The organism is Streptomyces sp. NPDC053427 (assembly GCF_044544985.1).
GTDB lineage: Bacteria > Actinomycetota > Actinomycetes > Streptomycetales > Streptomycetaceae > Streptomyces.
The window spans coordinates 1,027,514-1,084,852 of the sequence record NZ_JBITYA010000001.1; the positions used below are offsets into that span (position 1 = coordinate 1,027,514).

Annotated in this window: 46 protein-coding genes and 7 pseudogenes (2 of these 53 only partly in view); 32 read left to right on the top strand and 21 right to left on the bottom strand. The window is 69.9% G+C overall.

Going from position 1 to position 57,339, the window contains the following annotated elements:
- The 3 genes in view from ACIGWZ_RS04180 to ACIGWZ_RS04190 are tightly spaced (at most 14 nt apart) and all read right to left on the bottom strand, a layout consistent with a single transcriptional unit that may run on beyond the window.
- Nucleotides 1-325, bottom strand: partial view of an ABC transporter permease gene (locus tag ACIGWZ_RS04180; protein ID WP_400060580.1) — the 5' end (the start) only. The gene continues 662 nt to the left of window position 1, outside the view; 325 of the gene's 987 nt are visible here — the first part of the coding sequence; it begins with the start codon at nt 323-325; its stop codon lies beyond the left edge, outside the window.
- Complete coding sequence (locus ACIGWZ_RS04185; RefSeq protein WP_400060582.1) at nt 322-1,266, bottom strand: ABC transporter permease; 945 nt, start codon at nt 1,264-1,266, stop codon at nt 322-324. The genes ACIGWZ_RS04180 and ACIGWZ_RS04185 overlap by 4 nt, the downstream gene beginning before the upstream one ends.
- A 14-nt stretch (nt 1,267-1,280) precedes the next feature.
- The gene (locus ACIGWZ_RS04190) at nt 1,281-3,026 is read right to left on the bottom strand and encodes an ABC transporter substrate-binding protein (RefSeq protein WP_400060584.1); all 1,746 of its coding nucleotides are present in this window, start codon (nt 3,024-3,026) and stop codon (nt 1,281-1,283) included.
- Between the two features lie 299 nt (nt 3,027-3,325).
- On the opposite strand from ACIGWZ_RS04190, the gene ACIGWZ_RS04195 reads away from it, so the two are divergent.
- The 9 genes from ACIGWZ_RS04195 (at nt 3,326) to ACIGWZ_RS04235 (ending at nt 13,308) form a co-directional block, all read left to right on the top strand.
- Nucleotides 3,326-4,480 (top strand): NAD(P)/FAD-dependent oxidoreductase, encoded by a 1,155-nt coding sequence (locus ACIGWZ_RS04195; protein ID WP_400060586.1) that lies wholly within the window; start codon nt 3,326-3,328, stop codon nt 4,478-4,480.
- A 53-nt stretch (nt 4,481-4,533) separates the two neighbouring features.
- Nucleotides 4,534-4,848 (top strand): (2Fe-2S)-binding protein, encoded by a 315-nt coding sequence (locus ACIGWZ_RS04200; protein ID WP_400060588.1) that lies wholly within the window; start codon nt 4,534-4,536, stop codon nt 4,846-4,848.
- Nucleotides 4,829-6,409, top strand: a complete 1,581-nt coding sequence (locus ACIGWZ_RS04205; protein ID WP_400060590.1) for an FAD-dependent oxidoreductase — start codon at nt 4,829-4,831, stop codon at nt 6,407-6,409. Before ACIGWZ_RS04200 ends, ACIGWZ_RS04205 begins: the two co-directional genes overlap by 20 nt.
- 88 nt (nt 6,410-6,497) lie before the next feature.
- On the top strand, nt 6,498-7,406 hold the full coding sequence (locus ACIGWZ_RS04210; protein ID WP_400060592.1) for a dihydrodipicolinate synthase family protein: 909 nt from the start codon (nt 6,498-6,500) through the stop codon (nt 7,404-7,406).
- 25 nt (nt 7,407-7,431) lie between these two features.
- Nucleotides 7,432-8,436 (top strand): proline racemase family protein, encoded by a 1,005-nt coding sequence (locus ACIGWZ_RS04215; RefSeq protein ID WP_400060594.1) that lies wholly within the window; start codon nt 7,432-7,434, stop codon nt 8,434-8,436.
- Nucleotides 8,433-9,815, top strand: coding sequence for an aldehyde dehydrogenase family protein (locus ACIGWZ_RS04220; RefSeq protein ID WP_400060596.1), 1,383 nt, complete (start codon nt 8,433-8,435; stop codon nt 9,813-9,815). Before ACIGWZ_RS04215 ends, ACIGWZ_RS04220 begins: the two co-directional genes overlap by 4 nt.
- Nucleotides 9,816-9,862: 47 nt before the next feature.
- On the top strand, nt 9,863-10,585 hold the full coding sequence (locus ACIGWZ_RS04225) for a GntR family transcriptional regulator (RefSeq protein WP_400060598.1): 723 nt from the start codon (nt 9,863-9,865) through the stop codon (nt 10,583-10,585).
- A gap of 177 nt (nt 10,586-10,762) precedes the next feature.
- Complete coding sequence (locus ACIGWZ_RS04230) at nt 10,763-12,028, top strand: alpha/beta fold hydrolase (protein ID WP_400060600.1); 1,266 nt, start codon at nt 10,763-10,765, stop codon at nt 12,026-12,028.
- Nucleotides 12,029-12,093: 65 nt separating this feature from the next.
- Entirely contained in the window at nt 12,094-13,308 is a 1,215-nt protein-coding gene (locus ACIGWZ_RS04235) for a M6 family metalloprotease domain-containing protein (RefSeq protein WP_400060817.1), read from the top strand.
- A gap of 103 nt (nt 13,309-13,411) precedes the next feature.
- On the opposite strand, the gene ACIGWZ_RS04240 is transcribed toward ACIGWZ_RS04235, so the two are convergent.
- The 3 genes from ACIGWZ_RS04240 to ACIGWZ_RS04250 all read right to left on the bottom strand — a co-directional run bounded on the left by ACIGWZ_RS04240 (nt 13,412) and on the right by ACIGWZ_RS04250 (nt 14,778).
- The gene (locus ACIGWZ_RS04240; protein ID WP_400060602.1) at nt 13,412-13,555 is read right to left on the bottom strand and encodes a hypothetical protein; all 144 of its coding nucleotides are present in this window, start codon (nt 13,553-13,555) and stop codon (nt 13,412-13,414) included.
- A 260-nt stretch (nt 13,556-13,815) separates the two neighbouring features.
- Nucleotides 13,816-14,394 carry a DUF1700 domain-containing protein gene (locus ACIGWZ_RS04245; RefSeq protein ID WP_400060604.1) on the bottom strand — a complete coding sequence of 193 codons (579 nt, stop codon included), beginning with the start codon at nt 14,392-14,394 and terminating at the stop codon, nt 13,816-13,818.
- Nucleotides 14,395-14,424: 30 nt separating this feature from the next.
- Complete coding sequence (locus ACIGWZ_RS04250; protein ID WP_400060606.1) at nt 14,425-14,778, bottom strand: PadR family transcriptional regulator; 354 nt, start codon at nt 14,776-14,778, stop codon at nt 14,425-14,427.
- Between the two features lie 246 nt (nt 14,779-15,024).
- On the opposite strand from ACIGWZ_RS04250, the gene ACIGWZ_RS04255 reads away from it, so the two are divergent.
- The gene (locus ACIGWZ_RS04255) at nt 15,025-15,291 is read left to right on the top strand and encodes a hypothetical protein (RefSeq protein WP_400060608.1); all 267 of its coding nucleotides are present in this window, start codon (nt 15,025-15,027) and stop codon (nt 15,289-15,291) included.
- 44 nt (nt 15,292-15,335) lie between these two features.
- Nucleotides 15,336-15,678: pseudogene (locus ACIGWZ_RS04260) on the top strand (IS630 family transposase); the annotation flags it as partial.
- Nucleotides 15,679-15,688: 10 nt separating this feature from the next.
- On the opposite strand, the gene ACIGWZ_RS04265 reads toward ACIGWZ_RS04260, so the two are convergent.
- Nucleotides 15,689-16,003 carry an ArsR/SmtB family transcription factor gene (locus ACIGWZ_RS04265; protein ID WP_400060610.1) on the bottom strand — a complete coding sequence of 105 codons (315 nt, stop codon included), beginning with the start codon at nt 16,001-16,003 and terminating at the stop codon, nt 15,689-15,691.
- Between the two features lie 219 nt (nt 16,004-16,222).
- Here ACIGWZ_RS04265 and ACIGWZ_RS04270 point away from each other — a divergent pair, with 219 nt between their 5' ends.
- Both ACIGWZ_RS04270 and ACIGWZ_RS04275 read left to right on the top strand, forming a co-directional pair.
- Nucleotides 16,223-17,431, top strand: coding sequence for an MFS transporter (locus ACIGWZ_RS04270; RefSeq protein ID WP_400060612.1), 1,209 nt, complete (start codon nt 16,223-16,225; stop codon nt 17,429-17,431).
- 112 nt (nt 17,432-17,543) lie between these two features.
- Nucleotides 17,544-18,122: a hypothetical protein gene (locus ACIGWZ_RS04275; protein ID WP_400060614.1), complete on the top strand. Its 579-nt coding sequence runs from the start codon at nt 17,544-17,546 to the stop codon at nt 18,120-18,122.
- A gap of 505 nt (nt 18,123-18,627) precedes the next feature.
- Here the strand turns inward: ACIGWZ_RS04275 and ACIGWZ_RS04280 are convergent.
- The 4 genes and pseudogenes from ACIGWZ_RS04280 to ACIGWZ_RS04295 all read right to left on the bottom strand — a co-directional run.
- Nucleotides 18,628-18,763: pseudogene (locus ACIGWZ_RS04280) on the bottom strand (ATP-binding cassette domain-containing protein); the annotation flags it as partial.
- Nucleotides 18,764-19,193: 430 nt separating this feature from the next.
- On the bottom strand, nt 19,194-20,147 hold the full coding sequence (locus ACIGWZ_RS04285) for a phosphotransferase family protein (protein WP_400060615.1): 954 nt from the start codon (nt 20,145-20,147) through the stop codon (nt 19,194-19,196).
- 796 nt (nt 20,148-20,943) lie between these two features.
- Entirely contained in the window at nt 20,944-21,684 is a 741-nt protein-coding gene (locus tag ACIGWZ_RS04290; RefSeq protein ID WP_400060617.1) for a dienelactone hydrolase family protein, read from the bottom strand.
- A 661-nt stretch (nt 21,685-22,345) separates the two neighbouring features.
- Nucleotides 22,346-23,158 carry a hypothetical protein gene (locus tag ACIGWZ_RS04295; protein ID WP_400060619.1) on the bottom strand — a complete coding sequence of 271 codons (813 nt, stop codon included), beginning with the start codon at nt 23,156-23,158 and terminating at the stop codon, nt 22,346-22,348.
- 1,137 nt (nt 23,159-24,295) lie between these two features.
- Between ACIGWZ_RS04295 and snpA the strand changes: the two genes are divergently transcribed.
- Nucleotides 24,296-25,036, top strand: a complete 741-nt coding sequence (snpA, locus tag ACIGWZ_RS04300; protein ID WP_400060621.1) for a snapalysin — start codon at nt 24,296-24,298, stop codon at nt 25,034-25,036.
- Nucleotides 25,037-25,361: 325 nt separating this feature from the next.
- Nucleotides 25,362-26,255, top strand: a complete 894-nt coding sequence (locus tag ACIGWZ_RS04305; RefSeq protein ID WP_400060623.1) for a methyltransferase domain-containing protein — start codon at nt 25,362-25,364, stop codon at nt 26,253-26,255.
- 511 nt (nt 26,256-26,766) lie between these two features.
- On the opposite strand, the gene ACIGWZ_RS04310 is transcribed toward ACIGWZ_RS04305, so the two are convergent.
- Together ACIGWZ_RS04310 and ACIGWZ_RS04315 are read right to left on the bottom strand one after the other, a co-directional pair.
- Nucleotides 26,767-27,096 carry a hypothetical protein gene (locus ACIGWZ_RS04310; RefSeq protein WP_400060625.1) on the bottom strand — a complete coding sequence of 110 codons (330 nt, stop codon included), beginning with the start codon at nt 27,094-27,096 and terminating at the stop codon, nt 26,767-26,769.
- A gap of 93 nt (nt 27,097-27,189) precedes the next feature.
- Nucleotides 27,190-27,486, bottom strand: a complete 297-nt coding sequence (locus ACIGWZ_RS04315) for a hypothetical protein (RefSeq protein ID WP_400060627.1) — start codon at nt 27,484-27,486, stop codon at nt 27,190-27,192.
- Nucleotides 27,487-29,247: 1,761 nt separating this feature from the next.
- Between ACIGWZ_RS04315 and ACIGWZ_RS04320 the strand changes: the two genes are divergently transcribed.
- Both ACIGWZ_RS04320 and ACIGWZ_RS04325 read left to right on the top strand, forming a co-directional pair.
- Nucleotides 29,248-29,916, top strand: coding sequence for an HAD family hydrolase (locus ACIGWZ_RS04320; protein WP_400060629.1), 669 nt, complete (start codon nt 29,248-29,250; stop codon nt 29,914-29,916).
- A gap of 41 nt (nt 29,917-29,957) precedes the next feature.
- Nucleotides 29,958-30,136, top strand: a pseudogene (locus ACIGWZ_RS04325) (IS5/IS1182 family transposase); the annotation flags it as partial.
- A 72-nt stretch (nt 30,137-30,208) separates the two neighbouring features.
- Here ACIGWZ_RS04325 and ACIGWZ_RS04330 read toward each other — a convergent pair.
- Complete coding sequence (locus ACIGWZ_RS04330; protein ID WP_400060631.1) at nt 30,209-35,068, bottom strand: DUF4132 domain-containing protein; 4,860 nt, start codon at nt 35,066-35,068, stop codon at nt 30,209-30,211.
- Nucleotides 35,069-35,381: 313 nt separating this feature from the next.
- On the opposite strand from ACIGWZ_RS04330, the gene ACIGWZ_RS04335 reads away from it, so the two are divergent.
- The 4 genes from ACIGWZ_RS04335 (at nt 35,382) to ACIGWZ_RS04350 (ending at nt 39,307) form a co-directional block, all read left to right on the top strand.
- The gene (locus ACIGWZ_RS04335) at nt 35,382-36,173 is read left to right on the top strand and encodes a hypothetical protein (RefSeq protein WP_400060633.1); all 792 of its coding nucleotides are present in this window, start codon (nt 35,382-35,384) and stop codon (nt 36,171-36,173) included.
- 108 nt (nt 36,174-36,281) lie between these two features.
- Nucleotides 36,282-36,761, top strand: a complete 480-nt coding sequence (locus ACIGWZ_RS04340; RefSeq protein WP_400060634.1) for a hypothetical protein — start codon at nt 36,282-36,284, stop codon at nt 36,759-36,761.
- A 315-nt stretch (nt 36,762-37,076) separates the two neighbouring features.
- Nucleotides 37,077-37,241 carry a hypothetical protein gene (locus tag ACIGWZ_RS04345; RefSeq protein ID WP_400060636.1) on the top strand — a complete coding sequence of 55 codons (165 nt, stop codon included), beginning with the start codon at nt 37,077-37,079 and terminating at the stop codon, nt 37,239-37,241.
- Nucleotides 37,242-37,798: 557 nt separating this feature from the next.
- A complete protein-coding gene (locus tag ACIGWZ_RS04350) occupies nt 37,799-39,307 on the top strand; it encodes a DUF4246 domain-containing protein (RefSeq protein ID WP_400060638.1) in 1,509 nt (502 codons plus the stop codon).
- A gap of 7 nt (nt 39,308-39,314) precedes the next feature.
- Here the strand turns inward: ACIGWZ_RS04350 and ACIGWZ_RS04355 are convergent.
- Nucleotides 39,315-39,692 (bottom strand): annotated as a pseudogene (locus tag ACIGWZ_RS04355) (transposase family protein); the annotation flags it as partial.
- Nucleotides 39,693-39,874: 182 nt separating this feature from the next.
- On the bottom strand, nt 39,875-40,222 hold the full coding sequence (locus ACIGWZ_RS04360; RefSeq protein WP_400060640.1) for a hypothetical protein: 348 nt from the start codon (nt 40,220-40,222) through the stop codon (nt 39,875-39,877).
- A gap of 174 nt (nt 40,223-40,396) precedes the next feature.
- Here ACIGWZ_RS04360 and ACIGWZ_RS04365 point away from each other — a divergent pair, with 174 nt between their 5' ends.
- The 3 genes from ACIGWZ_RS04365 to ACIGWZ_RS04375 are packed head-to-tail and all read left to right on the top strand — an operon-like array spanning nt 40,397 to nt 44,564.
- The gene (locus ACIGWZ_RS04365) at nt 40,397-42,388 is read left to right on the top strand and encodes a protein-arginine deiminase family protein (RefSeq protein WP_400060642.1); all 1,992 of its coding nucleotides are present in this window, start codon (nt 40,397-40,399) and stop codon (nt 42,386-42,388) included.
- 56 nt (nt 42,389-42,444) lie between these two features.
- Complete coding sequence (locus ACIGWZ_RS04370) at nt 42,445-43,893, top strand: sensor histidine kinase (RefSeq protein WP_400060644.1); 1,449 nt, start codon at nt 42,445-42,447, stop codon at nt 43,891-43,893.
- Nucleotides 43,890-44,564 carry a response regulator gene (locus ACIGWZ_RS04375; RefSeq protein ID WP_400060646.1) on the top strand — a complete coding sequence of 225 codons (675 nt, stop codon included), beginning with the start codon at nt 43,890-43,892 and terminating at the stop codon, nt 44,562-44,564. The genes ACIGWZ_RS04370 and ACIGWZ_RS04375 overlap by 4 nt, the downstream gene beginning before the upstream one ends.
- Before the next feature lie 207 nt (nt 44,565-44,771).
- Here the strand turns inward: ACIGWZ_RS04375 and ACIGWZ_RS04380 are convergent, their stop codons facing one another.
- Entirely contained in the window at nt 44,772-45,614 is an 843-nt protein-coding gene (locus tag ACIGWZ_RS04380; RefSeq protein ID WP_400060648.1) for a hypothetical protein, read from the bottom strand.
- Nucleotides 45,615-45,858: 244 nt separating this feature from the next.
- On the opposite strand from ACIGWZ_RS04380, the gene ligA reads away from it, so the two are divergent.
- The 7 genes and pseudogenes from ligA to ACIGWZ_RS04415 all read left to right on the top strand — a co-directional run.
- Entirely contained in the window at nt 45,859-47,904 is a 2,046-nt protein-coding gene (ligA, locus tag ACIGWZ_RS04385; RefSeq protein WP_400060650.1) for an NAD-dependent DNA ligase LigA, read from the top strand.
- Nucleotides 47,905-48,194: 290 nt separating this feature from the next.
- Nucleotides 48,195-50,123, top strand: a complete 1,929-nt coding sequence (locus tag ACIGWZ_RS04390; RefSeq protein ID WP_400060652.1) for a DUF4157 domain-containing protein — start codon at nt 48,195-48,197, stop codon at nt 50,121-50,123.
- A gap of 43 nt (nt 50,124-50,166) precedes the next feature.
- A pseudogene (locus ACIGWZ_RS04395) lies at nt 50,167-50,472 on the top strand (transposase); the annotation flags it as partial.
- Nucleotides 50,473-50,707: 235 nt separating this feature from the next.
- Nucleotides 50,708-51,682, top strand: a complete 975-nt coding sequence (locus ACIGWZ_RS04400) for a sensor domain-containing protein (RefSeq protein ID WP_400060654.1) — start codon at nt 50,708-50,710, stop codon at nt 51,680-51,682.
- Nucleotides 51,679-53,451 carry a DNA/RNA non-specific endonuclease gene (locus ACIGWZ_RS04405; protein ID WP_400060656.1) on the top strand — a complete coding sequence of 591 codons (1,773 nt, stop codon included), beginning with the start codon at nt 51,679-51,681 and terminating at the stop codon, nt 53,449-53,451. Before ACIGWZ_RS04400 ends, ACIGWZ_RS04405 begins: the two co-directional genes overlap by 4 nt.
- Before the next feature lie 45 nt (nt 53,452-53,496).
- Nucleotides 53,497-54,540, top strand: a complete 1,044-nt coding sequence (locus ACIGWZ_RS04410; RefSeq protein ID WP_400060658.1) for a hypothetical protein — start codon at nt 53,497-53,499, stop codon at nt 54,538-54,540.
- A gap of 45 nt (nt 54,541-54,585) precedes the next feature.
- Nucleotides 54,586-54,774, top strand: a pseudogene (locus ACIGWZ_RS04415) (ATP-binding protein); the annotation flags it as partial.
- A 9-nt stretch (nt 54,775-54,783) separates the two neighbouring features.
- Here the strand turns inward: ACIGWZ_RS04415 and ACIGWZ_RS04420 are convergent.
- The 4 genes and pseudogenes from ACIGWZ_RS04420 to ACIGWZ_RS04435 all read right to left on the bottom strand — a co-directional run.
- A pseudogene (locus ACIGWZ_RS04420) lies at nt 54,784-55,098 on the bottom strand (transposase); the annotation flags it as partial.
- 95 nt (nt 55,099-55,193) lie between these two features.
- Complete coding sequence (locus ACIGWZ_RS04425) at nt 55,194-55,670, bottom strand: DUF6924 domain-containing protein (RefSeq protein WP_400060660.1); 477 nt, start codon at nt 55,668-55,670, stop codon at nt 55,194-55,196.
- Nucleotides 55,671-56,002: 332 nt separating this feature from the next.
- A complete protein-coding gene (locus ACIGWZ_RS04430) occupies nt 56,003-56,221 on the bottom strand; it encodes a TerD family protein (RefSeq protein WP_400060818.1) in 219 nt (72 codons plus the stop codon).
- Between the two features lie 9 nt (nt 56,222-56,230).
- Entirely contained in the window at nt 56,231-56,695 is a 465-nt protein-coding gene (locus ACIGWZ_RS04435; protein WP_400060662.1) for a protein kilB, read from the bottom strand.
- A gap of 456 nt (nt 56,696-57,151) precedes the next feature.
- Here ACIGWZ_RS04435 and ACIGWZ_RS04440 point away from each other — a divergent pair, with 456 nt between their 5' ends.
- A protein-coding gene (locus tag ACIGWZ_RS04440) for a LysR family transcriptional regulator (RefSeq protein WP_400060664.1) crosses the window boundary here: on the top strand, nt 57,152-57,339 show its 5' end (the start). 715 nt of this gene lie beyond the right edge of the window; 188 of the gene's 903 nt are visible here — the first part of the coding sequence; it begins with the start codon at nt 57,152-57,154; the stop codon falls past the right edge of the window.

The window sequence follows — 57,339 nt, forward strand, 5'->3', positions numbered from 1 at the left end:
GGTCCATCAGCAGGTCCCAGACGGACTCGCTGTTCTCGTAGGAGTAGCCCAGGCACGGGAAGCTGCAGTGCAGCTCGTACTGACCCGTGCCCATGGTGCGGCCCGTGAAGATGCCGGTGACGAAGTCGGCGAACTGCCGCCACAGGGGCTGGTCGAGGCCCATGTGCTCACGGATCGCCGTCAGCCGCTCGGTGCTGCACGACTTGCCGCAGGCCGCGGCCGCCGGGTCGGACGGCAGGACGTAGAAGATGGTGAAGGTGATGGCGGCGATGGCGATCAGGACGCCGATGACGCCGAGTATCCGGCGCCCGAGGTAGAGGATCATGTGCGGCTTCCCCTCGGGTCCAGGACGTCCCGCAGCGCGTCGCCGAGCAGCGTGAACGCAAGCACGGCCAGGAAGAGGCAGGCGCTGGGGATGACGAAGTACATGGGGTCGGTGTCGTAGAAGGCGACGCTCTCGGCGATCATCTGGCCCCAGGAGGGGGTGGGCGGGCGGACGCCCACGCCCAGATAGCTCAGGGCCGCCTCGGTGGCGATCATCCCCGGGATGATCAGGGTGGTGTAGGCGATGACGGGCCCGGCGACGCCCGGGAGGATGTCGCGGGTGAGCACCCGCCAGGGGCCGGCGCCGCCGACACGGGCGGCGTCGACATACTCGCGGTGCTTGAGCGTGAGCGTCTGGCCGCGTACCAGGCGGGCGATGCCGGGCCAGCCGAAGAGCCCGATCACGGCGGTCATCAGCACGATCCGGTTGACGTCCCGGGCCACCGACATCATCGCGATCATGAAGATGAGGGACGGGAAGGACATGATGAGGTCCATCAGCCGGGAGAGCACCGCGTCGGTGCGGCCGCCGAAGTAGCCGGCCGCGATCCCGGCCGCCGTACCGGCGACGACGACGATCGCGGTGGCGGCGAAGGCGATGAACAGCGAGACCTGCGCGCCGTGCACGACCCGGGCGAACAGGTCGCGGCCGGTGACGGGTTCGACCCCGAGCCAGTGGTCGGCGGAAACCCCGCCGAGCGGGCCGATCGGCTGCCCGCCCAGGTAGGGGTCGACGGCGGTCTTGTCGAACTCCTCGGGTGACCAGCCGCCCAGCGTGCTGAGCAGCGGGGCGGCCGCCGCCATGATCGCGAAGAGCGCGATCACGACGAGGGAGATCTTCACGGCGGTGCGTCGGCGCAGGTGCTCCCGGGCGAGCTGCCAGGGGCCGCTGCTCGCCGGAGCGGTCTTGACGGCCGGTGCGGACATGGAGGTGGAGGCCATGGTGGGTACGCTCCTCAGCCCTCGCTCTTGGCGGGGTCCTTGAGACCGACCGAGGCGTAGTCGAGCTGGCCGCCGAAGGAGGTCTGCCCGTACGCGCCCGCGATGTTGGTCCCCACCACCAGTGGCCAGCGGCGCACCAGGACCGGTTCGGCCGGGGCCTTGGCGAGGATCTCGCCGTCCAGCTCCCGCCAGGCCGCGTTCGCCTTCTCGGCGTCGGTCATCGCGGCGATCTCGTCCATCCGCTGCATGGTCGGCTTGTCGCGGAAGAGGGAGTGGTTGCCGAGGTTCCCCTTCTCCTTGATGTAGCGGCCGTCGAAGACGAAGGGAAGGAAGGTGGAGCCGGAGGGGTAGTCCGGGCACCAGCCGGTGTACACCATGTCGGTGCGGTTGGCGGTGTCGCCGATGGTGGCGTAGAAGGCGGACGGGTCGACCGTCTCGATGGTGACCTTGATGCCGGCCTTGGCGAGCGACTCCTGGACCGCCTCGGCCCGCCCCTTGTCGCCGTTGGAGACCGTCATCTTGGTGGTGAAGCCGTTCGGCTTCCCGGCCTCCTTCAGCAACTGCTTTGCCCGGTCCGCATCGCCGGTGTCGGGGATCTTCAAGGTGTCCGGCTGCTTGCCGCCGAAAAGGGCTGCGGGCATGTACGCGTGGGACACGTCATTGAAGGCGGGGCCGCCGGAGGAAGTGATCACCGCTTCCTTGTCGAGGGCGTACTGCACGGCCTGACGGACCTTCACCTTGTCGAAGGGGGCTCGTCCGGTGTGCATCTGCACCATGTCGGTGCAGTTGGTCGACTCGGCCAGCAGCCGCTCGCGCACGTCGGCTCTGGGCAGGACCTTGGCCGCGCTCTCCGGCCGCAGCGCGTACCACGGGACGGCGGAGGCGTCCGCGCCCTGGCTGGCGATCATCCGGTCGTCGATCTGGTTGGGCTTGAGCCCCATCACCATGACCAGCTTGTCCGGGTACGCCTTGCGTATCCCGTCGGTCTTGGGGTCCCAGTGACGGTTGCGCACCAGGATCAGCTTCTTGTTGCGCTGGTATGTATCGATCCGGTACGGCCCCGAGGAAAATGGCCGGTTGTCGTAGCGGGGCCCGTTGTCCTTCGCCTTCGGCACCGGGGCGAAGGTGGGCATCACCGTCGCGTTGGGGAACTCGGCGAAGGGCTTGCGCAGTTCGAAGACGATCGTCGTGTCGTTCGGCGTCTTGACGGAATCCAGGTGCTCACCCTTGGCCGGGCCCCGGTAGCCCTCGGCGCCCTTGAGGTAGCGGGCCGCGTAGTCGGCGCCGCCGGGCAGGTCCGGGGAGAAGGACCGCTCCACGTTGTACTTGATGTCCTGGGCGGTGACCGGCGTCCCGTCCTCGTACTTGACCCCCGGTCTGAGGTGGAAGGTCCAGGTCTTGGCGCCGTTGGAGGGCGTGCCGAGGTCGGTGGCGAGGTCGGGGACCAGCTCGCCGCCGGCGGTTCCGGGGGCCGCCTTGTACGACACCAGGGTGCGGTAGAGCAGCCGGGTCCCGAAGTCCATGTCGTTCATCACCCAGTTGCGGGCCGGGTCGAGGTGGGTGAAGTCCTGGTTGGACAGGACGGTGAGGGTGCCGCCCTTCTGTGGCGTCCCGCCGACCGCCCGGCCGCTGTTGGCCGTTGCCGGGTTCTTGCGGCCGCGGGTGCCGTCCGCCTTCTGCCCGCCGGAGCAGCCGGCTGTGCCGAAGGTGAGGGCCGCCACCAGCGCGGTGGCCAGAGCTGTGCAGGTGCGCTTGTCCATGAGTGGTCACTCCGGAAGCAGTTGGACAGCCAGTGGCTGGAATGTGACCGGTAACATAGTAATGTGAAATTGCACTGACAAGCCCTCACCGACTTCGTTACCCACCCGTGCTCGAGCGGCTGTCGTGGGCGACCCCGCGGCCGCCGCAATCCGTACGCACGTCATGATCTGCCGGTCTCGGCGGAACGCGCCGCGTTCCTGGGCGGCGGGCGGAACTCGTCGGCAGGCAAAGGCAATCGATCCGACGCGAGGGATCGCGGACCCTTGGCAGGGGCTGTGCAATGTGAAATATTACTGACGTGCTCACGAGGAACTTCGCAGACGTCATCGTCGTCGGCGCCGGCGTGATCGGTGCGGCCTGCGCCTACTACGCCGCCCGGTCCGGCCTCCGCGTCACCGTGCTCGACCGCGGCCCCGTCGCCGGCGGCACGACGGGGGCCGGCGAGGGCAACCTCCTGGTCTCCGACAAGGAGCCGGGGCCCGAACTCGAACTGGCCCTGCTGTCCACCGGCTTGTGGCGGGAGCTGGCCGAAGAACTCCCGCCGGACATCGAGTACGAACCCAAAGGCGGACTGGTCGTCGCTTCCACCGAGAGCGGAATGGCCGCACTGCGGGACTTCGCGACCGGGCAGCGCACGGCGGGTGTCACGGCGGACGAGGTCCCGCCCGACCGCCTGCACGACCTGGAGCCCCATCTCGCCGGCGGCCTGGCGGGCGGCTTCCACTACCCCCAGGACGCGCAGGTCATGCCGGCGCTCGCCGCCGCACATCTGCTGCGCGCGGGCGGCGACCGGATCCGGCTGCGCCTCGGCGCGGAGGTCACCGGCCTGCTCACCGGGGCGAGCGGCGAGATCCGGGGAGTGCGGACGACGGCCGGGGAGCTCCACGCCCCGTACGTGGTGAACGCCGCCGGGACCTGGAGCGGCGATCTCGCCCGCCTCGCGGGCGTGGCGCTTCCCGTACGGCCCCGCCGGGGCTTCGTCCTGGTCACCGAGCCGCTGCCGCGCGTCGTCCGCCGCAAGGTGTACGCGGCCGACTATGTCGCCGATGTCGCCAGTGGCTCCGCGGCGCTGCAGAGTTCGGCGGTCGTCGAGGGCACCCCGGCGGGACCGGTCCTGATCGGCGCCAGCCGGGAACGGGTCGGCTACGACCGCACGCTGTCGGTCGAGGTGCTGCGGCGCCTGGCGGCTCAGGCCACCGCGCTCTTCCCGGTGCTTGCCGGGGTCCGGGCGATGCGTACCTACCTCGGCTTCCGCCCCTATCTGCCGGACCACCTGCCCGCCATCGGCCCCGATCCACGCGTCCCCGGCCTGCTGCACGCCTGCGGCCACGAAGGTGCGGGGATCGGGCTCGCCCCCGCCACCGGACTGGCCGTCGCGCAATCGCTGACCGGCGGCGAACCGCCGCTGGACATCGCCCCGTTCCGGCCGGAACGCTTCCCTCCAGCAGCCTGAGACCGCCTGCGATGACCGCCATCACTGCCATGCCCGCCATGAGAGGAGCACCCGTGGCCCGTACCCCTGCCGAGCTGGTCGGCGCCCAGCCCGGTCCGCCGTTCCGGATCACGTTCGACGGCCGCGCGGTGACCGCTCTGCCCGGCCAGTCCGTCGCCGCCGCATTGTGGGGCGCCGGAATCCTGGCCTGGCGCACCACACGCAACGGCGGGCGCCCGCGGGGCGCGTTCTGCGGCATCGGACAGTGCTACGACTGCCTCGCGACCATCAACGGAGAGCCCAACCGGCGCGCCTGTCTGGTGCCGGCCCGGCCGGGGGACGCCATCACCACTCAGGAAGGACACGGCCGTGCCGCTCTCGGCATCTGAACCGTACGACCTCGCGGTGATCGGCGCGGGCCCCGCCGGCCTCGCCGGCGCCGTGACGGCCGCTGAGCTCGGCCTGTCCGTCGCCTTGCTGGACACCTCCACCCACACGGGCGGGCAGTTCTACCGCACCCCGGCGCCCGCCCTGGGAGCCGTCCGGCCCGAAGCCCTGCACCATGACTGGTCCGCCTACACCGACCTGCGCCGACGCCTTGCGCAGAGCGACGTCCGCCATCTTCCCGGGCACCACGTGTGGAGCGTGACCAAGGACGACGGGGCCGCCGATGTGTGGTCCGTGCACGCCGTCACCGGGGCCGACGGCGGCGGCGAGCGCCCCGTGCGCGTACGGTGCCGCGCGGTGCTCCTGGCGACCGGTGCGTACGAACGGCAACTCCCCTTCCCCGGTTGGACGTTGCCCGGCGTCGTGGGCGCCGGGGGAGCGCAGGCCATGCTCAAGTCCGGCCTGGTGCTGCCCGGGATGGGGGCATCCCCTGGTCGAGAGAAGTCGAGAGCTGGGGGAAGGGTCGTCGTCGCGGGCAGCGGCCCCCTCCTGCTCGCGGTCGCCTCCTCGCTGGCAGCCGCCGGCGCGAGGGTGCCGGCCGTCGTCGAGGCGTCCGGCTATCTGCGCTACGCCCGGCACCCCCGGGCGCTGGTCACCAATCCGCACAAGGCGGCCGAGGCGCTGGTCCACGGCGCGGCGCTGCTGTGGCACCGGGTGCGGGTACGGCTGCGCAGCGCGGTCACCGAGGTGCACGGAACCGATCGGGTGGAGGCCGTCACCGTCATGCGTCTCGATCGCGACTGGCGCCCCGTACAGGGGACGGGACGGCGGATCGACTGCGACGCGCTGGCGGTCGGACACGGCCTCGTTCCCCAGGTCGACCTGGCCACGGCGCTCGGCTGTGCCACCCGCCCGCTGCCCGACGGCACCAGGGCCCTGGCCCTGGACGGCCTTCAGGAGACCTCGGTGCGCTCTCTGTGGGCGGCGGGTGAGACCGGGGGAGTAGGTGGCGCCCAACTGGCCCGAATTGAAGGGGAGTTGGCGGCAGTCGCCGCTGCCGCCCGGCTCCTCGGCCGCCCCGCCCACGCCGGCCGGGTCCGGGAACTCCAGCGGCGCAGGGGCCGGATGCGCGCCTTCGCCGAGGTGATGACCGCGGCCCACGCGCCCGGCCCGGGGTGGGCGCGTGGGCTCCCGGACGACACCGAAGTGTGCCGCTGTGAGGAGGTCACCGCCGGGCGGATACGCGAGGCGGTCGAGGACCTCGGAGCGCGCGACGCACGTACCGTCAAGCTGCTGACCCGAGCCGGGATGGGCTGGTGCCAGGGCCGGATGTGCGGTCCGGCGGTGGCCTGCCTCATGGCCGGCGACCGAGCCGCCGAACTCCCGGCAGGCGGCCGCCCGTTCGCCGCACCCGTCCCGCTCTCGGTGCTCGCCGCGCTCGACGACCCCGTCGGACCCGTGGTCAATGAACCCGGGGGCGACGCCAACGAGCCCAAAGGCCGATCCGAAACCACATCCGCGCCCGGCGCCGCCCCCGGCGGTGCCCCCGACACCGACGGATGATCCGGCGGTGAGGCCGACCTCAAACCAAGCCCCTCGGGGCGCGCCGCAGCAGAGTAAAATGTCACATATCACAGAGAGGTTTCCCGGCATGACCGCCACCACGTGGAACACCGCCCGCCCCTGGCGCGGCATCATGGTCGCCACCGCCCTGCCCCTGCGTGACGATCTGTCCGTCGACCACGACGCCTACGCCGATCACGTCCGCTGGCTCCTCGACAACGGCTGCGACGGCGTGGTGCCCAACGGCTCGCTCGGCGAATACCAGACCCTCACCGACGAGGAGCGGGCCCGCGTGGTGCGGACCGCCGTCGAGGCCGCGGGCGACGGGGCACGCGTCATGCCCGGCGTCTCCGCCTACGGCAGCGGCGAAGCCCGGCGCTGGGCGGAACACGCGGCCGACGAGGGCTGTGGCTCGGTGCTCCTGCTGCCTCCGAACGCCTACCGGGCCGGTGAGCCGGGCGTGCGCGCCCACTACGCCGAGGTGGCGCGGGCCGGGGTGCCGGTCGTCGCGTACAACAACCCCATCGACACCAAGGTCGACCTCACCCCCGGCATGCTGGCCCGGCTGCACCAGGACGGCAGCGTCGTCGCCGTCAAGGAGTTCACCGGTGACGTCCGCAGGGCGTACGAGATCGCCGAGCTGGCCCCGGAACTCGATCTGCTGATCGGCGCCGACGACGTTCTGCTCGAACTCGCCGTCGCCGGTGCCGTCGGCTGGATCGCCGGATACCCCAACGCCTTCCCCGCCGGCTGCGCCACGCTGTACCACGCCGCTGTCGCGGGCGACCTGGAGACGGCCCGCCCGCTCTACAAGTCCCTGCACTCCCTGCTGCGCTGGGACTCCAAGACGGAGTTCGTCCAGGCCATCAAGCTGTCCATGGACCTCGTCGGCCGACGCGGCGGGCCCACCCGCCCGCCGCGCTCCCCGCTCACCGCGGAGAACGAGGCGGCCGTGCGGGCCGCCACCGAGAAGGCCGTCGCCGACGGCCACCGCTGACCACACCCCCACGGAAAGGACGCCCGTGCGTACCCGTCACGTATTCCACGCCGTCGACTCGCACACCGAGGGCATGCCCACCCGCGTCATCACCGGTGGCGTCGGCGTCATCCCCGGCGCCACCATGGCCGAGCGACGGACGTACTTCATCGAGCACATGGACCACCTCCGGACGCTCCTGATGTACGAGCCGCGCGGCCATGCCGCCATGAGCGGCGCCATCCTCCAGCCGCCCACCCGCCCGGACGCCGACCACGGAGTCCTCTACATCGAGGTCTCCGGACTGCTCCCGATGTGCGGGCACGGCACGATCGGGGTCGCCACCGTCCTGGTCGAGACGGGCATGGTGCCGGTGACCGAACCGGTCACCACCGTCCGGCTCGACACTCCGGCGGGGCTGGTGACCGTCGACGTACGGGTCGCGGACGGCGCGGCCGAGTCGGTGACGTTCACCAACGTGCCGGCGTTCTGCGCCGCGCTGGACAGCAAGGTGACCGTGCCCGGATACGGCACGGTCACCTACGACCTCGCGTACGGCGGCAACTTCTACGCCATCGTCGAACTCGACGCGCTGGGGCTGCCGTTCGACCGTGCGCGCAAGGACGACCTGCTGGCCGCCGGGCTCGCCGTCATGGACGCGATCAACGCCTCGCCCCAACGGCCCGTGCACCCCGAGCAGCCGGAGATCGCCGGAGTCAAACACGTCTACCTCGCCGCCCCCGGCTCCAATGCCCGCCACTCGCGGCACGCGATGGCCATCCACCCCGGCTGGTTCGACCGCTCCCCGTGCGGCACGGGCACCTCGGCCCGGATGGCCCAGCTGTACGCACGCGGCCAACTGCCCCTCGGCCAGGACTTCGTCAACGAGTCCTTCATCGGCACCCGCTTCACCGGCCGCCTGATCGAGAAGACCACCGTCGGCTCGCTGCCCGCCGTCGTGCCGACCGTCACCGGACGCGCCTGGATCACCGGCACCGCCCAGTACTTCCTCGACCCGGCCGATCCCTTCCCCGGAGGTTTCCTCCTGTGACCGACCCGGTATCCCTCATCGCCTCACGCAATCCGGCCGACCCCTCCGACGTACTGCTGCAGGTCCCGGCGCCCGGCGCCTTCGCGGTCGCCGACGCAGTGGAGGGGGCCCGCGCCGCGCAGTCCGACTGGCTGTGCGGCGGCGCGGCGGCCCGTTCGTCCGCCCTCGGCGCGGCCGCGACGGCCATCGAGGCCGCCGGTGCCGAACTGGCCGCGCTCGCCGTACGCGAAGTGGGCAAACCCGTCACCGAAGCCCGCGCCGAGGTCGCACGCACCGTCGCGATCTGGCGCTCCTACGCCCAGGCGCCGTACGAACCCGTCGGCGCCGTCCACGAGACCGCAGCGGGCCCCGGCCTGCTGCTCACCCGTCGGCGCCCGTACGGCGTGGCCGGGCTGATCACGCCCTGGAACTTCCCCTTCGCCATTCCGAGCTGGAAGGCCGCCCCGGCGCTCGCGGCCGGAAACACGGTCGTCCTCAAGCCCGCTCCTGAGGCCACCGCCTGCGCCGTCCGGCTGGCCGAGATCGTCGAACAGTCCCTGCCGACCGGGGTGTTCACCGTCCTGCCCGGAGGGGCGACGGAGGGCAACGCCCTCGTCTCCGCCGCCGACGTGGTCTCCTTCACCGGCTCGACCGCCGTGGGCCGGACCGTCGCACACGCCGCCACGGCCCGGGGCGTGCCGGTCCAGGCCGAGATGGGCGGCCTGAACGCGGCGATCGTCCTCCCGGACGCGGACATCGCGCAGGCCGCGGCCCACATCGCCGCCGCCGTCGCCGGGTACGCGGGCCAGAAGTGCACCGCCACCAGCCGCGTCGTCGCGGTCGGGGCGGCGCTCGACCCGCTGCGGGAGGCGCTCTGTGAAGCGCTGCGGGCCCTTCCCGTCGGCGACCCGGCCGACGCGGCGACCGTGACCGGGCCGCTGATCAGCCGGCACGCCCGCGATCAGGTCCAAGACGTGTGGCACGGGCTGAATGTGCTCGCGGGCGGCACCGTGCCCGACGGGCCCGGCTGGTACGCGGCCCCGACGCTGGTGGACAAGGCACCCGCGGGTCACCGCCTACTGAGCGAAGAGGTCTTCGGGCCGATCGCGGCCCTGCTGCCCGCCGACGACCTGGCCCACGCCGTACGTCTCACCAACTCCGTGCCGTACGGCCTGGTCACCTCGGTCCACACCGCCGACCTCGACACGGCCCTGGGCGGACTCGACCGGCTCGACACCGGAATGATCCGGATCAACGCCCCGTCCACCGGCGTCGACTTCCACCTGCCGTTCGGCGGAACCAAGGCATCCAGCCACGGGCCACGTGAACAGGGCAGGGCGGCGCTGGAGTTCTACACCTCCAGCCGGACCTACACCCTGTCGCCCACCAGAGCAACGTGACATTGTACCCTGGCGGTCCATGCCAGACCGAAGGGATCACCACCGCCATGGGGCACCTGAAGCACCGCGATCTCAACGTCGGCCGGGAACGGCTGCGGGACCAGGTGAGCAATGCCCTGCGGGCCGCCCTGATCTCCGGCGAGCTGCGCCCGGGCGAGGTGTATTCGGCGCCCGCACTCGCCGAGGACTTCGGCATCTCCGCCACCCCGGTACGTGAGGCGATGCTCGACCTGGCCCGTGAGGGCCTGGTCGAGCCCGTCCGGAACAAGGGCTTCAGGATCACCGAGGTCAGCGAGCGCGACCTCGATCAGTGCACCGAGATCCGCGCACTGATCGAGATCCCCATGGTCGGCCGGATCACCCGCAGCGCCACACGTGAGCAGCTGGAGGCGCTGCGCCCGGTCGCCGAGGAGATCGTGCGGGCGGCCCGTGACCACGACCTCATCGGATATCTGGACGCCGACCGGCAGTTCCACCTGTCGCTCCTGGCGCTCTCCGGCAACGACCGCCTGGTCGAAACCGTCGGCGACCTGCGCAAGCGCTCCCGGCTCTACGGGCTCGCCGCCCTGGACGAGCGCGGCGAACTGATCCCCTCGGCCGAGGAACACCTGGAGCTGCTCGACCTGATGCTCGCCGGCGACGCCAAGCGGGCGGAGAAGTGCATGGCCGCGCACCTGGGCCATGTCCGCTCCCTGTGGGCCGGCGGCAGCAGCTCTTCCCCGGCCGATGACAAGGGAACGGCGCGGCGTACCAGGAAGCGGTCCGGCTGAGGTTCTGAGGCGCCGAGGCGGGGCGGGCACCCATAACGCCGCGCTATGCCCAAGTAGGAGTTCCTCGGAAGCGGACGGCCGAGGCACGCTGACGCATGCGCCCGTATGCAATGTCACACCTCACCCATGGCTCCTGACCCGCAACCCCTCGCTCGCCGTGCCTCGTGAAAGGGCCCCATGAACCCCGCGTACGCCACTACCGACCACGTCTTCACCGTCCCGCTGGACCACCGCCGTCCCGACGGCCCGACCCTCCAGGTCTTCGCGCGCGAGGTCGTCGACCCGGCTCGCGCCGCTCACCAACTGCCCTGGCTGCTCTTCTTGCAGGGCGGCCCCGGCGGCAAGGCGCCCCGCCCTTCGGCAGGTTCGCCGGGATGGCTGCCCCAGGCGCTGAAGACCCACCGGGTGCTGCTCCTCGATCAGCGCGGTACCGGCCGCTCCACTCCGCTCACCGCGCGCACGGCGTCCCGGTTCGCCTCCGCCTCCCAGCTGGCCGCACATCTGGCCCACTTCCGCGCCGACGCGATCGTGGCCGACGCAGAACTGATACGCCATCAACTGTGCAACGGTGAACCCTGGGAGACCCTCGGTCAGAGCTACGGCGGCTTCCTCACCCTCACCTATCTCTCCCAGGCCCCCGACGGCCTGCGGGCCTGCTATGTCACCGGCGGCCTCCCCGGACTCACCGCGACCGCCGACGACGTGTACGCCCGCACCTACCCCCGCGTACGTGACCGGGTCCGCGACTTCTACGCCCGCTATCCCGACGACGCCCCTCGCCTCCGCAAGATTGCCGACCTCCTCGCCTCCGATGACATCCGCCTGCCCGGCGGCGACCGCCTCACCGCCCGCCGTCTGCGCACCCTCGGGCTCGCCCTCGGCATGGGCGACGGCTTCGAGCGCATCCACTGGCTGCTCGACGAATCCCTGGACAGCGACGGCGCGTTGACCGACACCTTCCTTCACCAGGTCGAGTTCCTGACCGGCTTCACCGACAACCCGCTGTTCGCCGTCCTGCAGGAGACCCTGTACGGGCAGGGCGCCGGACCGACCGGCTGGGCGGCCGCCCGGGCCCTCACCGCCTTCCCCGAGTTCGCCGAGGAGGCCGACCCCCTCCTCCTCACCGGGGAAATGATCTACCCCTGGATGTTCCGGGAGATCAAGGGCCTGGTCCCCTTCGCGGACGCCGCGGACCTCCTGGCCCAGCGCACCGACTGGCCCCCGCTCTACGACCCCCAACGCCTCGCCGCCAACCAGGTCCCCCTCGCCGCGGCCGTCTATCACGACGACATGTACGTCGACGCGGAACTCTCCCTGCGCACCGCTCGCGAGGTCGGCGCCACCCGCGTGTGGGTCACCAACGAATGGGAGCACGACGGCATCAGTGCCTCCAACGGCCGCGTCCTCGCCCGTCTGATGGACCTGGCCGCGGGCCGCGCGTAAGCCGAACGCCCCGCGGGCCCCGCGCACACCATCCCCTCCGATCCGACGGGAGTGACATGCCTGCCCTGTCCATCGCGCCGAGCCGCCTGCGCCATTGCCTCGCGGCCCTCACCCTCGCCGCATGCCTCGCCGCCCCCACGACGGTGAACGCGGCCTCCTCGCCTTCAGCCCACCGGCCTCTGTCTCCCGCCGCCGCTTGCGCGCTGCCGGGCAAGTCGGGCTGGACCGACGAAGGCCACGACACCGACCGCGTCCAGTTCCAGCCCACCACCGGAACCCGGCGGGTCCTGACGCTGTTCGTGGACTTCCCCGATGCCCAGGCCACCGGCTCCACCGACGCGTACGCCGCTCAACTCGCCCCCGCCGCCGACTGGATGCGCACGGCCAGCTACGGCCGCACCCGCCTCGCCCTCACCTCCCTGCACCGCTGGGTCCGCATGCCGGCGGCTTCGGACTCGTACGGCTTCGAGCGCGGCCTCACTTTCGAGGCACACGAGAAGTACCTGCGCGATGCGATCACCGCGGCCGACCCGTACGCGGACTTCTCCCGCTACGACATGGTGTACGTCGTCCCCGCCAAGGCGGCGTCCGCGATCTCCTTCTCCCCGACCTACCTCTACGACCCCACCACGTCCGGGGTGACCGCCGACGGCACCCGCATCAAGTGGGCCGTGACCTTCGGCCAGGACCTGTGGCGCTGGGGCCCCAAGGTCGCCGCCCACGAGACCGGCCACACCTTCGGACTGCCCGACCTGTACTCCTTCACCGGCCCCACCCATCAGTACGTCGGCGGCTGGGACGTCATGGGCAACATCGCCGGCCCCGCGCCCCAGTACCTGGGCTGGCACTCCTGGAAACTCGGCTGGACCCGCGATGACCAAGTCACCTGCCTGGCCGCCCCCGGCCGCCGCACCGTACGCCTGACCCCGGTGGAACGGCGCCATGGCACCAAGATCGCCGTACTGCGCACCGGCGAGACGACGGCGTACGTCGCGGAGTCCCGCCGGGCCGAGGGCAACGACCGGGATGCGTGCTCGGTCGGCGTCCTCATCTACAAGGTCGACTCCGCCGGCCCGACCGGCGAGGGACCGGTCCGGGTCATGAACGGCAACCCGGCCGCGACGCCGCCCACCGGCTGCACCGGACTCGACATGGCGGCGTACACACCGGGCCAGACCTTCACGGACCCGGACGGCGGCGTCCGTATCGATGTTCTCGCGGGTGACGGGACGGGGGATGTGGTGCGGATCGAGTGGCCACCGCGTCGTCCGGGAGACTGATGAAGAGGGGGAATTGCGCCCAGTTCGTTCTGGTCAGGCCTGGTTGGCGTGTAATGATCAACAAGGTGAGCCGGACGGTCCGAGCAAGATCTTCCTTGGTCCGTCAGCCCTTCTTCTGTTTGTACAGTTCGAGGTCCCTGTTCACGAACAGATGCACATAGCCGCAGTGCCAGCAGATCAGGCCGGTTGCCGACTCGTTCGCCCAGCCCATGCTCATGAATTCCATGCCGGAGCTGTTGAGCTTCACCTCTCGGTCCCTGAACAGGTCTCCCTGACAGAAGTTGCACGTGATCCACACGCCCCCGAGAGCCGCGCGAACGGGCTTGGCCATGCCTCCACCTCTCTTACTTTTCATGAGCCGCCGCAGTGGCGACCCGTCTCGCCCGCACTCTGCGTGGCGGGCGGCGTTATCAGGCCTCCGGACCGGTGCCGGAGAGGGTTTCGTCCGGGCCCAAGCCCTGGGGCGGCGGCGGATGGTCCTCACGCAGGCGCCGACCCGCCGGCGGGTCAGGACGCCGTGCCGCCGGCCCGGCGCTTGGCCGCCCACAGCAGATAGCCGCCGACGGCGGCCGGGAGTGCCAGGACGGCCAGGGTGAGCGGGATGAAGCCTGCTCCCAGGCCGAGGTTCAGCGCGCCCGCGGGGGTTACCCACTGCGCCACCAGGAACAGTGGCGGCACGAGGGCGGCCACCGTCCCGATCGCCTTGTCGCGGTGGCGCCACTGCTGTGCGGCCCACAGCCACCAGATCACGCCGATCAAGGCGATGACCAGCGGGGGCATGAAGGCCGTCAGGGGGCTGATCAGCGCCAGCAGGACAACGATGGCGAGGGTGGGCTGCTGGCTCGCCTGCGGAGCGGGGTGCTCCTCGCCGAGGGCGGTGGCCGCGATGGTGCGCGGGTCGCCGAGGCGTGCGAGCACGGTGCGGATCTCGTCGTCGCCGGAGGCGGACGCTTCCGCGAGGGCCACGGCGATGTGCTCCTCCAGGTCGGCCAGGAGTTCGTTGCGGCGTTCCGGGCTGAGTCCGGCCGTCTCCCGCGCCACGGTGGCCAGGTACTTCTTCACCAGCGGGTGCTCGGTGATCGTCATGGTGGTCTCCCGATAGTCGGTTCAGTCGGTTCAGCCGGTGATGAAGTGGTCGACCGCGTCACGGAAGTGCGGCCAGATGGCGGTGAACTCCTTCAGCGCCGCATGCCCCGATGGCGTCAGCTCGTAGTAGCGCCGGGGCGGTCCGCTGGGGGACTCCTGCCAGCGGGTCTCCACCAGTCCGTCACGGCGTAGCCGCGACAGCAAGGGGTAGATGGTTCCTTGGCTCGTGACCATGCCGTTCACCGCGCCGAGGGTTTCGAGCAGCTCCACGCCGTAGCGCGAGCCGTCGCGCAAGATCGCCAGCACGCAGTACTCCAGCACTCCCTTGCGGAGCTGGCTCTCCGCCTTGCCTGCGGCGGGCTTACCTGCGATGTCAGGTTCCATGCATTGCACAGTACCTGGTGATCTCCAGAACATCCAAAGGCTCGCGACGCAGGGCAAGGGGCGTCGACGGCACAGCGACCCGCCGGGCAGTCCCTGGCGCGAATACCGATGATCTTGCGGACTTCCGGGACTGCGACTCGAGGAATCGCCGCAGGTCAACGCCTCGGAGGCCGTGCTGAATCAGCGGCATTGACCGCCGGTGCCCGCATCGGGCAGCGTTCGCCCCGTTCTGGATACGGTGAGTCCATGAGCGGTGGTGACCAGCCGGACCTGGACGAGATCGAGGCGTGCTTCGCTGCCGTGGTCGAGGGGCGTATGAGCCGGGATGCGGCTGACCGGTGGGCCGCACGCTGGGCCGTCGACGACACGCTCGACTGGGATGAACTGTCCTGGTGGGCGCTGCGGCTCCTGCACGGGATCGATCTGCGGCCGGGACCCGAGGGGCCGTACGTGAACGACGACGAGCAGGTACGGGGGTGGCTGGAGGAACTTCGCCGGCGCCGCGCCGGGTAGCCCGCCGCGAAGATCCTTTCCCTGTCGGTACGTGACCCCCGTAGATCGCCAAGTCCGGACCGGCCGAGCACCACCTGCCGTTCTCTACGTGGAGCCTGACCGAGCCGGCGGGCTTCCCGGTTGCCGAGGGCGTGGTCGGCGGCATCAGCCACGGGGGCCTGGGCATCCTGCTCCGCGAGGAAGGCGTCTCCTTTCCACGTCGGAAGACCTTCAAGACCTCCCGCGATCCCCACTACGCGGCCAAGAAGGCCCCCGTCGAGCACCTCTACGCGATCGCCGACGGCGAGGTGATACCCGACGACGGCGAGCCCGAAGTCGTCTTCTGCACGGACGGGTTCGGGCCTCAACCTGATGCCCCATCCGTGTCGACAACGGGCCGAGCGCGGCGAGGGTGTGTTCAGGCGGAGTCGATGTTGTCCAGCACTGCGCGCAGCAGTCCAGGGAATCGTTCCTCGAACTCGTCGGCGCGCAGCCGGGCACTCTGTTGCCGACCTTGGTGCAGCCGGATGAGGATCCCGCACTCCCGCAGAACGCGGAAGTGGTGGGAGGCGTTCGACTTGCTGATGCCCAGGGTGTTGTAGATGTCGGAGCATTCTGTCTCGCCCTGGCGGGCGAGGAGTTCGACGATCCGGAGCCTGAGCGGATCACTCAGGCCGTGCATCGCGTCGGCAAGGCTGACGTTGGCCAGCTCGGCGTGAAAGGTGTCTCGCATGGTGGTTGGCCTTCTTCAACGTCGCACCGAGGTTGCGTGGTGAGGGGTACGGGTCGCCATTATTGACGCCTTTGCCGCCGCGGCCCATCACGGGAAGGCGGGTGCCATGGCCGAGGGTCGGGCGGCCCCTCCAACGGCTCGCGGGATATGACGAGTTGAGTGCCCTCGGACGGAGCGCCGCCCCTTACGAAGGTTCAATGATTCTTGTACTGTTGGACCATGAACCCAAGGATCTACCTCCTGGCTCTCGGTACGTTCACAGTAGGAACCGAGGGGTATGTGATCGCCGGCGTACTCCCTGATGTGGCGCACGACCTGCATACATCAGTCTCCGTGTGCGGGCAGATGGTCACCGTGTTCGCACTGGTCTACGCACTCGCCGGGCCGCCGTTAATCGGGCTGTTCCAGAACGTGCGGCCCAAACGGCTGCTCATCGGCGCCGCGTTGGGGTTCGCCGCGGCCAATCTGATCGCCGCGGTCGCGCCCAACGCCGCCGCTCTGGCCGGTGCGCGCGTGCTGGCCGCGATGGGGGCCGCGCTCTTCGCGGCTCCCGCGGCAGCGGCGGCCGCCGCCCTGTGTCCACCGAAGGACCTGCCACGGGCGTTCGCCGTGACGGCCGGGGGGAACGCGATTGCGCTCACCCTCGGCGCTCCGATCGGCACCCTCGTGGGCGCCGGGTTCGGCTGGCGGGCGGCGTTCGGCTTTGTCACCCTTCTCGCGCTGATCACGGCGGCGGCCGTGTGGGTCGGGCTCCCCGAGATTCCCCCGTCCACGGCTTCGGCCGCCGGACGGCTCAATCTCCTGCGCCGGCGCCCGATTCGATGGGGTCTGCTGACCACGCTGGGGCTCTTCCTGGCCGCGTACACCGTCTACACCTACCTTTCGCCCGTGGTGCACAAGGCAACCGGGCTCGGCAGCGAGGGCGTGGCCGCACTGATGATCGTCTTCGGCGCGGGCGGATTCCTCGCAGGACGGCTGATCGGCTCCGCGCTCGCCAAGCATCCGATCGCGACGGTCCTGCGCACCGTCCTGCTCGTGATGACGCTGCTCCTCGCGATCCTCACCCTCACGACGTTCCTGCACGTACCGGCCGTTGCCAAGGTCATCGCGTTCCCGCTGCTGTTCACCCTCGGCGCGGCATGGTGGTCCGGTGGTATCAGCCAGCAGACGCGGCTCGCCGGCCTCGCGCCGCAGCAGCGGTCCCAGGCCCTGGGCCTGCACTTCTCCGCCCAGTACCTGGGCGTGGCCATCGGTGGTGCGCTGGGTGGGCTCGCTCTCTCGGCGGCCGGTGCCGGCGCGGTGCCGGCGGTCGCCGGTGTCATCGCTCTGCTCACCGTCCTCAGCGTCCGGCAGCTCGTACCGGAGGCGCGGCCGGACGGCTCTGCGGCCGCGGACCGTGAGCGGTCCAATGACGCGACGTCTGTGTGATGCGTGGTGAGCCCGGGCTCCGGAGTGCGCCCCCTCCGCAGCGACCCGCCTCATCAAACCTCGGCGCAACCCCCTTGACCACCCACAGCGTGACGCTGACACGGAGGCACCCATGGGCACAAACCGGCATGACTGGCTGTTCGGCACCGGCGCAACCGCCACCGAGAAGCTCCTGGCGCACGGAACGGCGGTGCTCGGTGCACTGGCAGTGGTCCTGGCCGGGCGGCACGTGGGCTGGTCCTGGTGGCAGTGGGCCCTCGGACTGGCGTTGGTCTGGGACCTGGTGGGGGGCGTCGTGGCCAACGGGCTGGACACAGCCAAGAGCTGCTACCACTCGCCGCTGCCCCCGACCGAGCGCAGGAGCGTCCGCTTCATGCACCATCCGATCGGCTTTACCGGCCTCCACATCCAGCCAATCCTCGCCGGGATCCTCTTCCCGGGCGGCACCTGGTGGTGGGGCGTGCTGTGGTACGGCTGGGCCCTCATCGGAGCCCTCGTCGTCGAAACCGCGCCAGAGCGGTTGCAGCGGCCGATTGCGCTGGCCGTCGTGGTCGCCGGCGCGATGGTCTCCCCGCTCCTTCCCGGCCCGGCCGGTCTGAGCTGGCTTCCCGTCGTGCTCCTGCTCAAGCTGGTCCTGGCACACGGCGTACCGGAAGGGAAAGGGGCACCCCACGGGGCAACCCCGGCGTGACGTTCCGATGCGCGGGCTCAGGACGGACTGTGTTCTTGCCGTCGGCTACTGGTCAGACGCACGCGCGGGGATGGTCCCTCCAGTTCTTGACCGAGGCGCGTCCCGGTGGGCGTGCGGCCCGTGAGGGCCTGGTCCGTCACGGCCAGGCCCTCAGGTGCGTCGCCGTGGTCGTGCGAGGCACGATGTTGTGGTGCCCCCCGGGCCGTATTCGATGTCGGCGTAGAGCTCGCCGTCGGCACAGGTCGACTTCGGCTTCTCCAGGCGCCGGGTCACCCTGTCTGCGGCGTCGGCTGATCCGCAATCGGTGACCTGCAGGTCCTGTTCCTTCCAGTCGCCTTCGTTGCGTACGCAGTCACCTATGGCGAGGGTCGGTGCCTTCTCGGGCCGGCTTCCGTAGGACTGCTGCTCCTTCGGCTTATCATCGGCGCTCGCCGCTCCCGCCGTGGCGATGTACGAGCAGGCGCCCGAGCTGCGCGAGGGCGGGGTCCGTGTGCGTACGGCATGGCGCGCATCGTGGTCGACTTGCCGGCCCCGTTCGGCCCGAGGAAGCCGGTCACACGCCCGGGTTCGACGTGGATAGTCAGCCGGTCGACGGCCGGCGTCGCCCCGTAGCTCTTGGTCAGTTCCTGAACTTCAATCATGCCCTCACCCTCGTGCCGGGCGGCACCCCCGCACATCGGGCCGGCGCATGTCATACCCGAGAACGAGGCCGAGGCGGAGGCCGAGACCAAGCCTGTGACCTGTGTGTTGCCTGGTCCGTCATAGCCGACCGGAGCCAGGCCGCACCCTTCGAAGCCCAGCAGCGGGCCTGGGCAAACAATCGACGCCACGACTGCGCCCCCACGCCTCCGAAATGGCTTTGTCGAGCAATAGTGGGCTCTGGCACGGATCTTGGGGAGCTGCTACGGCGAGTGATATTGCCGTTCGCTTCGGAGGCTCGCTGAGCTGTCGGCCGGGAGCCGGCCCGTACTCGGGGGTGCCCCGGTGCGGGTGTGCGATCGGCTCCGCTGCCGGACGTGGCAACCGGGCCCGATGCTCGCCCGCCGTGCCCGCGTCCCGGGCTGCTTCGGCTCAGCCCAGCGCGTCCATCAGGGCGGTGACATAGGTATTCAGCCGCTCCTGCACGGTTCGTGTCGTCAGCTCCGGCCTCCCTGCCTCACGCCATGGCTGCGCCACCTGCTGCACTTCTTCCGAGCACGCCAGCCCGTCCCGCACTTGCCAGTAAAGCCGCTCGCTCGCGGCCGCGGCCAGCACCCCGCCGGCCTCCTCGTACGCCTCAGGGAACCGCAGACCCCACGCCGGGCCGTGCAGCAGCGCGAGAACGGTCGAGCAGTGCGCCACATCGAGATCCGCCGGGCCCCAGGAGGTCGCTGCCCAGTCGACGACCCCCGTGATCCGGGCACCTGCCGGCCTTGAGGGCAGCACGTCGAACAGCACGTTGCCGGGTTGGAAGTCCCGGTGCAGGAATCGCCCTTCATAGGGCGGCGCGGGGTTGCGGATCACGTCGATCGCCGCGGTCCATGCCGCCGCGTCGGCGCCCTTCGGAGTCACGACGGTGTCGGCGGTCGTCAACGTCACATACTCCCGGGGCCGCTCGGCGGGTCGCAGCGCGTGGATCGCCACGAGTTGCCGGGCCAGCAGAGGGACGCGCGTCTCCAATCCCTCATCGTCGAGGACTGTCCGTCCCGCCAGATGTGTCATCAGGAGCGAGGGGTACTCGCACTGCGCGGCGGTCGGATCAGCCGCGACCAGCCCAGGAGCCGGCACGCCGGTTTCCGTGAGCAGGGTCAGGGCGCCGGCCTCCCGGTTCAGCCAGTCCTCGGCATGCTCCACGTCGACGAAGGTCCGCAGCACCAGGTCACGGGTGCCTCCGTCCCGCATGCCGATGGTCAGCCGCCGCATTTCGGCGGTGATTCCGCCGTGCAGAGCCTCGATTTTGACGATCCGTTCGCCGACCTCCAGGTGCCGGCTCACCCAAGCCAGGGTCAACGGTCGGACAGCCGCCGCCTCATCGTGATGGGTCATCGTGTCACCCCATCATCCGGACGACGGCATCCGCAAAGGCTTTTGTTGGAGACGAGGGCAACGCTGCTTTGCTCCTTTCGCAGCTGCCGCAGGCACCATTCAGGCACTCACATCGGTCCCGAACGACGGAGAGCCACAGCTAGCTGAGGGAGCGTCATTGTTGGCTGCCGAGAACCGACAGCACCTGTACACGAGTTCGGGCTCTGGCCCAGCTTTTGTGGTTGGTTACTGTGAGCGGCAATCAGGTGTCGCCCGTCAGAGAGTGAGTGCGCCCCATGATGCCGCCGCTTTGCGTCATATGCCGTGTTCCGTACCGGCATTCAGGCATCGAATCCAAGGACTTCACCCTCGTGAGCTTCCGGCCCACAACGACGTACCCGGATGACTGGGCTGGCCACCCGGAGCACTGCGAGTGGTTCTGCCCCTCGCATCTACCCCTCACGGAGGGCCTGACGCATCTGCCGGCCATGGAAGCCCTGGCACGCATCCAGGCGAACCTGCGCGAGATGAGAGACCAGGGAATCTAGGGGCGACCCAGGAGTGCGACCGAACGAAGACACTAAGGGCATCACTCAAAGTGGCCGCCTCACAGAAGGTGAGCCAGAGCCCGAGTTCGGGCAGCACTCGAAGCTCTGCAGAAATCGAAGAGTTCATGACTTCAGGCAGTATGGGCCCCTGCCGAGAGTTCAGCAGGGGCCCATGGTGGAGAGAGCTGCGAAGGGCCGGGACCCGTCCTCGACGAGCGGCATGCCGGCCGACATCAGCTACCGTCTGCCGCCGGTCTGGCGGACCGGCCTCACTTCAGATGTCGGGTGAAGAACTGGGCCGCGGCGTCCCCCACGAAGTGCGGGACGCCGGTGTGCCCGCCCATGTTGGCGTGCAGGGACTTCTCCTTGGAGCCGAAGGCGTCGAACAGGTCCAGGGCCGCCTGCCGGTCGTTCCCTTCGTCGTCCCACTGCAGAAGGACGTGCAGCGGAATGGTGACCTGTCGGGCCTCCTCGAACAGGGCGCGCGGCACGAAACTCCCGGCGAACAGAACGGCGGCCGAGATACGCGGCTCAACCACCGCCAGCCGGATGCCGATGGAGATCACGCCCCCCGAGTACCCGACCGGGCCGCCGATCTCGGGCAGCGACAGGAGGGCGTCCAGGGCGGCCTGCCATTCCGGGACGGCCTTTTTGACCAGTGGGAGGGTGAGGGCGTCGACGATCTCGTCGCTGACCGGCTCGCCGGCCGCCATCGCCCGGCGCAGGTCGGCGCGGGCCTGCTCGGCGGCGGGCCAACGGGGCCGGTCGCCGCTTCCGGGGAGCTCGATGGTGGCGGTGGCGAAGCCGTCCGCCGCGGAGTGCCGGGCCCGGGCCACCAGCCGGGGGTACATCTTGCGCAGCCCCAGGGGAGGGTGGCCGAGCAGGATCAGCGGCACCGGTGTGGATGCGGATGCCGATGCGGGTGTCCACAGGATGCCGGGGATCTCACCGAGGGTGAATTCGCGTTCGAGGACGCCGTCGTCGAGGCGCTGCTCGGAAGTGACATGCATGGTCGTGCCTTTCGGGAGTGCACTGAATGGCGCTCCCGGACGACCTGCCTATCGCCCGACCGTGACCCCGGAGGGGAGCACCCACGTCGATACTGCGTTCACGGGTACCACCTCCTCGATCTCTTGCACGGCCTCCGGAAGGCTAACAGTGGCCGCCCTCGTCCGCCTAACGGTTTTTGCGGAGTCTCCTCGGTGGCCGGATGCCACGGAGACACTACGCAGGACTACTCGGGGTGTCGTCGCGACTTCCCGAGTGTCGGCTCTGCGACGGCGGGGTGCACTGGCGCTGTCGGGCGTATCGAGCAGTCACGAGAGCGCAGCCTGATGCACGCCGTCCCACCGGGCATCGCGGTAGCGGTTCGTGGTCAGGGCGAGCACGGCCGTTGCCGGCGTGTCCGTACGGGTGCTCGACGAAGAACACGCGAATGTGCTCAGTTCGCTGACGGTTCATCAGCGTGCGGATGCCGGGACCTTTCGTAGTTGGCCCGGCCGAGCAATATGCGTGGCCCGCAGGGCAGTGAGACAAGTCCGGTGGCACGCCATGTTCGGTCAGGAAGACAGGGACTGGACCTGACCTGGTTCAACCTCCCGATGCCGCTCCGTAGGCTGCGTGACCTGCCACCGCTGGCGTCCGGCCCTTCGGCGGGGGTGGTTCCTCGCGTTACTCCGCGGGCGCGATCTGCCAGGTGCTGTGACGTACGTCGAGCGTCGCGGTGAGGTCGGCCTGCTGTGGGAACGAAACGCCCAGCTGCCATGGGTCCGGAAGGGCCGCCAGCTCGATCGACACCTGATCCTCGGTGACTTTGCCCAGGGCTCCGATCCAGTGGGATGCCGTGGCGATCAGCCGTTCAGGCAGCCAGGGCCCGGGCTCGGGGACGCGCGAGAGGGGCTCCTCGGTGAGTTCGGCGAGGGCGGATCCGGCCAGCAGGGTCAGCAGCCGCGCCAGGACTGCGGTCGGCAGCGCGGGGTCGCGGGTCTCCAACATCACGTAGCAGTCGTCGTGGCCCGAGAACCAGACTCGGGAGTCTCCCAGGCGGCTCAGGAGCGGCTCGTCGATGTCGGTCGTGCCGAGCACGAGGGCGAGCTCGTCGAGCTGCTCCGGGGCCACGTCGGCAGGCACGTCGATCAGAGTCAGCTCATACGGTGACCAGGTGCCGTTGAGGAGACGGGGCAGGAGGTCGCGGTCGACCACCAGAAGCTCCTCCCCGAGTCCGTACGTCCCGGACGCCCAGGATCCGAGGGAGTGGACCGTGCACGGCACGCCGAGCTCGGCCGCGATCAGGGAGGGCCGCAGCGACTGCCAGTCCTCGTCCAGGTAGGAGTTGGTCTCCAGCGACACCACCGCCACCGCGTCGTTCGCCACGGCCACGAGCAGGTCGACCAGCTCGCCCGCCTGGGCCGCGGCGGCGGTCACCTGCCATGCACCCTCAATCTCGCGGACGCTGAAGCTCAACGGGAAGGGCCGGCGCTCCATACCGACACTATTCACGCTGAACGCGCCCTGCTGCCCGACCTCGATCACTGCCCCACCCCCGAGAACCCACCGGACGCCATCGCGGAGCCCGTACCCATCAATCATCGCCGGTCAGCGGGGCAGGCCTGCCACGGCCGACCACCCCTCGATGGGGCGTGCTCCGACGCCCAGGTGTAGTTCACGTCGGGAAACGGCGTTCAGGGCCGCGGCAGGGGCTCGACTCGACCAGGGCCGCGGCAGGGACTCGACTCGACCCTCTCCTGCGCGTTGACGGCGTACGGCGTGGGCGAGGTCGGCGCGGTGAGTGACGTCGATGCCCGGTACACCACGACGAAGTACGACCAGAATCCGGCGGTATCGCGGGCGCGGCGACGGCCCGAGAGTCAGCGCCTCCACGCTCGCTGGGACCTGAGCGTCACCATGCGGAGACAGGCGGCGCGGCAGTTCTCCACTCGCCCCTATTGGCCTTCCGACCTGCGCATCTGCCGATCGTGTCAGCGCCCTGGGCCCAAGCCCGTCCGCTTCCACCGGCCCGAGGACCCGCCCGCCCCGAGGAGGTCCACCTCCTCCGGCGGGTCCAGCCCTCAGTCCTGACCGTGCCCGGCGGACCGGCCTCCCTCCTGACCAGGACTGAGCGGCGGCTCAGCGGTGAGGGATGCCGCCCAGCGCCCAGGGCGACTCCCTGGGGGGCGTCCCTGGCCCGGTGGGGCACGAAAGGAACGGAAGCCCATGTTCTATGACGTCAGTCACAGCGCTCCGCCAACCAACCGGCGCACTTAGTAGACGCGGCATGGCGAGTATCTGGGGTTTTGTCCATATTGTTCCGAATACGGATCCCGCTGCGCGTCCCGGGATTCCGCCCGGCCGGCCCGCACGCTCATTGCCCCGTGATGTGAGGCTTCTGACGCTGCGTCAGCTTCCCCTCCTGTCGCCATGTGCGGACCGGAGACCCGCGCACTGCCGTGTCGAGGTCCCGAGACCTACGAGGCGACGTAGTGGCGGGACCCTTTGCGCTCCCTGTCGAGCCGTTCTAAGAATGACGACCCACAGGACGTCGCCGCAGCTCGGAACCGGAGTTCACGCAGAGTCGAACGCGTACCGGGCGCTCGGCGTCACCGAGTGAGTAGGAGCCCCCACATGAAGTCGTCCCGAACGTCCGCGAGACTCCTCGCCCTCGCTCTCGGCCTGGGTCTGGCCTCCAGCGTGCTGGGCGCGGCGGTGCCGGCGAGCGCCCAGAGCGCCGCCACCCCGTCCGCTGCCGCCGGTACCTCCGTGGCGCGGTACGCCGGGTCGGTTGAGGAGGCTGCCAACAACAAGGCGTTCTTCGAGGCCGTGCGCAAGTCGGTCGCCGAGAAGCGCGCCGCCCAGCCGAACGCGCAGGCGGTGACCGTCTACTACAACGCCTCCCATGCACCGAGCTTCCGTTCACAGATAGCGAGCGCGGCCTCGATCTGGAACAGCTCCGAGTCCAACGTCAAGCTCCAGGCGGCGTCGAGCGGTGCCGACTTCTCCTACTACGAGGGCAACGCCCCGCGCGGCTCCTACGCCTCCACCAACGGCCACGGAAGCGGCTACATCTTCCTCGACTACACCCAGAACAGGCAGAACGACTCGGTCCGCGTCGCCACCCACGAGACCGGGCACGTGCTGGGCCTGCCGGACAACTACAGCGGGCCGTGCAGTGAGCTGATGTCGGGCGGCGGCGCCGGCCCGTCCTGCACCAACCGCTACCCGAACGCCACCGAGCGCTCGCGTGTCGACCAGCTGTGGGCCACCGGACTCGCGCAGGCCCCGGGCACCCCGCACCACCACATCCCGGACCTGCGCGAGCAGCGCGCAGGCGCCGTGCCCCGTCAGCTCGAAGCGCCGACGAAGTAGACCAACTCCAGCAAGATCAATCTCAGCGACACTGTCTGTACCTCAGCTACTCACACCCGCAGACCCCCCGCGAGTTCGCGGAAACTGAAGGTTCTTCAGCGTGAACCCGAGGGTGCGGTGCCCTGATTCCGGGGATGGCCCCGTGGGTTCTCAGCGCGCTGTCCCGCGCCTGGTGCGCTGGCTGTGGGGGACGAATACATGTACCCCTTCCGGCGCGTCACGGTGCAGAACCGTGCTGTAGGACGTGCGGGGTTCGCCGGCTGTGTGAGACATCCCTCTCCCGCCGTCGTGGCGCTGGTGGCCTGGGAAGGTCGACCATGTAGTCATGACCTCCTCGCCCCGCCCGCCGCACGTCGGTGGCCGACCGGATCCGATAGACGGGACTACCGCGCTCGGTGGAGAGTCCGCTCCCGCCCGCGGGTACCTGCTGGACAACGCGCGCGCCGAGGCGGGCGAGCGATTCGTTTGGCTGGCCGAGCTGTTCGACGGTGTGACGCGCGGGCACTTCGATCGACTGGGGGTCAGGGCTGGCTCGCGCTGCTGGGAAGTGGGGGCCGGTGGCCCCGGTATCCCGGAGGCGCTCGCGGCGGCCGTCGGTCCGACCGGGCACGTGCTGGCCACGGACATCGACCCGTCGTGGCTGAAGGAAGGCGACGGGTACGAGGTGCGCCGGCACGACGTCGCCGCTGATCCACCCCCGGAGCCGGGGACGTTCGACCTGGTGCACGCCCGGCTCGTGCTGGTCCATGTACCCGACCGGGCCCGCGCGTTGGCCACGATGGCGGCAGCGCTACGGCCCGGCGGCTGGCTGCTGGTCGAGGACGCCGATACCGCTCTGCAGCCACTGGCATGCCTGGACGACAGCGGCCCTGCGCAGCGGCGGGCCAACCGGCTGCGCGACGCGGTCCGGGAGCTGCTGACGCGCCGCGGCGCGGACCTGCGCTACGGCCGGACACTGCCGCGGGCATTGCGTGAGGCCGGCTTGGTGGATGTCGCCGCGGCGGGCTCTTTCCCGGTCGGCGGGCTGGCCTGCGACCGGCTGGAGGCGGCGACCATCCGGCACGTGCGCGGCGAGCTGCTCGCGGCCGGCCTGGCCGACGACGCCGAGATCGACGCGCACCTGGCCGCCATCCACGCGGGCAAACTCGACCTGACACTCGCGCCGCTGATCTCGGCCTGGGGACGCCGTCCAGCCGAGCACCCTCCGGCACTCGGTTAGGTGCGGATCCAGGCGTTGTCCGACCTGCCCACAGCGCCGTTCGTCGAGGGAGGCCAGGCGGCTCGCGCAGGTGCGCGCTGCGCGTCACCGGAGCTGGGGCCAGCCCGCGCACGGCCTTCGAAGATCATGGAGTTCTCGACGCCCCGTGATCCGAGTGGAAGACCGTGCCTGCCGACGCCTCATCCCCGATCCCGGTAGCTCTTGACCAACTCCGCGAGCAGCCCGAACCCCGCCCCGAGGAGATCCCGGGGCTGCTGGAGCGGCTGGCTGAAGTGCCCGACCCGCGTGACCCGCGCGGAGTGCGCCACGCCCGCGACCCACGCCGCCCACTCGGACTCACGTGATCACAAAACGCACATCACACGACTACGCCGAAGCCCTGTCTTCCACGGCGCCGAACTGTCGCCCACACGAGCACATTCACTGACCATTTACAGGCATCTTCCGCAAGCCGGTTGCGGGCGTCGGCCGTCACTCAACGTGTGCATTTCACGAAAGTTGAGCCAGAACCTCAGAATGGAAGGCTCTCGTGGTGGAACACCAGGTTGACCAGGCCACAGAACACCAGCACGCTCAGCCCCACCCAGGCTGCTGGGCTGTCCGGCTTTCTGCGGGTTCCAAGAGTCCACAGCATCATCAGCACCCACGGAGTCCATCCGGCGAAGTAGACATACCAGCCAACCTCGTTCGGTGCATCGCGGATGTCGGCCCAAATCAGCAGCAGCCATGCGAGAACAATGAAATAGGCAGGCGACTCCCATAATTTTTCGCGTACGACCTGGCTCTTGCTCTTCTTCTCGGTCTGGCCGATCGAGCCATGCGACGACATCTGCTCCCCCAAGCATCTGGTCTCCCCCCACTGTGGTCTGAAGGGGATTACCACACTACTCACCAGCAAAGGGCGGGTGGCCTCTTCTCGGTCATAGGCGCGACCTCATCGACCGGCCACATCCGCCAGCTTCTTGCGGAGCTTGGCGATCTCCTCGTCGCGCCGGGCCTCGCCCGGTGTTGAGGTCCCGTGCTCAGCAACGTGGCTGTCCCATTCGACGAGGATGGTCGTGGCCCGGTTCATGGTGGCCCGGCTGACCTGGGCTTCCCGCCAGAGGTTCTCCTTGGTGAGCCGTCCGTCGGTGCGCTGTGGTTTGCCCTCGAAGAGCCTCTGCATTGCGGCCCGGAGGGCGGCGGCGGCCTTGGCCGTGAAGCCGCCGGGCGGTTCGGTGTCCTCGGGCAACTCGCGCAGGATCGCAGCGAGCTCCGCCGCGTCGACGTCATCGGCGGTGAGGTCGTCCTGGACCTGCTGGAGGGCCAGGGAGGCGATGCCGACCGAGGCTCGGACACGCTCAGGCGCGCTGACGTGCGTTTGACAACGAACTCAGCCGTTTCGGCTCTCTTGACGGTGAACCTGGTCGTGCGGGGTGAGCACGCTGGGGGCGCTGTATGGCCGTACCGGCTGGGGCGGACGGGGCCGTGCCGTTCGTCGAGGTGTCATGCGTGGATGCCGCAGGCCGGCGTCCGTGGCGTCCCCTGCTGGACTGCGCGACGGCCAGGTTCGATGACGCGGCTCCGGTACGCCCGTCTCGGTGGCCTTCTCTTCAGAACGGGCCGCAGAGGATCGTGGGCGGTTTCGCGCTGGCCAGAGCCACCAGCATCAAGTCCGCGACGCGTTACAGCACACCACGTGTAGGTGACCGCTGGCCCGGCCTTGCAGGCGGTACCCAGTGAGGCGAGCGCGAGCGGCTGGTGGAACGTATTGGGGAAGCGGACAACAGTGTCGGGCTTCCCGATCGCGAGTGCTGAGACGGGGAGCCCAACCGCTTCTGCTCGATGACGCGCAGCTCGTAGTCACCAGGCACCCGCGTGACGGCCGCCGCGATCGGCGCGTCTTTCGCCAACTGCCAGCAGCGAAAGGGATCTTGACTACCGGACTGACCTGCCAAGCTCAGGAAAAGCTCAGATCAATCATGCAGTTCCGGTGCACTGCGCCAGGTCCTCCATGGGATACTTCGAGCGCGCTCCGCATCCCCCGTCGGAGCGACGGACCGCCGTCGGGCTCCCCCGGCGTGTGGTTCCGTGCGGCCTCTTGCGCGACGAAGGGGGTGACAAATGAATGATCGTCAATGCAAGCCCAGTAAGCTCTGGACGAGCCCTGAGAAGTGGCAAGTCTGGATCGGACTGCTCGGCTTACTCGTAGCGATCACCGGATGTGTGGGTCAGTTCGTCCAGTAGGGCGCCCACCCATGAGACGGTCGCGACCGGCGCCGCACAAGCAGCGAGCCCGGTCGATACGTAGGCGACCGGGCTCGTGAACTGCGCGGAGGGTCTGACTCTGGCTGGTACCCGGAGTCGGGCCCTTCGTCGTGACCGGATGACACCCCGCTCACGACGCTTCGAATAGTACAGGGCGCGGCACCTCTCGGTTAAGTTATTCGCGTCATTGCTTCCTGTATCGGAACAGCTCAGAGCACGTCCGCGTCCAGCGGGAAGAACGGCCGGTCGAGACTACCGGTCTCTATATAGGGCCCCCTCGTCCAGCGGGGCCGTGGAGGGGCTCGGGCCCCCGTGGCCACCGCCCCGCCGACCGGCTTCCAGCCAGGCGGCGGCCGCACTCAGCCCAGAGTCCCGGCCAAGAGCACGGTGTTCTGGACGCCCACCGAGCCAGGAGGTCACCAGATCAGCCTCCCGTTGACATCCAACCCAGTCGTCCCAGGTCAGCGCGCTACGCACGACGAACTTCGCTGTCGAAGGACAGTTCCTTCGACGGGTCCATCGACGGGTTGGTGTGTTCGACCGAGCAGTGCACCCAGCCGTCAGCAAGTTGCCGTCGCGGTTGGTCATCCCCTCCGTCGTCCGGACAGCCTCGTACCGGTTGTCGCCGTCCGTCGGTGCGGCGGCACCGCCGTCCGGGCAGGGGCACGAGGTTGCTGCTCATCAGCGAACCCCTTCCTAAGGGCTGTCCCGTAATCGTCTGGCAGGTGCCTGGCATGATCGACGTGTGACCAGTGAATCTGCGCAGTCAGGCCGCTCGAGGTACGTGCTGTTCGATGTCGACGGCACGTTGATGGACGCGGTGAGCAACCAGCGCCAGGTGTGGCGAGCGTGGGCGAAGCGATACGGGCTGGATGCGGACGAGGTGTACCAAGTGGCCCTGCGGACGCGGCCGATGGAGACGTTCGCTGCGGTCTCGGGGAACCTTGATCCGCATGAGTGCCTGGCCGCGCTGCACGAGTTGGAGGACGAGGATGTGCGGTCCGGCGTCTATGCGGCCTTCGACGGCGCGTCAGAGCTGCTGCGTAGTCTGCCGACGGAGTCCTGGGCGCTGGTGACCTCGAACTACGAGCACCGGGTGCGCGGCCGTTTCCTGAGGACGGGCCTGCCGGTGCCGGGCGTGATCGTGGACGCGGCCACTGTTGAGGAGGGCAAGCCCTCTCCCGTTCCGTATCTGTGGGCCGCTGAACGGCTGGGTGCCGAGCCGGAAGACTGCCTGGTCATTGAGGACGCACCGTCCGGAGTGCAGTCCGGACTGCGGGCTGGGATGACGGTGTGGGGCGTGAACGCCGCGGTCGCGGTGGAGGGCGTACACCGCCACTTCGACAGCCTGCGTGAGGCGGTCCCGCACATCCTGGCCTTCGCGTCCGGACCGCATGGGCATGCCACGGCCTGAGCCCGTCCGCCGGCATCGGGCATCACTGGGATGATCTTCGTGTGGCTGGTGTGATCACGGCGTCCGAGCCGCCCTGGACAGCCCCGTTCGCCGGGCCGAGCCCGCGCTGAGCCGACAACTCATCACCGCGCTACGGCGTGAAGGCGCGGACGTGATGCGGCGGGGACGGCCGTGGAGTCTGCCGCTGGAGGACCAGGTGTGTCGGGGCAGGTGGTGGCGAGGTCGCGGAGGGATAGCCCATGCACCTCGGCAAGACCTGCGAGCTGGCCCCACCCGCACACCTCCGGGAACGTCACTCCAGCCCGGCCGCGGCCTCCAGTGGCTCGGACGAACGGAGGAAGCGCAGGTCCTCGATGACCAGGGCGACATCGGTGGCGCCTCCGCGGCGGAGGGCCGGGGCCAGCGCGGACAGGTCGGACCAGCGGGACGGGCGGAGGTGGACGCGGTAGCCGTCTCCGGCGGGCTCCAGGGTGAGGGCTTCGCCGATGGCGAGCCTGCTCTCCGGGAGATGGGCCGCGATCGCTCCGGCGGCCCGTTCCAGGGCGGTGACCGAGGTGACCCCGGCGGCGATGGGCAGGGTCGTGTCCGGGCCGGTGACGTGTTCGTGCAGGTCACGCAGGCGGGTGGCGGCGGTCGTACGGGCGGGGTGGTCCTTGGGCAGGCGGTCCGCCAGAAGCCTCGCAGCGCGGGCGAGGTGACCCAGCGGCGGTACGGACGGACGCTCGCCTAGCAGGGCGATCAGCGCCTCCAGGGCGTCCTCGGCGCCGGAGGCGAGGGTGACCCACTGCTCGGTGGTGAGCGGGGTGAGCCTCGGGTGGCGTTCCGTCCAGTACGCGACCGCCCGGTCCAGGTCGGGGCCCGTACGCCAGAGGTCGGCGGGGTCGTCGGGCATGAGCAGCTCGACGACTTCGACGGCCTCGTCGGTGGTGGTGAGCGCCTCCAGCGAGAGCGCGGCGATGCGCAGTTCGCTCTCGGTCAGGTCGAGTTCGCGGGCGCGGGCGGCGTCGCCCTTGCGGAAGGCGGCGACGCGGCCCCGCGCCCAGCCGTCCGGCCAGGAGAGCGCGCGCGCCGAGGTGGACAGCAGGATCAGGCACTGGGCCGGTGACAGGCCGGTGGCCTCGGCGAACGCCCGTACGGTCGCCTCCCGGTCCACGGGCGGCGGGCCGTTCTCCGAGATCAGGTCGAGCGCCCGCCGGAGCCGGTCCGGGTCACCCCAGCCGCGGCAGGTCCGCAGCTCGACGGCGCGGTTGCGGGTGAACAGGAGCGGGTCGGGGCCGTCCGGGGTGTAGAGGAGCGCCGTGACGGCGTACCCGTGCCCCACCTGCTCGTAGTCGGCGACGGCGGCGGCCGCGATGGGTCCGCGGCCCGAGCGGATCTGCCCGAGGTCGTACTCCGGGCGCAGCCGGGCGACGTGCCAGGTGCCGTCGGTACGGAGGAGTTCGGGGACGGCGGCCAGTTCCAGAAGGTGCGCGCGCCCGCCGCCGTTGCCCCACGCGGCCTTCAGGACGGCGGCGCCGAGGCGGCCCAGCGTGTTCTCCACCCCCTTGACGGTGGGGGCGTTGAATATCGCGACCTTCTTGTCGTACGGCACATCGACGGCGGCACGGGTGAAGTGGACGATCCTCTCGTACGCGGACTCAGGCCCCGGATCGTCCGGCTCGGGGGACTTCTCGGACTGGACGGTGGGTGCCGCGGAGGCGGGCGCCGGGCGCAGGTGGGACGGCGGGGTCAGCGCCAGGCGTTCCAGCAGGGCGAACGCGCGCTCGCGGCATTCGACGGCCGTCCACACCAGGAACGTGACGCCCTTCCAGAGCGACTCATCGGTGATCTCCGGCAGGAGCGGGCGGAGCCGCCCCGCCAGCTCGTCGCGGACGGCGTCCTTTTCCGAGTACCCGCTCTCGGGGTCCAGCACCCGCATGAGGTCGGCGGCGAGCGCGGCGTCCGCGACGTCGATCAGGGCCCGCGCCTTCTTCTCGTCGACGGCGCGCAGCGCCCTGGATCCTTCGGGGTCGCGCGGCCGCATCGCCGACCACCGGCCGGGAGGCGCGGCCAGACGGGTCCCGGAGGCGTAGCGGTGGTGCTCGACCACGCCGATGTTCTCGGCGCCGAGGTGCTCGGGCACCTTGCCCCAGCCGCGGACGTAGCGGCCGATGGTCCGCCCGGCCGAGTCCCGCAGCTCGATGATCCGGCCCTGGCCGCGCCACACGGTGGCCTCGGCGCCGCCGGGGAAGGCGACCCGTTCGCCGTCGGCCGGTACGACGCGGCGGGCGGCGGGGTGCGCGCTGCCGTGCGGGCAGTGCGGGCCGCCGTGGTCCAGTACGGTCACCCGGCCGTTCACGGCGATCAGGCAGCGGTCGTAGAGGTCGCGCGCCTCGGTCCGTTCGTGGGACCGGCTGGAGACGGATTCGTACGTGCCGAAGCCGTGGGACGGGCCGACTCCCTCCGGTGTGACGACGGAGGCACGGAACTTGTGCTCCCAGAGCCGGCCGGACTCGATCAGGAGCAGATCGGTGCCGCTCTCTTCCAGGTAGTCGGTGAGGGTGCTGACGTGGCCGGGGACGAAGGCGGGCAACTCCAGTTCGTCGAGGACGCCGCCGCTCAGCGTGGTGGCGAGGGCACGGGCCGGGTCCGTCCCGGTCGCGATCGTCCGGACGCTGTCCAGGAGGGGGCCGGGGACTCCGGCGAGGGTGAACCGTTCGGCGTCGCACAGGGCGGCGTGCGCGTCCGGAAGCCCTTGATTCGGGAGCCGCGCGGCATGCTCGGCCAGGATGGCGGCGACAATCCGCGCCGTTCCCGGTGTCGCGGTCAGGGCCCGTACGGTCTCGGGGGCGGTCTGCTTCGGGACGGCGGGCTCGGTGACGTTGAGCTGGTTGGTCACGTTGCCCACGATCGCGTCGCGCAGCAGCGGAGCCCAGTCCGGGTCGGCGGCAACGGCGGCCAGGTCGGTGCCCGCTCCGGAGGCGAGCCGGTCGTACAGCTTGAACGTGTGCAGCAGCCGGGGCCGCGCGAGCGGGACGCCGCGGTCCAGGAGGAGATCGAGGAGTGGGAGGTCGGCGGCGGTCTCCTCCCAGCGGTTGACCTCGTCCTCGTCCACTCCCAGTACCGCCTCATGGTCGTCGCAGGTGAGGCCCTCCGCGCGCAGCCGCGTACCGGCGTCGTGCAGGAGGTCGCCGAGACCGGCGACGGGGAGTGCGAGCCCCGCGTACAGCTTCAGGAAGCGGCCGAGCCAGTCCTTCGCCGCCGCCCCCGTCAGCCCGGGGGACGTGGTGAACGGGGCGGTCAGGCCCGCGCCCGCGAGGTTGCCGAGGAGGAGTGACACTGCCGCGCTCTTCGCCTTGGGGGTGTCCTCGGCGGGCAGCGGCAGGATGCCGAGGAGCGCGCGGCCGATGCCCGCGTCCGCCCGTGCCATCGGGCCGAGCAACGGAAGGACGAACTTCCAGAAGGCCTGCGGTGCCGACCCCGTGCAGCCGCTCTTCAGCAGGGCCCGTACGGCGCGTTCGTCCTCGGGCCCGCCGAGCGCGTGCCCGGCGGCCTTCGCCAGCGCCGCCCAGCCGTTGACCAGGGCCAGCGCGCCGTCCGCGCCGTCCGGGACTTCCTCGCACCACTCGGTGAGCAGGTTGCGATGCCAGCGGTACGCGCCGGGGGAGGGGTGGCGGGCGGCGAGCCGCTTGCCGTGCTTCTTGAGCGTGGCCGTTCCGGCGGCGTCCGGTCCCGCGGCGAGGTGCGCCGCGAGGAGCGCGGCCTCGTCGACCGGCAGCGCATGCGCGTCCTCGGCGGCGCGGGCCTTCTCGAAGAAGGCGGCGGCGAAGCGGGCGCTGCCCGCGGCGGCCAGGATCCGCGCGCACTCCTCGTAGAACGGCGGCAGCAGCTCGGGCGCGTGCGTCTCCAGGTCGTCGCCGGTACGGGTGAGCGCGGTGCGCGCGAGGCCGGGCTTGCGGGCGGCGAGGCCGCGGGCGGCCCGCAGGTCGGTGTGCGCGGCCAGGATGCGGGCGCGGTGCGCCGGGTACCGGTGCAGGGCGGAGGTGAGGAAGCCGAGCGGGCCCGCGTGCACGGTGCCGACGCCGGTCCCCGCCACCGGGTCCAGGTCGTACAGCGACTTCTCGGCCTTGTCGCCGTCGACGGCCGCGTGCCGGACGAGTTCGACGACCGGCTCGTCCAGGACGGAGTGCTCGTAGCGGACGGCGACGCACGTGTCCTCGTCGGAGCCGGCGGGCGTGCCTGGCAGTACTGCCCCGGCGCGCAGCAGCACGTCGCGCGTCGGGCCGGGGATGCCGGAGGGCACCACGCGGCCGGGCTCGCCTCGGTGGGCGTCGCAGTATGGGGAGTACGCCTCGGCTGCCTCCACCACCGACTCCGTCGCGTCCACGGTGCGGTCCGCGTACAGAGCCATGAGAATGCGGACGCCCTCGGACCAGGCGATGTCGCCGATCTCCCGGCCGCCCGCGGTGAAGCCCAGCCACGCCATGTAGGCCGGGCTCATCGGCCCGCTCCAGTGCAGGTCGATCTCGATGCCGAGCGGCTCGGGCGCGTGCACGGTGAACCTCGCTCTGTCCCCCTTGATGCGCCCGCCCAGCTCGTGCACGCGGCGCTCGAACGCGGCGCCGCTCTCGTAGCGGGCGTCCATGTATCCGAAGGTGTCGACCACGCCGAAAGTACGGTCCATGCCCGCGGGACGCGTCCACACCTCGCGGCGTACCTGCTCGACGACCTGCGTGAGGTTCCGTCCCCGCCAGATGGGCAGCTCGTCGCCGAGCAGCACCGGGTGCGGGATTGCGAAGGCGTCCGTGCCCGTCCACGCGCCCTCGCGCAGGAGCGTGCAGCGGCCGAGGTCGGGCGCGCCGTCGACGATCGGGGCGATGACCAGGTCGGTGAGCGTCTCGCGCCACCCCGGGTCGTCCCACACGGCCGCGAACACCGCGGCCGGGACGGGCAGCGACCGCACCATCCAGGACTCGACCCGGTCGTGCACCGCCCGCGCGTGCTCGCCGAGCCGGTCGCAGAGGGCGGCGAGCCGTACCGCGGTCGGATCCTTTCTGACGTTCGCGGGCACCTTGGCCAGCACGCGGCCCGCGGCCGTCCGGCAGGCGAGCACCGGCCGCCGCGTCCCCTCGACGGTGAGCTCGTGGCCCGTCGCGATCCCGATCCATCCCATGGCGCGCCATTATTGATCATCCCTAGGACACTCGGTGGGGGATCGGACAAGGGCACCTGGAAGGCGTCCGAACCTCAACGGAGCCTGGCCGAGCACGGGTTGGTCCTCTCGGCGGGCAAGATGTCCGGGCTGTGGTCTGGTCAGCCGGTCTCAGCAGCGGGTGCGGGGGCGGAAGCCACCGCGACTGGGGACGAGCCGGAGTCCTTCCTGCCTCACCTCCGCCACCAGCAGCTGGGGCCCGGCCCGAGCAGCTGGGGCCCGGCCCGCCTACCCGCTGTGTTCCCGCCTGCCGACATGGAGCAGGGTGGGGGTCATGCTTGCGGATCATCAGGAGTACGACGTGGTCGTCACGGCCGTAGCCCCAGTGGGGACCGCCGTCCACGCGGACGGGCACGACGGTTTCATCGATCAGGCCAAACACCCTTCATGGTGGTCGGACACGCCCCGCGCCGCGGTCGGCGACCGGATGCGCGCGGTGGTACTGGACGCCGCCAGGACCCCGCCACGGTTCAGCGCTCTGTCGAGCGACATCCAGACAGCCCGAAGTCTGCGCCATACCGAACCGCTGGTGCGTCTCTGCCCGCCGCCCGGGAGCGGCCGAACCGTGAAGTGGGCCCCCGTGGAGGAGGCGTTGGGCGTCGCCCTGCCGGGCGACTACAAGCGGCTCGTTCAGACATACGGCGGTGGGCTCTTCGCGGGGGTGCTCTGGCTATTGGAACCGGACTGCCCGGATGCGATGTACGACCTGGTCGCCCAGACCGCGGAACGCGAGGAGATCCTTGCCAAACTCTGGGAAGTGGGTGTGGACAAGCCGTCAGAACTCCATGAGGGCAACGCCAGGCTTGTGCCCTGGGGGTATGCGGAGGGTAATGGGCATGTCCTGTACTGGCTGGTTCGGCCCGGTGTCGAGCCGGAGGAATGGACCGTCATCCTCAATGAGGGGCGTGGCCCCCTCTGGGAGGCCTCTCCCATGTCGTGCAGTCAGTTCCTCCTCGAGGTGATGGCCGGCACGACGGCGTCGTTCTACTTCACCGACCTCGACGACATCGTTGACCCGGAAGAAAGGACTCGTTTCGTTCCCCATGCGCAGATCCTCAGCCAGTAGGACAGGGCTCTCGTTCGCCGCGGAAGGCGCTCGCGGTGCAGATGAACGTCGGCGCCACCCTGCGTCCGGTGGCCGATGGCCGTCCATGAATACAGATACGTTAGTGACATGTCGTACGAAAACCAGCCTGGTTGGAACGCGCCCAACCCCAACGCCCAGCACACCAGTCCGCCGTACCCGCCAGGCGCCTACCCGCCGCCAGGCCCCTACCAGCCCTATCCCACCGGACAGCTGCCCATGCCGGGATCGGTGCGCGCCGCACGGGTGTTGGCATACGTGGCCGCGGGGCTCGCCGCGCTCGGAACGGTGGTCGCCGGCGTGGTGGCGGGCCCCGAGGCCGCGGGTGCTGCGCTGGGCTCTGCGATACCGGCCATCGGGGTCGCCATCTGCGCGCTGCTCTTCGCCGGCTCCGGTTCGGGTGCGAAGATCACCGCCATCGTCTTTGCATCGTTCATGATTCTTTTCGGCCTCGGCACCGTGGGACGTGGCATCCCACTGGGGATCGTCCACCTTGGCCTGGGCATCGCCATCGTGACTACGCTCTCCCAGCGCCAGTCCGGCGACTGGTTCCGCCGCCCACGGCCCTGACGATGAGAACGGCGGCCGCGGCAGGCTCACTCAGTACAGCCCCGCATCGGGCACCTTCACGCGCGCGGTGAGGCAGTCGTCGTCACCGGCGCGCAGCCGTGCCGGGTTGGACAGCCCACCCCTGCCTGCTCCCCGCCCTTGACCCCCATCGCATCGGTTCTGGCGGATCCGCCACAACCGTCGAGCCTCTGACCTGCACCGCTCATAGAATCGGCCCCTCATCTGAGGGGCCGTTCGCCTTTCCTGGGCTTCGTTGTCAGTGGTGGGCTCTACCGTGGTGGCACGGCGCTTGGCAGACGCAATAGGGGAGGCGGCATGCCCGAGTGGGTTCTGGCGATACTCGTTCCGGTCGGTCTGCTGGCTGTGGGCCTGGGGACGTTCTTGGTCTGGGCCCGCCTGGGGACGAAGGAGCCGTTGCATCACGACAACCAGATGCCGGAGACCCATTTTCGACAGGGTGGTGGTGCCGGCGGCGGCTGACCGGCGGCGTCCGGCTCGGCATGGCCGGCCTTACTTTCTGGCCCGAGTTGCCCCCACCTGCGGGGCACATGGGAGCGTTCGGGGGTTGTTCCGGCTTGAGTTGGCCCCACCTCGCAAAGGGGTCTGGGACGCTCGCGGTAGGTCGCCGTGAGGGGGCGATGCCAGCTGGCGTCCTCGAAAGAAGAGCTGTTCCTGCTGATCCGCCGGGACTCGGGGGACGACCAGATCCCGAGCCGAGGCAGTGGCTGGGTAGCCGTTGGCACCCTGAGCTTTGGCCGGCGGCCGCTACCCAAGCGAGTAGGCAGGACCGCCAGCCACGGCATTCGTCACCCTCCGCACGGCCGGAGTGAAGCACATCACGGCCGGCCTACGCCGCAACGCCAGCAACCCCGCCTTCCCCTCGCGCTCTTCGGCCTCGGATGAGTGCGAACCGGACATCACGCGACTACGTCGAAGCCCTGGCCCCCGGACCAGCGATGACAGGGACCACAGCTGCGGTGTCAGTCTGCTGAAGTATCCTTCCCGCCACCGCACATCGATGGGGAGGACCAAGAGAATTGAACGGCCTGTCTGCGTTCCCGCTGCCCTTTCATGCCTCCCGTTCCATAGCGTTCGCGACACCCCGAACGCTGCGGGAACTTCAGATGATGCAGTGCAGCGCCCACATTCGGGCGAAGCCGGGGTGGTTCGACAAGATGAACGATGCCGACATCGTCGCCAGGTGGACGCAAGAAGCGGTCGCCCAAGGCCTCACCGAAGCGCAGGTTCGGTACGTGCTTGCCGAACTCCTGCATTACGCCGCGCTGCGGGACGGACGAACCGGCGTCGAGGTGTCCGCCGTCGACGGGGTGTGGCAGTCGGACACGCTGGTCGACGACAAGCTCAGATCCCGGCTGCGCGAGGCGGTTCGGGTTCTGGAGCAGGTCCCCGAAGCAGAACAGGACTGGCATCCCGGATCCGACGGCCAGGTACTGGATCTGGTTCATCCCTCACTGTTCTGCCTGGTGAGAGAGGTGAGCGGTGCGCCCGAGAGGGCTTGGCGGAACCCAACGGACCGCTACTCGAAGTACGAATTCTCGGAGAAATTCCAGTGGCTACCCACGGACGTCGACGTCAGTGACGACGGCGATGTCGTCTTCCGTTCGTACGTCAACAACGTCCACCCCGAGACTCATCGCGAACTAGCCTCTGTCCTACCGGACTTGTTCGCGCGCTTGAGCCCGCTGTTGGAGAACGTGCTCACCGATTTGCGCCATCCGCGGCCCCTGCGGATCGAGGCCGATCCTTACGGGTGGTACGACTCGAAGCCGGAGTATCCGGACAGATCCTCCTACGGTGATGAGGGGGCCTACGCAGAAGCCATCGGTGCATGGGAAGAGGCCCAGGACGACTGGTGGGAAAATCGCCGCCCGGCCATCCCGGACGCCCCGGCCTTCACCCCGCCCGGGCTGCCCGATGAATCCGCCCGAGTCGACCTGCGCGGCCGCCGTCTCCAGGTCATCGTCAAGCTCGCCACCATTCATCTCACCCCGGACAAGCCCGAGTACCCCGGCGGTTCCTGGCATGTCGAGGGGATGATGAACGAGCGGATCGTCTCGACCGGCATCTACTACTGGGACAGCGAGAACATCACCGAAAGCCGGCTGAGTTTCCGGGCGGCACTCGACGACCCGAACTACGAACAGAACGACGACAACGGCCTGCGTGAGGTCTACGGCCTGGAGAACGAAGACGCACTGAACCAGATGCTGGGATCGACGTCGACCCCAGCGGGCCGCTGCCTGGCGTTCCCGAACATCCTGCAACACCGCGTCGGCGAATTCCGCCTCACGGACCCCACCCGCCCGGGATATCGCAAAATTCTCGCGTTCTTCCTGGTCGATCCGTCGGAAAAGATCGTCTCGACATCCGATGTGCCACCGCAACAACCATGGTCCGACACCTCGACCATGACGCTTGAACAGGCCAAGAACTACCGCGAACAACTCATGCAGGAACGCAAGTTCTTCGTCGACGAACACAACGAGCAGCTCTACGAACGAGAATTCTCCCTCTGCGAGCACTGAACCTCTTCTATCCTGAATACATGCAGGTCAGGAGGGTGTGGACGGCCTGGACGATGGTGCCGATGCGGCGGGTGGAGCATCTGCCCGCCGGAGCAGTCGCCAGGTTTTCAGCTGTGCGAAGGCACGTTCTCAAGGAGCCCTCAGCCGGGCGTGATCACGGTTGAGGGCTCCTGGTAGTGCTCGGGCTGTTCGTGGTGGTGGTAGTAGGGGGTGCGAACGGTGGCGCCAGCTCCCTGAGAGGCCAGGTCCGCGAGCACGAGGATCTGCCGGGTCAGGCACGCCTGGACGATGCCGTGGGCTCGTGCTGCCGTCAGGTCGTGGGTGCGCCCCGGTGTCGCACGCGAGAACCGGAGTGGGTTCCGTCCGGCCGTGCCATGACCATCAACAACCTCACCACCAACAACACACAACCTCACCACCAACAACACCCTCGGCGCACTGATCGGCTTCTCCTGCACCGCCGCAGTCCTCGCCCTCGCCAGACATGTCTCGCATCCGTGGCACCATAGTTGACTGCTGAATCGACCGGGGAACCCGAGTAACACTGGGGAAAATCGCTGATCCCCATCAGAGCAGCGCGACGGACAGTCGCTCAGGGTGCGCGGTCCACAGAATTTGAGCCAGAACCGGTACTCGTGAACAAAGCCAGCGCGCAAGTATCCAGGTCCACCGCCGGCTGGTGCGGGGAAGGTGGCGCACACTTCGAGGTGGGAGCATCGCAGGTGCTTCGGGGCCGTCGGCGTACTGGAGGACATTGACGTCTCCGTTGGTGTAGCTGCTGACGTAGACGGCGGCGCCGAGGTGGTCGCGCAGGCCGGTGAGGGTCTGTTGGAGGAGCTGGGCGCGCTTCCAGGGCCTTGAGGAGTGGCCGAGACACGTCTCGGGAGCGTGCTGAGCATCTGGCCTTCCGGTCACGGCTTGCACCTCCAACGACCGCACCCAGGCTCGAGCCACTGTCAACCGTGGCTGCCCGCGGCCGGGGCGAGGGCTCACCGACCGCCGAAAGGATGAGGCGGCTGCCGTCTTTTCGGACGGCACCCCGCCGTCCGGCGGATGCCCGGCGCTCTTCCTGGCGCGGAGGGTGGGGGCATGGACCACGACGCCTTCCCGCCCACCTTTCCCGACCGCCGCGTCTCCCACCCCGAAGAGAGCCCGTGCCGTGCGCGCCGCCGTCCCCGTGCGGCGAGAGCGGGTGTCTTCGGGGCGGCCCTGCTCGTGGCCGCGACGGGGGCGTTCCTGGCCCGTCCGGCGCACGCAACGCTGGACGGGCCGGCGCTCCGGGTCGACACGGACCGGAACGGTCGGCTCACCCCGGCCGACGACCCCGGCAAACACGCGTGGACCCGAGGGCGCGGTGCGCTGATGCTGCCCAATGTGGACGACGACCAGCGGCGCTGTCCCACCGTGGGCCGTGCGGGCGCGCGGCTGCCCGACGACCGCCTCGCCGCCTGCCGCGATGCCGCGGACACTGTCGTCAACGGGAAAGCCGATCTGGCCGACCTCGCCCCCGCGCGGATCACCGCCGACCCCGGTGCCGAGGCCGGAACCACGGCCACCGTCGCCGCAGACCCCGGCTCCCGGGACCATGTCGGGATCTTCGCCGAGCGTCACGGCCGGATGGTCCGGCTGGAGCCCGGGGACCGGCTGACCACCCGGGAACTGCGCCTCGGCGTCCGGCTGGGTGTCGAGGCACGGGACTTCGTGCGCGACCCGAAGCTGTGGAACGGCTTCGCCGACCTCGTCCTGAGGGTCGACCGCGGCGGTGCGACCACCGAGGACCGGGTGCGGCTCCGGGTCGCACCGCTGGTGTTCGCGAACGACTTGATGCCGCTGCGGCGCATGATGATGGCCGATCACACCACCAAGCCGGTCGATCTGGAGCGCGGCAAGCGCTACGACCCCTCCGTACAGCCACCGCCCGCGCAGCCCGGGGAAGCCGCGTTCCGCCGCGACCTGCGACGCGGCCTCGACCGAGCCGGACTGCCCGCCCCCCTGTACAACTACCCCACGGGCGGCGATGTCTGGATGCAGGACCTGTTCAAGACCGCCTACGCCTCCATTCCCGCCCCCGGAGGCCGGGAGCACCGCGTCACCGTCGTCGTGCGGTCCGCGGACGTGATGCCGGGCACGGCGACCCGTGCCTTCCCCCTCAGGGACGCCTCGCGCAGCGCGTTCCCACTGCTCCGCGGCCCCGGTACGGGAGTGCTCCAGCAGTACGACCCCCGACGCGTCGGCAGCGACGACAGCCAGTATTACGGCTCCTTCAGCTCCACCGGGAACTTCGGCACCCTCCCGCCCTACACCTGGCGTGGCCATCGTTACCCGGTCGGGCGGATGGTCTACGGCGGGAACGGAGGCATGGAGTCCCCGGACCCGTCGTTCCTCCGGATGCTCGCCGCGCAGGGATACCAGCGGCCGATAGCGCTGGACACCAGTTGGCTGGGGGTCGGCCACATCGACGAGTTCCTGTCCTTCGTCCCGGCGCGGAACGCCCGTGGCTGGGTGGCCGTCGTCGCCGACCCCGGCCTCGGCCGGAAACTGCTGAGCGACCTCGCGAAACACGGTCAGGGCGGCCGACCGCTGATCCGCGGTATCGCCCCGAAGGACACCGAGGACCCCGGACTGACGATCGCCGGCGCGCTGCGCAAGCCCTCCCTGACCCGTGGCACCGAGATCGCCCGGCACGGCATCGACGCCGCGCTGCGCACTCTGCGCAAGCGCGCCGGACTGACGGAGCACGACATCGTGCGTGTCCCCGCCGTGTTCAACGTGATCGACGTGCCTGCCGGATATCCGCGGCACGACGTGGTCGCCAACTACCTGCCCGGCGTGGCCAATGGCGTCGGCACCGGCACCGGCGTCTATATGGCGCCGCGCCAGCACGCCCCGCGAGCGGGTGGCCGCGACGTCTTTGAGCGGGCTGCCGAGAAGGCGCTGAGCCGGAGCGGTACCCGGATCGCGTGGGTGGAGGACTGGGACTACGCGCACCACCGCGGCACGGTCGGCGGAGAAGTGCACTGCGCGACCAACGCGTTGCGCAGCCTCTCCGGAACCCGGCCGTGGTGGACGGAGCGGGACTGAGCCCGGCCCCGGGCCGCCGCTGGACCCCACTGCCGGGTCTCATAGGGTCGGCATTCATGAGCGACCGATACCTGTCCGGCATGCGCATCCTTGGTGGATTACTGCTCCTGGGCGTGGCTGCCGCCGCCTGGGTGACCGCGCCCGCCGCGGGCCTCGCCATCGTCGCTGTGGGACTGCTGACGACCGGTGCGGCACTGGCGACAGCGGTCCGCCTGCCACGGCGCCGGTCGGCCCGCCGGTGGACGGGGCCGGCCGCCGCCACGGCCTCTGTGGTGGTGACGGCCTGCTATCGGGGCCCGGCCGTCAACGCCACGGGGTGGTGGTGGGTGCTGGAGACGCTCGCCCTGCTCGCGCTCCTGGTGCCGACGGTTCGCCGGACGAGGGGCAGGGGCAGGACGGCGGTGTCCGCCTTCGTGCAGGTTGCCGCGATCGCAGTACTGCCGGTGCGGATCGGCCCGCATCTGACCCCGCCCGCGGATCCGGCGGAGACCGCGGTGCTGTGCCTGCTCTGCTCCCTGCTGGCGGCAGGCGCCGCCGCGTCCGGCTGCTATCTGCGCGGTGTGGACTCCAGAAGGCGCCGGGCCATCGCCGCACACCGCCGTGAACACCGTCTCGAAGTCGCCCGCGATCTGCACGACTTCGCCTCGCACGACGTCATGGGGGTGGTGGTCCTCGTGCAGGCAGCACAGCTCCTGGCCCGGGAAGACCCCGCGCGGGCAGTCGAGCTGCTGCCGCGGATCGAGGAGGCGGGCATGCAGGCACTGGCCGCGATGGACCGTACGGTGCGGACGCTCAACGGCGACGGCGACGGCGACGGCGACGGCGACGGCGACGGCGACGGCGAGGGAGAGGGAGAGGGAGAGGGCGACGGAGAGAGGAGCAGGGAGGGACGCGGCGTCGGGGACCGGGGCCGGGCAGCCGAAGCGGCACCGGCGGGCGGCCTGCCCGCCTCGCCCCCTGGGGGGCCACCCCGTCCCGACCTCCCTGAGCGCCCTCGCCACCGGCGGCGGGATCTGTCCGAACTTCCCGAGCTGGTCGCCCGGTTCACCCGAACCGGGACCGTCCCTGCCCGTCTCGACGTGGCCGTCGGCGCGCTGGACGAGCTGCCCCGGGAGGTCAGTGCCCTCGGCTACCGCATGGTGGTGGAGTCGCTCACCAATGTGCGTCGCCACGCACCCGCCGCCACCGACGTCGACATCGCCGCCGGCCGCGTGCGGTACCGGGGCGGTGCCGCGCTCCGCCTCACCGTCACCGACACGACCGGGGCCGCGTCTGCCGCCCGGACCTCACCGTCTCCGGGGCGCGTGGGCGGGGGCGAGGGCCTGGCCGGTCTCACCGAACGGGCCGAAGCCCTCGGCGGCTCGCTGGCCGCGGGGCCGCACGGGACCGCCGGCTGGCAGGTCACGGCCACGCTTCCGCTGCCTGACAGCGCGCCACCGACGACGGACCCGCACGAGCGAACGAGCCTCGCGCGGTACGCGGCACCCGAGGGGACGCCGGCATGATCACTCCTGGCACCATCCGGATCCTGCTGGCGGACGACCAGGCGAGTATCCGCAACGGATTCCGTCTCATCCTGGACGCCCAGCCCGACATGACCGTGATCGCCGAGGCGGCCGACGGCGTCAACGCCCTCGACACCGCCCGGCGCCTGCGCCCCGACGTGGTGCTCGCGGACATCCGGATGCCGCACCTCGACGGCCTGGAGCTGACCCGGCGGCTGGCCGGGGCCGATGCGGACCCACCCCTGCGGGTCATCGTGGTCACCACCTTCGACCTCGATGCCTACGTACACGCCGCCCTCCGCGATGGAGCCTCGGGCTTCCTGCTCAAACGCTCCGGTCCCACGCTCCTGGTCGAGGCGGTGCGCGCGGCGATGTCCGGTGACGCGCTCATCAGCCCGCAGATCACCGCGCGCATGCTGCACCGGCTCGCCCCGCCCGCGACCCGGGCGGGGTGCCCACCCACCGAGGCGTTGACGCCGCGTGAGGAAGAGGTCGCGGTACTCGTCGCCGGGGGACTGTCGAACACGGAGATCGGCGAGGAACTGTTCATCTCCCTCGCCACCGTCAAGTCCCATGTCGCCAACCTCCAGCGGAAGCTGGCAGTCCGCAACAGAGTGGGCGTCGCCGCCTGGGCATGGCAGTCCGGCCTGGCTCCGGCCGATCAGCTCTGAAACCGGGCCGCCGCCCGACGGTCGCCGACCACCACCCTCCCGGTACCACTCGTCTGCCCTTCGCTCTCGATCTCGACGGGCACTACGCCCGGTTGCTCATGGACGTCCTTGCCGACGGGCTTGCCGGGCCGGGGCGAGAACGCTGAGCGGTGCGGGCGGATCGGCCCCGGCCGGTGGGTCTGCCGGAGCTGACCCCGGCCGTGCGCTTCAGAGGTCGTCCGGTGCGTTGTCGCCGAAGAGATAGGTGCGGCCGCCGGTGCGGACGGGGCGTCCGGTTGGCAGAGCGGCGGGCAAGGCGTCCGGGAGGGGCACGTGCGACCAGTCCACCTCGGCCGTCCAGTCGGAGGTCTTGCGCAGGCCGGGCTTCACCTTCCGTACGGCGACCGGATCGCCGGGGACATGGACCTCAACCGAGATGTCCTCGTCGGGCGCCGGGTCGAAGTCCGGGGACTCCGGATCCCAGTAATCCCGGAGCTCCTCAGGGCTCAGCTCGTCGAACTCGGCCTCCCAGGGGTACTCCCGGACCCACGTGTCAACGGTCCGGCGGACATCCGCCGGGTCATTGAACAGCCAGGCACACTCCCGCCGGTCGCCGCTGTTGTTGACCATGCTGTCGTGGCGGAGGAGGAAGAACGCGTGGGGGTGCTGGGAGGCGGGCGGCGACGTGAGGGGTGCCGGCGGCCGGGCGCCGAGGTCGGTCAGCCAGGTGGCGGCGACGGTATCGGTGGGGTCCAGGCGGAGCGCCGTACGGAGGGCGGCGAGGGCCGCGGCGTCGTCGCCGAGGACCGCTCGCGCCAGGCCGAGGGCGACGGCGGCCAGGTTGTCGGACGGGCTGAGGTCCAGCGCGCGTCGGGCGGCGCGGGCGGCGTCCTCGGCCAGTGCGCGGCCTCGGGACTCCTCCTCGGGCAGGGCGACGGGCAGCTCTTCCTGCTCCCACCACGTCCCGTACCGGCTGGTGCGTAGGTGCGCGTGCAGCTTCGTGGCCGTCCGAACTGCCAGGCACAGTGCTGCCGTTGAGTCGTCGGACGTGTCCCCCGTGTAGGGCGTCATTCGGCGGATCCTAGCGGGGCCGGTGGTGCGCCGACGGGCCGCCGTCTGCACGCGCGGCGGCGAAAGAGGGTGACGGCTCACGCTGCCTCCCGGCAAGATCCCGGCATGTCTACCGAAGTGAGCGGGACAACGTCCGCTGGTGGCGGACGTATCCGCACGCCGGCATGACGCCCACCGGAGACCTGATCGTCGGCATCCTCTACCAGCGGAAGCCGATGTCAGACCCCTGCGCAAGGATCAGCCCATGACGACTGCCGCATCTGCTCTTTCGCCGACCGACCGCGCCGCCTACGACCGTGCGGTCGAGGAGGCCCTCGCCGCGAGCGCGGCGTATTACGGAGACGGGAACACCCCTCTCGACGACGCTTCCTACGATGTCCTCGCCCGCGGCATCGCCGCCTACGAGCAGGCGCACCCCGACCACGTCCGGGCCGATTCGCCCACCGGGAAGGTCGGCGGCGGCATGGCTCCGGTGGGCGATGTGGTGCACACCGTGGCCATGCTCTCCCTCGACAACGTCTTCGACGCCGAGGGCCTGGTGAAGTGGGACGCGTCCCTGGCCCGCCGGATCGACCACCCGGTGGAGGGCGGCTACGCGGTGGAGCCGAAGCTGGACGGGGCCGCGATGGCGGCGCGCTACCGCGAGGGACGCCTCGTGCAGCTCGTCGGACGCGGAAACGGCACGCATGGTGAGGACCTCAGCCATGCGATCGGCTCGATCGTCGGCCTTCCCACCCAGGTGCCCGGCGGCGCCACCGTGGAGATCCGTGGTGAGGTGCTGCTGACCCGAGAGCAGTTCGAGAAGGCGAACGAGATACGCGCCGCGCACAGCGCGAAGGTCTTCTCCAACCCGCGCAACGGCACGGCCGGAACCCTGCGGGCCAAGGACCGGCCGTACACCATCGAAACCACCTTCTTCGCCTACGGGGCGGTGGAGCTGGACGGCGTCGGCTTCCTCACCGGCACCAGCCATGAGGCCGTCATGGGCCAGGTCGCCGCCCTGGGTGTGCAGACCACCGCCGCCACCGACATCGGGCTGCGCGTGTACGCCACCCCGGCCGAGGCGCAGGCCCGCGTCGAGGAGATACAGCAGCTGCGCGCCGAGTTGCCGTTCGGGATCGACGGGGTGGTCATCAAGGCCAACGCCCACGCCGAGCAGCAGGCCGCCGGTTCCGGCACGCGTCACCCGCACTGGGCCATCGCCTACAAGCTGCCGCCCGTGGAGGCGCAGACCAAGCTCCTCGCGGTCGAGTGGAACATAGGCCGCACCGGGCACATCGCCCCGCGCGCCGTCCTGGAGCCGGTGGAGGTCGACGGCAGCACCGTCACCTACGCGACGCTGCACAACCCCGCCTTCATCCGCAACAGCGGCCTGAAGGTGGGCGACACCGTCCTGCTCTACAAGGCAGGCGACATCATCCCGCGCGTCGAAGCGCCCGTGGTGGCGCTGCGTACGGGCGAGGAGAGCGACATCGTCCTGCCCGAGGCGTGCCCGGGATGCGGCGGGGATATCGACAAGTCCGGCGAACGATGGGAGTGCGCGGGCGGGGCGAGTGGCGGGTGCGGGAAATTGCCGTCCTTGAAGTACGCCGTGGGCCGGGACCAGCTCGACATCGACGGTCTGGGTGTGACCTATCTGGAGGCTCTCGTCGAGGCCGGTCTGGTCGACGACGTCGCCGATCTGTTCTTCCTCACCCGGGAGCAGCTCGCCGAGGCGACCGGAAGCGACAAGCGCGCCGACTCGCTGCTGGTCCGGCTCGCCGAGGCGAAGGAGCAGCCGTTGAACAGGGTGTTCTGCGCGCTGGGTGTGGTGCGGACCGGCCGGACGCTCTCGCGGGAGATCGCCCGTCACTTCGGCACGATGGACGCCATCCGGGCTGCCACGCCGGATGAGCTGACGGAGGTCAAGAAGCTTCCGGGGGCCAACGCCCCGAAGATCGCGGCTCACATCGCCACACTGGGCCCGGTCATCGACAAGTTGGCCGAGGCCGGGGTGAACATGGTCGAGCCCACCGCCGACGAAGCGGACACGGGAAGCAAGCCGCTGGCGGGCGAGGCGGTCGTCGTCACGGGTGGCATGCACGGGCCGCTGGCCGGCCGCAACCGCAACGAGATGAACGAGCTCATCGAGCGCGCGGGCGGGACGGTCTCCAGCAGCGTGTCGAAGAAGACGACCATCCTCGTCGCGGGCGAGGGAGCCGGGTCCAAGCTGGCCAAGGCCGAGCAGCTCGGCACGAGAGTGCTCACGGAGGACGAGTTCGCCGCGCTGGTCGCCGACTACCTCGCCTGATCCATCCTTTTGCCGCGGGCGGGGCGGCCCACGAGCCGCCGCGCCGCGCACCGGCCGGCAGCTGTTCGGTGTGCACGGAGCAGCGCACCAGCCGCACTCACGGGGTACTTGACCTCCGGAGCGGAGCAGGGGACGTGCCTGCCCTCATCGACGGGGCTACCGGGCAGACGACGGGACACACCGTGTCGTGCCCGTCCGGTCAGCCGATGCTGCCCGGCCGTACCTGGCATCAGCGGGTCCCGCAGCGTATTCAGAAGGAGTCGGCGAACCCACAGCAACGGGAGAATCCCTTGCACGATCACGAGAACGTCAAAGACTCCAGGGCCGACAGCGCCCGTACCCCGGCCCGCAAGCCGGTCCCGCCCGCACAGCTGCGCGGTCTGCCGGGTTTGCAGGCCACGGCCGGCAATGCCGCCGCCGTACAGATGCTCCGCCAGGGCGGCCACGCCTGGGCCCAGGACCGGCACGAGCGCGACCCCGGCCACCAGCAGACCGAACCCGCCACGCCCGCGGTGCAGCGCTCCGCCGTCCACGACGTCCTCCGCACGCCCGGACGGCTCCTCGACGACGCCACCCGCACCGACATGGAGAACCGGCTCGGCGCGGACTTCTCCGACGTCCGCATCCACGACGGCAGCGCCGCGAAGGCTTCCACCGCCGAAGTCGGCGCCCGCGCCTACACCGCAGGCAACCACGTCGTCATCGGCGAGGGCGGGAGCGACCGCCATACGCTCGCGCATGAACTGACCCACGTCATCCAGCAGCGGCAAGGCCCGGTCGCCGGCACCGACAACGGCGCCGGCCTCAAAGTGTCCGATCCGTCGGACCGGTTCGAGCGGGAGGCGGAGGCGACGGCGAAACGGGTCATGAGCGAGGCGCCCGCGCCGGTCCAGCGCTCCGCCACCGACACCGGCGGACATCCACACACCGCACCGGCGGGCACTGCCCTGGACTCCCCGCCCGTACAGAGGGTCAGCAACGGGAAGAAGAGGCAGGAGCGGAAGAGACAGCGGCAGGAGCGCGAGCTCGGCGCGGAACTGCGTGGTGTGGAGGCCGATGGCGCGGCGGTCGGCAGCACGGAATTCGAGGAATTCGGGAACACTCACCGTAACCCCACGGTGAACCCCGATGCTTCGGGAGAAGAGGCCGGGGTCCACATGGCAGGCGCGCGCGTGGAGGACGCGCCCATCGTGGACCGGTTCCGGCACGCCTTCAATCAGCTGGAGAGCTGGTGTACGCATCTGCGCCAGGAAAGCCCCGAGACGTACGAGGCCGCGTCAAAGAAGTACGACCTGGAAATGCGGCACCGCTTCACCAAGGAGATCAAGGCGCGGACCAAGCAGTACAAGGCTGCGTTCCGCGACCTGAACAACGACCTGTACGCCATGGAGGCCGAGAAGGTCCATTTCGAAGAGTTCGTGGAGGAGCGGGCCGACGAACTTCGCGATCAGCTCAATCAGTTGAGCCAAGCTCACGCTCGACCTGGCGCGGGGACCCGTGAGATCCACGACTCGGTCACCGAGGACACCTGGCGGAAAATCTGGCACGAGCGCATCACGCAGGTGAACATTGTGATCGGGAGCATCTGGCCCGAGTACCAGAAGGCACTCGACGCATGGGTGGAGAAGAACTCCCGGATTCGGAACAAACAGCCGGTGGGGAAGCTGGAGTACATCGGAAGTCTTGCCAAGGGATACAAAGGACCCCCGAAACAGCATGTCCGCTACATCCCCGAGGACTTCGACGTGGACGCCAATCTCCACGCCCCGGCCCTCGCCGAATACGCGCAGCGCGTGGACAAGCTGACCCCGGACCGGGAACGGATCTTTGGGCGCCATACGAGCATCAAGCCGTTGATCGCCTTCGCGGACCGGGTGCAGAAGGAACTCGTCAGCCGTATCGACGGTATCGCGGATGACCCCAACGACCTCTTCGACGTGGCCATTCACGCGCCCGAGACGGTCCTTCAGAAGGAAGAGCGGGAACTCAACGAGTCACTGTATGCGGTACGGGCCAAGGGCGGCCGACACTTCAGCGAGCTCGTCGGGCAACTGAGAAGTGCCGGACTGATTCCCAAGGAAGACGATGTTCCGGCCGCCTTGCCGCCCGAACTGCGCGGAAAGCAGAAGGCACAGCTCAAGAAAGTGGTGGAGGAGTGGGCCCAAGGCAAGCCATTCCGGGAAAACTCGAGTTTCGCGGCGCTGGCACGGAGCCTGTGAGTCACCTCGACGATCACGGCCCAAGGCCTGCCACGCCCACCCACGCCCGCGAAGTGAAGCAGCGTCACCCCGCGCCGGTGCGAGATCGTTGTGCGACCCCTCGAACGGCAGCGGCAATACCGGCTCGGCCGGGATATTGCTGCGCATGCCGATTGAGGAGGACATGTGTCGAGCGCGTGAATGGCTCATCCCCGCCCGCGACCTCGTCCGCATCGCGAAACTGCGGTGGCGCATCGAGCACGACTACCGCGAGCTGAAGACCGCCCTCGGGCTCGACCACTTCGAAGGCCGTTCGTGCACCGGCCGGCACCGATACGTCACCTTCGTCACCGCCGCCCACCTGTTCCTGCCACCAACCCACCACCCCATGGCAGCCCTACGACACCGCCTAACAAAGCACTACCAGGCGGACCCCGATCACCTGCGCGGCGCGCATTCATCGTCCGAACGCCCAGCACATGGCTGGGAGTTGACGGTTTTGACGAATGCTCAGGATGTCCTCAAATCGAACGGGTGGGACTTGCTCTTGTGCACCGAATGAGTGACTCTACGTGCAACTTCTCGTACAGTGCGCGATCTGAGTCATGGGGGAGATCAGGGTGGCTGACGAATCCGACTTCATCATCCAGCCGGCCAAGGGTCCGGGCACCGGTGGGCCGGTCGGCGGGCCGCCGCCCGCAGCTGGTGTGCCACCGCGTCCGGTCGGGCCACCGCCAGGCGTTGCCGGGCCCGGGGCCGGTTCCGGAGCATCGGGGCCGGGCGGGCTGCTTCGGACGCTGCAGCCGAAGCGCCGGGCGCCGGGATCCGGTACGGCCTTCCTGCCTCAGCAAGCGGGTACGCAGCCGCGGCCGGATGCTTCACGGGGTGAAGGCAGGCGCGGCCTCACCGGGCTGCTCCGCCACTGGCCGCTGCTCGTTGCTGCGGTCGTGCCCTGCCTGATTTTGGCCGGCATCGGATGGTGGCTATGGCCGGAGCAGCCGCCCGTCGGGCCGCCGCACATCGCAGCGGGCACCGTCCAAGCGGACCTCCTCAGCCCTGACAGCGTCAGCCGGGTGGCAGGGACGACGCTGGTCGCCGGCGCCCAGTCGGACCGGCCCGGCGCCGCGCTCAAGGTGTCGCCGTCGGCGTGCGCCGTCGCGGCGGGTCCGACGACCCAGTCGGTATACGGGGATGGCTGGAACGCGTTCCTGTCGGCTACCTATCGGGACTCCGCTGCCACCGGCTCCTACACCGTGAACCAGGTGATCGGCGTGTACCCGGACAGCAAGGAAGCCGGCGCCGCCTTCTCGACCCTCACCAAGGGCCTGTCCAAGTGCCCGTCCTCGACGCGTACCGACCAGGCCGGCCGTACCTCGAAGTGGACATACAAGGCGAACCCCGCCACGGAGGTCGCCGTGGCGTGGACGGCGGCGCAGGACGCCGCCGCGAACTGGTCCTGCGCCCACCAGGCCCGAGTGAACGGCACGAGCCTCATCCAGGTCTCGGTGTGCCAGGCCGGTGACGGCCAGGCGACCGCCTCGAAGCTCACCGACAACCTCGCCAAGAAGGTGAGCCGATGACCGCGAACCCGCTCAAGCCTCCTACTCGCCGCCGAGGCATACTGCGGCGCTTCCTCTTGCTGGTGCTGGTGGCGCTCCTGCCGGTCGTCGGCACAGCAGCCCCGGCCACCGCAGCCATGGCGCCGACGGGCACCGTCGCACCACTCGTTCCCTCCGGAAACGTCTCGGCCGCTTCGGCGACTCTCGTGCGGGAAGTCGAGGAATTCAACCGTCGCGAGGCGGAGTTCGCGGTGCAGGCGAAGGCGGTGGTCGCCGAGGCGGAGCGGCTCACCAAGAAGGCCGCGGCCCTGCGCGCCGCCACGTCGAGGCTCAACTCCAAAAGCACTTCCGTGAACCAGAAGGCTGGCAACTTCAACTCACGTGCGGCATCCCTGAATGCGAGGACCAGGGCCCACAACAGCAAGCCGCACACCTTCCGGATGCCCGCGCAGGCCGCCGCGGCCGCCGCCTACGATGCCGAGGCGAGCCAGCTGAGAGCCGAGCAGGCCCAGCTGCGGAGCATGCAGAGCAGCCTGCAGAGCGAGCAGAGCCAGCTCAGGCAGGAAGAGTCCGAACTCAGCTCTCAGAAGTCCCAGCTCACCGCCGACACCTCGGCGCACGACGCGAAGGCCGCCGCACTCCGGAGCAAGGAACAGCAACTACAGGCCCTGGGGCAGCGGTTGCTCCAGGAGATGGCCCAGGCCGTGCAGAGTTTCGACGCCAATCCGCCGGACCCGGTGGCGACGATGGACCAGGGCGGCGACGCCGCCAGCCCGCCGCAGTACCGCGACCAGGCGCAGAGCCAGGAAGCCGGCCTCGCCGATAGTCCGTCCGGGCAGCCGCAGGCCTCCGCTCTGAAGGCGTACGCCCAGCGGACCGGCACCACCGTGGACATGCACCCGGGTACGGCATATCTGACGCCTGAAGCGATTCGGCAGCTCCCGGCGTCGCAGGCAGCGCAGCTCGGCAGCCCGTCCACCACGTACGACGGTCTGGTCCGCAAGCCCAACGGGCGTTACAAGGCCCTCCGGGTGCAGGCGCCGGGGGCTACCGCAAGCCCGGGACAGAAGGCCTTCGAAAGGGCTTTGACGAAAAAGGGTCGGCTCGTCGCCTACAAGCAGGAGGTGGAGCTCATCATCGACGAGCTCCAGGATGTTCCGGCACCGGGGGCCTCGGACCCCGGGCCTGGTACACCGCCGCCTCGGCGGAACGACAAGGCCGCCTGCCTCACCCAGAAGCCGGGCACGGCGAGGACCAGCGGCACCGGGTGGATCTCGAACACCAGCAAGGGCATTAAACGTCGCAACCTGACCGTGCCCAGCCGTCCCAGCACCCGGGCCGCCACCGCGGAGGCGTGCCTGACGGACCCCCTGCAGAAGGGGACCGAGCCTGGTGGCGCCAACATCGCCGGCTGGGGGGACGCTCGGAAGATGTATCCCAATGGCAACCTGGCCCGGTGCCATCTGATTGCCAACGTCCTCGGCGGACTCGGCGAAGGGAAGCCGAACTGGTCGAACCTCGTCCCGTGCTGGCAAATCGGACTGAACATCAAAGGGGTGAGCATGCGGCACTACGAGATGGCGGTCCAGTCGGCGGTGGAAGGCCTGCCCAAGAACGCCGCCGTCCATTACGTGGTGACTCCCTTCTACCGGACCGACAAGAGCACCATCCCGGAGGGTGTCACCATGAGCGCCGAGGTTCAGCTGCCCAACGGGGCCTCGTGGCCCGTCTTCAACGAGGTGAGCCTGCTGAACGTCCCCTACGACGGCGGGCCCAACCTGGGGAACTGAGCCCGGTCCGAGGCACGAGAGAGTCCGGTACCCCTGGAGTTCGGCATGACCCGTACCACCCCGCCACGGCCGGCCGACGTCGCTGCCGTCTTCCCACGGCTGCGCCCGTTGGCCCGGACGGCGACCCGGCTGCACCCGCGGCCCGGTTCGCCGTCCCGCCAGGACAGCTCGGTCGGGGGCCCGCTCCTGTGGCCTTCGGCCGAGCCGTGGCCGCACTGCGAGGGCACGCACTGGGCGCCGGATGTGCTTCCGGCGACTTCACCGGCGGATGTCAGGCTGCTGCGCGAGATCCGGTCAGCAGCCACAAGCCGGCCCCCGGAGGACCGCTTCTACACTCCAGATGAACGCGCCGTGGTGGAACGGATCAACGCCGGCCACCCGTGTCCGGCGGGTCCGGTCGCGTTGCTGCCCGTGGCCCAGCTGTACGTCCGTGAGGTGCCTGACCTGCGCCCGCCCGAAGGGGCGGACCTGCTCCAGGTGCTGTGGTGCCCGTTCGACCACCCGGGGGAGATCATGCCCAGAACCGAGCTGTTCTGGCGGTCCGCCGCCGCGATCGGCGGTGTCCTCACCACGCCGCCGGAGCCCGCCGCGATGCAGCACAGAGGCTACCTGCCGGAACCATGCCTGCTCTTCCCCGAGCAAGTCACCGAGTACCCGCTGACCGTCGAGCTGGAGCCGGACCTGTGCGAGGAGATCGAGGCATGGAGTGTCCGGCAGAAGGCGGGGGCGCTGCCGGGCAGCGCCTATGAGGGGATGGAGGAGATGTACTACGACAGGGAGTTGGCCGTCTCCCCGGGCTGGAAGGTCGGCGGCTGGGCGCCCTGGAGCTTCACCGATCCCACCACCCAGCACTGCCGTGTCTGCGACAGCCCGATGGAGCCGATGTTGACCATCGCGTCGAGGGAACACAAGACCGGCATCGCCAGCTGGACGCCCCTTGAAGACCAGGCGGCGGCCGCCTCGTCCCCGGATGCCGTCCTTCCGGATCCGACGACCCCGACCCAGGTCACCATCGGCGACGCTTACCACCAGCAGATCTACGCCTGCCCCACGTCTCCGGAGCACCCGCACACCGCCCTGGTGCAGTAGCCGTCGCCGTACGGTACCGATGGGTTGCCGCACGAGTGCGACAGCCTGGCGCTGGGCCCCGAAGGCGCGATGAAGGGCTACCGCGTCGCCGCGAAGCTGGTGAACGAACTGGTCGAGGCCGTCGATGAGAAGCAGCTCAACCAGACCATCGCCCGCGACGGCCGCGTCGATCTCCTCTGCATCGACAAACTCGGCTACATGGAACTCGGCCGCAAAGGCGCCGAACTCCACTTCCCGTGCCGGTGGCCTGCCCCCTTGGCTGCCGCGCCGCAGCCGGTGGCCCCGTAGGTCCGCCGGAACAGGAATCACTGCGCGGATGCCGCGCTTGCGCAGGTGCTCGCGGATAGCGCGTGAGGAGTACGCCTTGTCGGCCAGGACTACGTCCGGCCTGGTCCAAGGCCGCCCTCGTGGATGTGGGACACGAAGTTGGGCCATCACGTCCGGGAATGCCGGTGCGTCACCGGTCTGGCCAGCGGTGAGAACGAAGGCCAGGGGCCGGCACTGGGTATCGGATGCGAGACGGATCTTTGTGGTCAGTCCTCCACGGGACCGGCCGATGGCATGGTCGTGCGGTTCGCCGGCCGGGGCTGTTGTGGGTACGGCAACGCCCCCGCCGGCTGGGTGCCGTGCGGGAGCGTGATCCTGCGGGGTGGTCAGCCGCGGTAGGTGCCGTCGGGGTCGGCGTAGTCGGCGTAATCGCAGAAGTCGCAGTCGGCGATCTCCATGCGGCCGGCGAAGTCGACGAGTTCGGACAGGACGATACGGAAGGCCCGTCCCCGATCTTCCTGTTCTTCCGACCGGTCGATCGCCAAAACCGGGTACTCCGAGGAGGCAAGGGCGCTCTTGTCCACGACCAGGAGCATGCCGTATTCCTCGCCTGTGCCCTCGGCGGAGAGTTCCAGGAGCTGCTCGGCTGTCAGGTTGGCGTAGGCGGGATCGTCGATGACGGCGAAGGCGATGCCGTCTTCGTCATCAGGGGGGTCGTCAAGGACTTTGACGCCGGGCAGGGGGTTTTCTTCCTCATTGTCCCTGAAGTGGGAGATGAAGGTTTCCCAGGCTGCCTGGTCGGCGTAGTCGGTTCGTATGAGGGGGGTCAGTTCTTCCAGGCCGACCGGTATCGCGAGTGGCATGTCTGCGCCTTCCTCTTTCAGGGGTCTCGGACTTCATGAAGTACACGCCACTGACACGCTCAGGGCGGTTGGACGGTTTCTTTCGGATCAACGGGCGGACCAGAGGAAGATGTCCGCGATGTGGAGTGCGGCCAGGTAACAGCACGGGTGTGGCTTCCCGACCGACAGTGCAACGTCGGCCTACTCGATAACCAGAAGTCGATCACTCGGGAAGGTACGCCTTTCACGTCCAGACCGAGGCCGATCCACAGGTCATGAGCATTGCTCGCCGTCTCTCGCTGTCTCTCGTCGGCCGAGGCGTTACGGGAAGATCAGCCTTACTCTTGTCCTGATCAGTTCCGGCTCACGGTTCTCTGCCGCGCAGGAGAACGCTTCTCGTACGGCGCGTAGCCTTGACCCACGGCGCGGAAATTCCACTTCCCGCGGTAGCGATTCAGCTCGCCGGGAAGCATGGCTGACGCGGTGGCCGTCTCCTCGGAGATGTTGTAGCGAGCGATCTCCTGGCCGTCGGGAGTGGCGATGCGGGTGTAGGCGTTGCGGACACTTTGCAGCGCCCTTGGTCAGTGGTGGTTGGGGTTCAGCAGCGTGGCGGCCGCGGCGACGCAGGCCGCGGACGCTTCCTTGGTCGCATGCCGCAGGGCGTCCAGCTCGGTGCGGCCGGTGGCGTTGCGCAGCGCGTACGTGGCATCTGCGGCCTGCTGGGCGGGGCCGGCCAAGTCGGGGACCAGGACCTGGAGGCGGACGTGGGGCGCGGTGATCGCCGCCCGGGTGTCGTGGGACCTGGTCTGAGCCTCCAGCTGGTGCTCGGTGCCTGCCGCGGTCAGGGCCAGACGCTCCCGGTGGAACATCGCCGAGCGGTGCACGTCCAGAGCGGCCGCGAAGTCGGTGACGGCGCCGAGCTGGTCCTGGCGGTGGCTGTCGGCGCGCTGCTCGGCACGTGCGGTACGTACCGAGCGGTGCTGGAGGAGTCCGGCGGTCAGGGCACCAGCGAGGGTGCCGAGTACCGCAACGATCGAAGGCCACACGGGTGTCGGGGCCTCTCGGGTAGTCAGTTCGGGTGGGGCCAGTGGAGGGCGAGGCCGGCGTATTCGCGGGCATCGGCGGCGTACCGGCGGTGCTTTTCGGTGCTGTCCCGGTGTTCGTCGGCGAGGGCCGGTTCACGGCATCGGCACCGAAGTGCAGGTCATCGCCCCCTGCCCCGTCTACGGCAGGTACGGCGTGGTCGTCGGATACGGCGGCGGCGCCGAGTACCAGGTCGACATGAACGCCGTAGAGCGCAACTGCTTCGACCACGCCGAGTGCATCGCCGGATGGCACGGCATCAGCCTGCGACGTGTCGACGGCGACGATGGCCCGGACGACGTGCTGCCTACGCCGGCGGACCCGGGCGCCGGCGGCCTCCGTTGCCGGACTGTGCGACGGCCAGGTTCGAGGATGCGGTTGGGGGCAGGTCGGCGGCGAGCACGCGTTAGCGTGGCGGAATGCTGGAACGTCTGGAGATCGAGAGCTTTCTGGTGCTCGCCAAGGAACTGCACTTCGGCCGCACCGCCGAACGCGTCGGAGTGTCGCGGGCTCGCGTCAGCCAGACCATCCTGCGACTGGAACGCCGCGTCGGCGCCCCGCTGTTCGACCGCACCAGCCGCCGGGTCCGCCTCACCCCGCTCGGGCG

Excerpts from the sequence above, each read along its gene's own strand:
- ACIGWZ_RS04185 (WP_400060582.1), bottom strand. The coding sequence starts at position 1,266 with ATGGCCTCCACCTCCATGTCCGCACCGGCCGTCAAGACCGCTCCGGCG.
- ACIGWZ_RS04190 (WP_400060584.1), bottom strand. The coding sequence starts at position 3,026 with ATGGACAAGCGCACCTGCACAGCTCTGGCCACCGCGCTGGTGGCGGCC.
- ACIGWZ_RS04210 (WP_400060592.1), top strand. The coding sequence starts at position 6,498 with ATGACCGCCACCACGTGGAACACCGCCCGCCCCTGGCGCGGCATCATG.
- ACIGWZ_RS04225 (WP_400060598.1), top strand. The coding sequence starts at position 9,863 with ATGGGGCACCTGAAGCACCGCGATCTCAACGTCGGCCGGGAACGGCTG.
- ACIGWZ_RS04230 (WP_400060600.1), top strand. The coding sequence starts at position 10,763 with ATGAACCCCGCGTACGCCACTACCGACCACGTCTTCACCGTCCCGCTG.
- ACIGWZ_RS04245 (WP_400060604.1), bottom strand. The coding sequence starts at position 14,394 with ATGACGATCACCGAGCACCCGCTGGTGAAGAAGTACCTGGCCACCGTG.
- ACIGWZ_RS04250 (WP_400060606.1), bottom strand. The coding sequence starts at position 14,778 with ATGGAACCTGACATCGCAGGTAAGCCCGCCGCAGGCAAGGCGGAGAGC.
- ACIGWZ_RS04255 (WP_400060608.1), top strand. The coding sequence starts at position 15,025 with ATGAGCGGTGGTGACCAGCCGGACCTGGACGAGATCGAGGCGTGCTTC.
- ACIGWZ_RS04265 (WP_400060610.1), bottom strand. The coding sequence starts at position 16,003 with ATGCGAGACACCTTTCACGCCGAGCTGGCCAACGTCAGCCTTGCCGAC.
- ACIGWZ_RS04270 (WP_400060612.1), top strand. The coding sequence starts at position 16,223 with ATGAACCCAAGGATCTACCTCCTGGCTCTCGGTACGTTCACAGTAGGA.
- ACIGWZ_RS04275 (WP_400060614.1), top strand. The coding sequence starts at position 17,544 with ATGGGCACAAACCGGCATGACTGGCTGTTCGGCACCGGCGCAACCGCC.
- ACIGWZ_RS04285 (WP_400060615.1), bottom strand. The coding sequence starts at position 20,147 with ATGACCCATCACGATGAGGCGGCGGCTGTCCGACCGTTGACCCTGGCT.
- ACIGWZ_RS04290 (WP_400060617.1), bottom strand. The coding sequence starts at position 21,684 with ATGCATGTCACTTCCGAGCAGCGCCTCGACGACGGCGTCCTCGAACGC.
- ACIGWZ_RS04295 (WP_400060619.1), bottom strand. The coding sequence starts at position 23,158 with ATGGAGCGCCGGCCCTTCCCGTTGAGCTTCAGCGTCCGCGAGATTGAG.
- snpA (WP_400060621.1), top strand. The coding sequence starts at position 24,296 with ATGAAGTCGTCCCGAACGTCCGCGAGACTCCTCGCCCTCGCTCTCGGC.
- ACIGWZ_RS04305 (WP_400060623.1), top strand. The coding sequence starts at position 25,362 with ATGACCTCCTCGCCCCGCCCGCCGCACGTCGGTGGCCGACCGGATCCG.
- ACIGWZ_RS04330 (WP_400060631.1), bottom strand. The coding sequence starts at position 35,068 with ATGGGATGGATCGGGATCGCGACGGGCCACGAGCTCACCGTCGAGGGG.
- ACIGWZ_RS04335 (WP_400060633.1), top strand. The coding sequence starts at position 35,382 with ATGCTTGCGGATCATCAGGAGTACGACGTGGTCGTCACGGCCGTAGCC.
- ACIGWZ_RS04340 (WP_400060634.1), top strand. The coding sequence starts at position 36,282 with ATGTCGTACGAAAACCAGCCTGGTTGGAACGCGCCCAACCCCAACGCC.
- ACIGWZ_RS04345 (WP_400060636.1), top strand. The coding sequence starts at position 37,077 with ATGCCCGAGTGGGTTCTGGCGATACTCGTTCCGGTCGGTCTGCTGGCT.
- ACIGWZ_RS04365 (WP_400060642.1), top strand. The coding sequence starts at position 40,397 with ATGGACCACGACGCCTTCCCGCCCACCTTTCCCGACCGCCGCGTCTCC.
- ACIGWZ_RS04370 (WP_400060644.1), top strand. The coding sequence starts at position 42,445 with ATGAGCGACCGATACCTGTCCGGCATGCGCATCCTTGGTGGATTACTG.
- ACIGWZ_RS04375 (WP_400060646.1), top strand. The coding sequence starts at position 43,890 with ATGATCACTCCTGGCACCATCCGGATCCTGCTGGCGGACGACCAGGCG.
- ACIGWZ_RS04380 (WP_400060648.1), bottom strand. The coding sequence starts at position 45,614 with ATGACGCCCTACACGGGGGACACGTCCGACGACTCAACGGCAGCACTG.
- ligA (WP_400060650.1), top strand. The coding sequence starts at position 45,859 with ATGACGACTGCCGCATCTGCTCTTTCGCCGACCGACCGCGCCGCCTAC.
- ACIGWZ_RS04400 (WP_400060654.1), top strand. The coding sequence starts at position 50,708 with ATGGGGGAGATCAGGGTGGCTGACGAATCCGACTTCATCATCCAGCCG.
- ACIGWZ_RS04405 (WP_400060656.1), top strand. The coding sequence starts at position 51,679 with ATGACCGCGAACCCGCTCAAGCCTCCTACTCGCCGCCGAGGCATACTG.
- ACIGWZ_RS04410 (WP_400060658.1), top strand. The coding sequence starts at position 53,497 with ATGACCCGTACCACCCCGCCACGGCCGGCCGACGTCGCTGCCGTCTTC.
- ACIGWZ_RS04425 (WP_400060660.1), bottom strand. The coding sequence starts at position 55,670 with ATGCCACTCGCGATACCGGTCGGCCTGGAAGAACTGACCCCCCTCATA.